This is a genomic window from Butyrivibrio sp. Su6 (genome assembly GCF_900108105.1).
Taxonomy (GTDB): domain Bacteria; phylum Bacillota; class Clostridia; order Lachnospirales; family Lachnospiraceae; genus Butyrivibrio.
On the sequence record NZ_FNUR01000001.1, the window covers coordinates 519043 to 576713 of the forward strand.

Sequence of the window (57671 nt, forward strand, 5' to 3'; positions counted from 1 at the left end):
AACGCAGGCGATCTTCTTATCCTTTACATCAAGCTGCTTAAGAGCCGCAACAGATAAAAGTCCTGAGTTCTCTACTACCATCTTATGGTTCTCAACCATATCAAGGAATGCTACTACAAGATCTTCATCCGGAACAGTTATGATCTCATCAATATTTTTGCTAAGATAAGGGAATATCTTTTCACCAGGTGTCTTAACAGCTGTACCATCGGCAATGGTATTTACTGTAGGAAGTGTAACAACATGACCTTCCTTCATAGATTCCTGCATACAGTTTGCGCCGGCAGGCTCTACACCTATTACCTTAACCTTTGGATTGAGGAGCTTTGCAAGTGTTGATACTCCTGTAGCAAGTCCGCCGCCACCGATAGGAACAAGAATATAATCTACTGTTGGAAGCTCTTTAATGATTTCCATTGCAATAGTACCCTGTCCTGTTGCAACATCAAGGTCATCAAATGGATGAACCATAGTATATCCATTTTCCTCGGCAAGCTTTTTAGCGTGCTCGTAGGCTTCATCATAAACATTACCGTGAAGTACAACTTCAGCACCAAGAGCCTTTGTTCTGTTAACTTTAATCAAAGGTGTGGAAGTAGGCATTACAATTGTAGCCTTTACTCCATAGCATTTTGCAGCATATGCAACACCCTGCGCGTGGTTACCGGCAGATGCAGTAATAAGGCCTTTCTTTCTCTCTTCATCAGAAAGAGTTGTTATCTTGTAATAAGCGCCTCTTACCTTGTAGGCACCTGTTCTCTGAAGATTCTCAGGTTTTAAATAAACCTTGTTACCTGTTGCATTACTCCAGTAATCACTGTAAATAAGCTTTGTCTCCAAAGTAACTTTTTTCACATCTTCATAGGCTTCTTCAAATTTTGCGAGTGTCATCTTTTCCCCGTTTTCCATGTCGTCTCCTTACCAGCTCTTACATTAGAGCATCAACAAATTCATCAGAGTTAAATCTCTCAAGATCGTCAATACCCTCTCCAACTCCCACATATTTAACCGGAATGTTAAGTTCCGATACAATGGCAACAGCAATTCCTCCCTTAGCAGTTCCATCAAGTTTAGTAAGCACAATGCCCGTAAGCTGCGCGGCCTCTCCAAACTCTCTTGCCTGCATGATCGCATTCTGCCCTGTAGTTCCATCCAAAACGATAAAGTTTTCGCGCCAGATTCCAGGCAGTTCTTTATCTATGATCCTGTTCATCTTGGCCAGTTCTTCCATAAGGTTCTTTTTATTATGGAGTCTTCCGGCAGTATCAACGATCAGAATATCGCAACCTCTTGCCTTAAAGGCAGATGCTGCATCATATATTACGCTTGCGGGGTCAGCTCCTTCTTTTCCTGTAATAATAGGAGTATCTGCCCTTTTTGCCCATTCCTGAAGCTGTTCAGTTGCCGCTGCTCTGTAAGTATCAGCTGCAGCTATCAATACCTTTTTACCTTTATTTTTGAAAATAGAAGCAAGTTTTCCGACAGATGTTGTCTTTCCTACTCCATTTACTCCTATAACAAAGATGATTGTCTTTTTATCTTCAAAATCATACGCATGCTCATCCGTACTCATCTGATCTCTTAATATCTGATTCAAAAGCTGCCTGCATGCATTGGGGTCAGAAATTCTTTTTTCTTTTACCTGATTGCGAAGTTCGTCCATGACTCTGCTGGTGGCATTGACACCGATATCAGCCATTATAAGAGTCTCTTCAAGTTCTTCATAGAAATCCTCATCTATGCTTGAAAAGCCGGAAAAAACATTATCAAAACCCTTGGCAATATTGTCTCTGGTCTTGGATAATCCCTGCTGCAGTTTTGCAAAAAAGTTATTTGCCATTAATTCGTAAGCTCCTTATCAATGAGGTTTACACTTACAAGAGTAGATACGCCCTTCTCCTGCATGGTAATACCATATAATCTATCAGCACTTTCCATTGTACCACGACGATGAGTAATTACAATAAACTGTGTACTTGAAAGCTTATGGAGATATTTAGCAAAACGAACAACGTTATTCTCATCAAGAGCCGCCTCAATCTCATCCAAAAGGCAGAATGGTGAAGGCTTTAAGTTCTGAATAGCGAAAAGAAGTGCAATAGCAGTAAGTGCCTTTTCTCCACCGGACATCTGCATCATGTTTACCAGTTTCTTTCCCGGTGGCTGTGCATTAATCCTGATTCCTGCCTCCAAAACATCCTCATCCTCAGCAAGTTCAAGTGATCCTTTTCCGCCTCCGAACATTTCCTTAAATACCTGATCAAACTCTGTGTTGATCTTATGGAACTGTTCAATAAACTGCTTTCGCATAGATTCATCAAGATCTTTGATGATCTCTTTGAGTTGCCTCTCTGCTTCTATAAGGTCATCGTGCTGAGTCTTCATGAACGTATATCTCTCCATGAGGTTTTTATAATCCTCGATGGCATTGACGTTAACATCACCAAGTTTTCTGATGGAATCCTTAAGAGAATTGGTCTCTTTTCTCATAGCAGGAACATCCGTCATATTCTCATCACGAAGCTGGGCCGCATCAGATAAGGTTATCTCGTACTCATTCCACATGTAGTTAATATGTGACTCGATAGCCTCCTGGCATTTCTCCCTCTTTGAGCCCAATCTGATAACTTCCTTATCAAGATCTGATATCTGTTTGTTGAGTTCTTCAGTCTTTCCAAAGAATTCTTTCTGCGAAACAGAAAGCTCGTTCTTTTCTTCTTTCTTTTGTTCAAGTTCTTTATTAGCATCAGACTGAACATCAACAGAAGCCTCGATAGTAAGTCTAATCTCTTCGATGTCTTTTTTGTTCTGCTCAAGATTTCTAACATTTTCCTCCATGGAATCTATAATTTCCTGAAGGCCTTTTTCAAGAGCTTCTATATCTGACTCAACACGCTTTATATTCTGCTGCTGGAACTCATGCTTCTGAGCAATCTTCTCATATTCAATATCGAGTTTTGAAACCTTTTCATTCTCAGTTTCCTCGATCTCATGAAGTCCTTCCAGTTCCTTCTGATATTTCTCTACTTTTTCTGTAGACTCTTTTTCTGTATTCTCTGAAGACTCAAGAAGTGCTTCTGCCTTAGCTTTTTCATCGGCGATTTCCAAAAGCTTACTCTCTATCTCGTCATTTTCAGCCTTAAGGTCGCTGTAGCCGGCTTTCTGCTCAGCCTGTCTTGCCTCTTCATTTTCGACATTAAGTCTGGCGGTATTCTGAGCGATGAACTTGCCCTGTAGCTCTGTTCTAAGTTCTTCAGCAAGAGTTCTAAGTTCATTTCTCTTTGTTCTGCACTCCTCAATCTCACTCTTAAGATCATCAATATTTTGCTTGTACTTTTTGACGTTGGCTTCCATCTCATCCATCTCACGTCTTCTACCAAGGAGATTTGAGTTGTTTTTGAAAGCACCACCACTGATAGCACCGCCGGGAACAAGAAGTTCACCCTCAAGAGTTACCATACGTACTGTATAATTGTACTTTCTGGCAATCTTAACAGCGTTGTCAATGTTGTCTACGGCAACAATTCTTCCAAGCATTGCCTTTGCAACCTGTCTGTACTTGGGATCTGTATCAACAAGTTCATCAGCCATACCAAGAACACCCTTTTCATTCAGGGCCTCTTTAGCTTTGAGTTCAGGCGGATTATCAAGTGCTGTGAGTGGTAAAAATGTTGCTCTTCCTGCCTTTGTTTCTTTCAGGTAAGCAATCATTTTCTTGGCTGTTTCTTCATCGTCAGTAACGATATTCTGAATGTTACCACCAAGAGCAACTTCGATAGCCGTCTCATACTTTGGCTGTGTCTTGATAATATCGGCTACAACACCTATGATTCCTGGTGTTGTATCCTTTTTCTCCATTACCTTCTTAACACTACCGCCGTATCCCTCATATCGCTCTGTAATGTTTGCCAAAGCTTCAAGCCTTGATTTTTCCTGCTGATAGAGCTCCTGAACTTTTCTAAGCTCAGTATCTTTCAAAGACATGGTCTCACGCATCTCTTTTACGTCTTCTTCAGCCTGTTTCTGCTTTTTATTCATCTCAGAAATCTCTGAAGTTATGCGATCAAACTCATCTCTAAGTTTCTTAATAGTCTCTTCCTGCTTGGACTCATCAGATCTGGCTCTTACAAGTTTTCCTGTAAGTTCAGCCTTTCTGATGTTAACCTGCTCTTTCATAGTGTTAAGAGAACTGAGCTTTGACTTGATCGTTGCTCTTGTATTCAAGGTTTCGATGATAGCGCTCTTGCAGCTCTCTACTTCCTCATTTATGTTGGATATCTGTGTAAGAACTCTTTCCAGCTCTTTTCTGGCAGCATCACGTTTTTGTGAAAGTTCCTCTACATCCTTATCAATGTTCTCTTTTTCAGAAAGATATGTCTCTTTTTCTTTATTTTTTTCTTCAATCTTTGCCTGCTCATCCTTGATACGGGATTTAAAATGAGCATCATTACTTGTGGCAGACTTGATCTTTTCGTTTAAGATACCAATCTGGCCTTCAAGCTTTTCTTTTTTTACAGAAGAATCTGTGATCCTTGCCCTTGCTTCATCAATCTCACGGTCCAAAACTTCAAGCTTTTTCTGAATACTTTCATATTCTTCCTTGGCTTTCTCATAGGATTCTTTTGCCTTATCAAGAGACTCTGTAGCTATACCAAGATTTTTCTCTGCATCCTCGAGCTGTTGTCTCTGGCTTTTATTCTCAACAAGGAACATGTTTACGTCCAAAGTTTTGAGACGCTCACGAAGCTTTAAATACTCCTTTGCAACTTCAGACTGTTTCTCCAAAGGTCCTATCTGTTTTTCAAGCTCAGATAAGATATCAGAAAGACGGGTGAGATTTATTTTCTCTTCCTCAAGTTTTTTGATAGCAGTCTCTTTTCGGGACTTAAACTTAACAATTCCGGCTGCCTCATCAAAAAGATTACGTCTGTCCTCAGGTTTACTTGAAAGAATCTGATCGATCTGGCCCTGTCCAATGATAGAATATCCCTCTTTACCGATACCTGTGTCCATAAACAGCTCATTAACATCCTTAAGTCGGCATGCAGAGCCATTTATCATATATTCACTTTCTCCCGAACGATAAAGTCGTCTTGAAACAGTGACTTCATCGTAATCAATAGCAAGGGAATGATCTGAATTATCAAGTGTGATGGCAACATAAGCATAGCCTAAGGGCTTACGAAGCTCAGTTCCCGAAAAGATAACATCCTGCATGGATCCGCCACGCAGCTGTTTAATACGCTGTTCACCAAGAACCCACCTGACAGCGTCAGCTACATTACTTTTACCTGAGCCGTTAGGTCCTACAATTCCGGTGATACCATTATGAAAATCAAATTTTATCTTATTTGCAAACGACTTAAAGCCGTGGATCTCAATACTTTTTAAATACATTACTTGCTTTTCTTCAATTCAAGAATTGCCTTGTAAGCAGCCTTCTGCTCAGCTGCTTTTTTGGTTTTTCCTGACCCCTCTCCAAAATTCTTATCTCCCACAAAAACGCGGACATCAAATATTTTATCATGTTCAGGGCCACTTTCGCCACAAATTTCATATCGAATTTGTCCCAGATTCTGTCCCTGCACAATCTCCTGAAGAATAGATTTGCTATCGCTAAACATCTGCATGCTCTCTTCATTTGTAAGAACATATGAGTAAATAAATCTCTTGGACTCTTCTATTCCACCATCCAAAAACAGTGCACCGATCACCGCCTCAACCATATCAGCAATGATTGATTCCTTATTTCTGCCCCCAGTGGCTTCTTCACCTTTTCCAAGCTGCATGTAGTGTCTTATATCAAGTTTTTCTGCATCAAAAGCCAGAGCCGGTTCACATACAAGAGAAGCTCTGATCTTGGACATTTCGCCCTCTTTTTTATCCGGATATTTTTTGAAAAGATACTCACTTGATAGCATTTCAAGAACAGCATCTCCCAAAAACTCAAGGCGCTCATAATCAGGCTTTTTATTTATCTTTTGTTCATTGACAAAAGAGCTGTGAGTAAAAGCCTGGATCAAAAGTGATTTATCCTTAAAAGTATATCCAATAGTGTTTTCAAATTTTGAAATGTCTGACTCTGATAACATAAAAACCTCGATCTCTTAAACTCAAATTAAAATGAGGCAGTCATAAAGCTGCCTCACCATAGTCTGTTATTTATTTACAGCTTATTTTGTAGAAAGTGCGCTTTTAAGAAGTTCTACAGCCTCACCCACAGTAGTGATATTCTCTGTCTTTTCAGGATCTATCTGAACATCAAATTCATCCTCAAGACCCATAATAATCTGGAAAAGATCAAGTGAATCAGCACCAAGATCCTCTGTAAAAGTTGTATCCATCTTGATTTCCTCAGGATCAACATTTAAAACGCCTGCAATAACTTCTTTCATTTTTTCAAATTCCATAATATTCGACCTTCCTTAACCGTCAAAGTAATAATTTATATAGTCAACGCTTTTAACCTTCATCCGAAAGCTTAGCACTGATCTTTTCACTTATTTTCTGTTCTGTGAATGTTACACACTGCAAGATTGAATTCTTGACCTCAATATCATTGGCACTTCCGTGAGTCTTAACTACAAGGCCCTTAAGACCAAGCATTGGTGCTCCACCATATTTATCCATGCTGTAATCCGAAAGAGACTTCTTAAGGTCATCCTTTATAAGTAGTGCACCAATCTTTGTTTTCAGACTACTCATAAGACTTTTTTTGATGACATGCATCATGGACTTGGCAACGCCTTCATACATCTTAAGGATAACGTTACCTGTGAAAGCCTCACAAACGATAATATCAGCAAATCCAGCAGGAATATCTCTTGCCTCGATACTTCCAATAAAGTTTATATCAGGACAGTTCTTAAGAAGCGGGAATGTCTCTTTTACAAGCGCATTGCCCTTTTCCTCCTCTGCGCCGATATTAACAATGGCAACTGTTGGATTCTTAATTCCCATTACATTTTCCATGTAGACAGTTCCCATTTTTGCAAACTGAACCAGGTGATTGGATCTTGCATCCACATTGGCACCACAGTCTATCAAAAGAGAATTGCCTTTCTCTGTAGGGATGAGCGGAGCAAGTGGTGCTCTGTCAACTCCCTTAAGTCTTCCAACAATAACCTGTCCGCCTACAAGTGTAGCTCCTGTACTTCCTGCGGAAACATAGGCATCAGCCTCACCATGATTAACCATATACATGGCCTTTACGATAGAAGAATCTTTCTTTTTCCTGATAGCCATAACCGGAGGTTCAGCCATTTCGATAACTTCAGTTGCATCTACAACTTCAATCTTATCTTTGTCATATTCATAAGCAGAAAGTTCTTTTTCTACAATATCCTTTTTTCCAACGAGAAAAACCTTGAGATTCTGTGACTCTTTGACAGCGTCTACAGCACCCTTTACTGTGACAAACGGAGCGTTATCTCCTCCCATTGCATCAACAGCAACCCTTACAAGTTCTGCCATAAAATTACCCCCATATCAAAATTGACTTCTTATAATATACAAGAGTACAAATCAAAAATCAATAGAATAAAACATTGATTTTTAGGGCAAAAAAAGGGCTTCCCAAATAAATTGGAAAGCCTTAAATTTCAGAACATATGAGGTTCCACTTAATTATCAAGCCTCAACTTCAACAATGCTCTTCTTGTTATAATAGCCGCACTTTTTGCATGCGCAATGTGGCTGCATAAGAGCTCCACAGTGGCTGCACTTTACAAGAGTTGGAGCTGTCATTTTCCAGTTAGCTCTTCTCTGATCTCTGTGGCCTTTTGATGACTTATTCTTTGGGCAGATTGACATTTGAGTAACACCTCCTTACAGTAACCGTATAAGAAACTGCCTTAACAAGGCAATTGTTTACGTTTATTCATTAGCATACTTGAATATTGTACTCATCGCAGCGGTATTTGTCAACAGTTTTTTTATCTGTTGCAATTCTGAGAATATTTCTTGGGGGATATTCCTACAGACTTTGTAAACGCCTTAAGGAAATTACTATAGTCGCTAAAGCCGCACTTCTCACAAACATCGCTCACACCTATTCCCTCTGCAAGCAGTGACTTGGCAATAGAAATACGTCTGGCCGTCATATACTTATTTATAGTTGTCCCTGTTGCTGACTTAAAAATCCTGCATATATATGACTCACTTATATAAAACTGTTTGGATAGATCTCCAATACTTATCGGATATTGGATATTATTGTTAAGATAAGAAAGAATGGCATCTACCTGCTCATTGTATGTAGATGGCCTGTCTTCTACCTTGTCGCTGTTTTTCTCATTAACTATCTGATTTATCAAGACGAACAGTTCAGTAAAAGTCGCCCTCTCAAGCAGGTCATGTCCATATCCGTTACTTGTAAGTATTTTGTTTACAAAGTAAAGGAAACGGCTCTGCTGTTCACTTGTAAGGCTTATCTTATGAGAAAACTTATCATTTCTCTCCTGAAAACATGCATCAAGATTGGTCTCCTTTGATGATATTTCCTTCATATAATCGGGATCGATCATGATAACGATCCTCTCATGTTTTTCTTTCTCAATCTGAGTAAGGTAATGTGAATCATACTGATTTATCAGGAAAAGATCTCCCGGGGCGATATCATAGACCTTATTATCAATAAGGAACTGTTTTCCGCCAGAAATGGAAAAATACACTTCATAGCAATCATGAATATGCATTTCCATTGCCTTCTCATCTTTATACAAGTGAGCAATACTAAAGTATTTATTTTCAATACTGGAGGCCATGGCCTCTTTACATGAATTTAACTCTTTCATTTCTTCCCCGTTATCAGCTTTTTTCTATATTATCCCAAGCAAAAAGACATAGTATATCATACAATTTCACTTCAATATTTTCAAGTTTTTTGTTTTGTTTATTTAATAACAAGAAAATCTAGTTTAACGATTAACATCTTGCGCACAAAAAAAGAAGCAGTGAAATCTCACCGCTTCTTTTAAAATCACATTTTTATAAGCTCATTATTTGCAGAGTGCTACTGTATCACGAGCAATTGCAAGCTCTTCATTTGTAGGAACGATCAAAAGTTTAACCTTGCTGTCAGCACCTGAGAAAATCTTGTCCTCTCCGTGAGCCTTGTTTGCTTCCTCGTCAACAGTTGCGCCAAGGAATGAAAGTCTCTTGCAGATAAGATTACGAACAAATCCGCTGTTCTCGCCCACACCTGCTGTGAAGCAGATAGCATCTACTCTTCCCAAAGCAGCTGTGTAAGCACCGATGTATTTAACAACTCTGTATACAAATGCATCAACTGCTCTCTTAGCACCTGCATGACCCTCTTCATATCCCTTCTGAAGGTCTCTGAAATCAGATGAAAGCTCGTCTGAAAGTCCGAATACACCTGACTTTTTATTTAAAAGATTTGTAACATCAGCTACTGTAGAATTCTCTTTCTTCATAATGAACTCTACAACTGAAGGATCTATATCACCACTTCTTGTTCCCATGATAAGTCCCTCAAGTGGAGTAAGTCCCATAGATGTATCTATACATTTTCCACCGTCTACAGCTGAAATTGAAGCGCCATTTCCAAGGTGGCATACGATAAGCTTAAGGTCTTTTGCATCCTTTCCAAGGATCTCAGCAGCTCTTTTGCTTACATATGAATGGCTTGTGCCATGGAAACCATATCTTCTGATTCCATATTTCTCATAGTAAGAATGTGGAAGACCGTAAAGATAAGCTTCCTCAGGCATTGTCTGATGGAATGCTGTGTCAAACACTGCAACCATAGGTACTCCAGGCATAGCCTTCTGGCATGCTCTGATTCCGATAAGGTTTGCAGGGTTGTGAAGAGGTGCAAGATCAGATACTTCCTCAATTGCCTTGATAACCTCATCATTGATAATAACAGACTTAGTGAACTTCTCTCCGCCATGAACAATACGATGTCCAACAGCTCCTATCTCTTCAAGAGAAACTACACCATTTTCGCTATTTGTAAGTGCCTCGATAACAAGCTCGATCGCTCTGTTATGATCAGGCATTGGAGTAACCTTAGTAATCTTTTCCTTGCCAGCTGGAGTATAAACGATCTGGCTTCCGTCAATTCCGATTCTTTCGCAAAGTCCCTTGCAGATAACAGCTTCTGAATCTGAATCAATAAGCTGGAATTTAAGTGATGAACTTCCGCAGTTAATAACTAAAATTTTCATATTTGACCTCTTTTCAAAATATTTCTGAAATCTACATATAATAGTAACTTCAGTTCAATTTTTATTCTTTGAGCAGAATCAAAAAATCTTCCATGAATATCATACTTATATTATAATTCTTGTACAAGGAAAAAATTGTACAAAAATTTGAATATAGTTGTTACATATAGGCTTATATTATCAGGATATCGTTAATGAAGACAATCGGGATCATCGCAGAATTCAATCCTTTTCATAAAGGTCATGAATATCTCATAAATCAATGTAAAAAGGAATTAAATGCTGACTACTGCGTAGTAGTCATGAGCGGAGACTTTGTAGAAAGAGGCGCACCATCTATCATCAGCAAATTTGAAAGGGCAAAAATGGCCCTAAGTTCTGGCGCTGATGTCGTACTGGAACTTCCAATTTATTACAGCCTTGGAAGCGCTGAATTTTTCGCCTCCGGGGCTATCTCTCTCTTAGATAAGCTTGGAGTGGTAGACTATTTGTGTTTCGGGTCTGAAAATCCGGATCTTGGATCCTTAAACATGATAGCAGATGTTTTGACAAAAGAGCCGAATGCTTATAAAGAAGCTCTTGCAAAGCACCTAAAGCAAGGCGCATCCTACCCTGTTTCAAGAAAGGAAGCCTTAAAAGAATATTTCGATCAGGATAACGCGGATTTCCCTGTTGCGTTTGATATTTTAGATAATCCAAATAACATTTTAGCTATAGAATATCTAAAAGCCTTAAAGAGAACAAACAGCAGAATAACTCCTTACACAATAAAAAGAGAAGGTGCAGATTATCACAGTGAGGAAATTACTAAAATATCAAGCGCTCAGGGCATAAGGAACAGCATTCTTTCAGATAGAGGCAAGAGCTCTTCTGTCCTTAAGGATCAGATTCCGGACGCTGCGCTTGGTTATTTCACTAAGTACCAGGGGAGATTCCTTGATTCCAATGACTTCTCCGATCTTTTGTATTACAAGCTGATCTCAGAAAAAAATAGCGGCTATACAAAATACCTTGATGTAAATGAAGATCTTTCAAATCGCATTCTGACAAATCTCGAAAGCTTCACTGATATTGATTCATTTTGTGACTGTTTAAAAACCAAGAACCTTACATATACCAGAATAAGCAGATGTCTCTTCCACATTCTTTTAAACATAACAAAAGAGAACATGGAAAGCTATAAAAGAGACGGTTTCACTGCCTATGGGAGGATTCTCGGATCCAGGAAAGAATCGTCAGCTCTTTTGGCAAGTCTCAGAGAAAATGCTGCTTTGCCAATGCTGTACAGATTAAAGGATGCCCAAAAGACTCTCTCACCCCTTGAGCTTACCCTTTTTAATGAAACTCTTACGGGGAGCCTTATTTATAACCGCATTGCTGGGAACAATATTGGATCTGAATATAGATTAAAACCTGTAATTCTTTAATTTTCTTTTAATTGATGTCAAAAGGTTATCGTGATAACATTAAGTTATATACGTGATTTACTTTTTGATTGTTCTTCGGAGGACTCATGGGAATTACAAAACTTGAAAAAGGGCAGTTTCTTCATAAAGCGGACCAGGACATTGTAAGCAGTGTTGAAGTCGTGGTAAAGGGAAGTATACAGATTTCAAATGCTTACTCTTCTATCATATGCAACGTAGGTGGTTTTATAGGTATTGTCGAAAATCCCGGTACACCCTACACTTATAATTATGAAGCCCTTGAAGAAACCACTGTTTATTCCTATGCCTTCAATTCACCTGATGACCTCCCAAAAATTATAAAGTCCAATCCCAAAATTGCCCCTATTCTTGCAGCTCAGTCATCTGAAATTGCAGCCAAGACCTGCGCTGCCTATGAAAAACAGTTCGATGATGCGCTTCAGGAATATGAGCAGATCATGGCTGACTATGCAGATTATCCAAGTCTTTGCATAAAAGTCGGTGAAATAGCCAAGACTTTCCCTGAGTTAGATGAACTTATCCCACCTGAAAAATCTGAAAAAGTACCAAACTGGATAATTGACTTTAGCAACAGTTTAAAAGAAAACGAAGCTGTTCTGAAGAAGTCTTTTTATGGTCTTAATATAGAACTTGCAACCGGCATGATCATGACAACTTATACTATATATAAAACCATTTCAGATCAGGTTCTACTTCTTAACGAATACAGAAAGGTCTTAAAAAAGAAAACATCGTCCTTTGCATCTACCATGAAAGTAATAAAAGCAAAACTTGCAGATATGGAACGCGCCGAAACCGAAGGCAGCGAAGGCAGCATAACTATAGTAAATGCTCTTAATACCATTCTTGTATATTCTGGAGTAAGCAGCGAGATTGCCGAGAAATTTGAAGAGCAGATTTCCTCATTTAAATCAAATAATAACCGCTATGATTCTTCTGACGAAGCAAGAGCACTGCGCAGGAATATAAGCACATCTTTTTATGAAGTGTTCACTCCTGCTTTCTTACGCAGCCTTACAGATGAAGAACTTCCTATTGAAGTTAAGATGTTCTTCATGTTTGGCTTTGTCGATGAAGAACTGGCCGGTTCTAAAAATACAGCTATTCTCTACAATATGGCAAAGGCCTATGTCCCTGATGAGAACGGAAATGTTCTGACAATTTATGAGTGGCTTAAAAAAATCTATATGTTAGAGGTTGATCCATCCAAAAACGAATTTGATCAGGATTGGCCATCTTACCTTAGAGAGCAAAAGTCAACAGGTGCTATAAATCAGGCACAGCTTGAAGCCATGCTCAATAATCCTCAGAAAAGGCTTGATTTTGAGATTCACAATCTATTCTCTCTCGGAAACAGGATGACCTTTGGACGAATCTCATCTTTTGTCCCTGTCTTTGATGAGCAGAATGTCTTAAGGCCACTTGATATGGCCTACCAGACAGCCGCCAAAGTTAACGGCTATTTTGATATGATCCGTGGCATTGACTACGGCGTATTCTGCAGACAGGCTCTTTTCTCAAACACAGAGATTGGTGTACCACAGGTCTTTTTTGCAGATGACATAACTCCGTATATGATCCTTATGCCAAATGTTGGCAGCAGAGCCAGCCTCTGGCAGGAAATAGATGGCAAAAACAGACGTACAAAGGCCAGAATGCTTGTTTCAATCTTTAATACTGAAAATACTGAGGAGACCATGATAAAGCTCTTTGGCGAGTTCAGATGGGAAATGTGCAAGACTGAGCAGGGAGTCCACTGGAACGATGTAACAGACCCTTCTCTTACCTCCATGTACTGCGATTATTTACAGTTCTATAAAAAGAATTCAGCTCTTTCTACTGAAAACAAAGAAAAACTAAGAACTGATCTAAAGAAATTCAGCAACAATTATAAAAATGTATTTATCGCCGACTACCTTTCCTATGTAAAGTTTGAAGCTGCCGGATCTCCAAGACTAAATAAAGTAACCAGAGAGATTCTTTTTACCTTCTGTCCTTTTGCAAAGGCTGTGCGAGAAAAAAATGCAGACAATCCGCAGTATAAGGATCTGTTTAGCCACTATTCAGTACGAATAAATAACACAGCCAAGCCAATACTTAACATAATTGCCAAGCTTAAAAAAGAAGGAATTGATGTTCCTGAAGAACTCACGAACCAGATAGAACATTTGAAAAAATAAAAACCTATACTGTCCAAAAGGCAGTATAGGTTTAATTAAAACTTATGATGCTTTTCTTTCACCAATCATTGAATCAACTGACAATATAGAAATGATCATATCTCCAATCTTTCCTACTCCGCTGACAACAGAAGCATCGTTCTTTATGAACTGTGAAGGCTGCTCAATATCTTTTGAAGATATATCAAGTACCTCATTAACTTCATCAACAACAATTCCCAAAAGGTTATCCTCTCCGATGTTAAGGATAATAATACGTGAATTGCTTGTAAAACAGTCATCGTCATAGTTCATTCTGCGGCGAAGACTCATTACCGGAATAATTTCTCCACGAAGATTGATAACTCCTCTGTAATACTTTGGAGAACTTGGTACCTGTGTAATTTTAGGCATCTGTATGATATTATTCACGCTCTTAACATCAATTGCGTATACTTCTTTGTTGATTTTGAAAATGATATATTTTGACTCATTTTCATTTGCATTATAAACAGCAAGTTCAGACATTTTGTACTCCTTATGCTATAAGTGATTCAACATCAAGGACAAGTGCTACTGCATCATCCAATATGGTTGCTCCACTGAAAAAACGGTTTTCGTTATCGAGAATTCCCATAGACTTTTTATCAATGTCCTCCTGTCCAAAGAGTTCATCGACAACAAGGCCAAGATATGTATCTTTATACATACAGATAACAACGTTGATATTTAATGATTCTTTCTTTGCTTCCTCAAGATCAAACAGTTTATCCATGTAAACAAGAGGAATAACCTGGCCCCTAAGATATATAACATCTTCAAAATTAACAGTGTTGATCTCTGAAACAGATACATTTTCTATAGATAAAACTGATGAAAGAGGAATCGCGATCTTTTCATCTCTGACTCCTGCAATCAAAGCCTGTGAATTCTTCATATTATCAGTTGCAATTTGACTTAATTCCATTTGATTACCTCCCTAAATAGTTCACTCCAAGAGCAATATACTAAATGCATAATTATTTATAGTCAATAGTATACTTTTTTTCATAAAAAAATGATTCCCGGTGCAATTTATTTACACCAGGAATCATCTGTGTTTCAGAAGATTATTCATCGTTACAACAAATAATGTTCACTGTTTTTTCACTTTTTCAAATACTCATTTTCGAATTTTTCAATACACTCACGAGATGAAACAGCTACATCAGGTGTTGTATCTTCAAGTGTTGCCTGAATGAATGGTTTATTTTCAAGGGCAAACTTCACGATACTTGAATAGTCAAGTTCTCCAAGTCCACATCCCATGCTCTTTACACCATTTTCGGTCAGGACACAGTCCTTTAAATGTATCATGCAGATATCTTTTCCCAAAAGATCATGGGCTTCTTCGAACACTTCATATCTTCTGTCGTAATTATCTGTCCAGAGAAGATTAACAGGATCATAAATGATCTGAAGATTTGGAGATCCTATTCTGTCAAGAACCTCTCTTGCTCTCTGGGGACTGTAAACAATATGTCTGTAAACAGGCTCGATTGCAACGATAACACCCATTTTTTCAGCATAGTCCACAACCGGTCTTAAATTAGTGATAAATGTCTCTAAAGCCTCTTTTGAATGACAGGCTTCTTTGTCGTAAGAATAATTTACATTAGGTGCTCCTGTCTCAGTTCCAACCATGCCGCAGCCAAGAAGTGAGGCAAAGCGAATATGTGCCATATATTTTTCCTGAATTGCAGAAAGCTGCACAGAATCAGGATTAGCAAGGTTGAGATAGCACCCAAGAACAGCCACATCAAGGTCAGCTCTTCTAAAAGCATCTCTCAAGTACATTGCATATCCCGGTGTAAGGGCCATTGGGTCTGCAGTAAAGCCTGGCACCTTGGAAAGAGCAATATGAACACAAGAAAACCCCTGCTTTTTTATTTCTGTGAGTCTCTCTTCAAAAGGGAGCTCTACAGTATCATGAAATCTAATACCAATCTGCATCATATTAAGTAACCTCCAATAATTGCAAAACTCATATATCTATATTAGCCGTAAAAATGCAATTATTCCACTATTTATATGTCCTTATAATTGCAATTACTGAACCTGACAGTCAGAGGGGCACTCTCACCACCATAAGCATACATACCAACAAGTGCTCCGGTAAAGCGTTTTCCTTTATTATAGCCTTCATCGCACAGGTAATATACATCAGGAAGTGTTGCAAATACCGCACTCTCAAAAACTGCTTCTTTTATCTGCGTATCAGTAGCAATGACCTCATAGCTTAGTGTTCTTTTCAGGTAATCAGTATTCATTATAAACCTGATCATCTTAGTTGAGCTTTCAACCGGCTCATCTGATACAATCCATCTGTCCTCTTCTCCAATATGTTCCTGAGAAAAGACAAATACCTTACCGTCCTTTTTCATAAGTCCGAACAACACAAAAGTATTCTCATCATAGTAGCCCGAAATACCTGCATGTTGGCCCTCAGAAAGTTCCGGAATCTCCATGTCTGCAGAATATTCAAACGAAAAAGATGTCTGCCTTTTAAGCACCAGATTTCTACTGTCGACACTCGAAATGGGAGCCTTACTACCCTTTATTATGAAAGAAGGCTCGTTCTCATCATTTCCTTCGATATACTTCACATCACCATTTCTAAATGGTCGAGGCGTCATATAATCCAAAGGAAGTCCACATGACGATATTTTTTCGATAGTACTTACTTCATCCAATTCAAGAAGTGTACTGCATTTTTCTTTATCTATTTCACTATGTATATCAGTAGAACCCATAATCCCTGAAAAATCAGGAAAAGGCTTGATCTGCATGGTTGATGGTCCCTTAAGATTGTTAACAATCGGCCATCCATCTGCTGTCCACATAACAGGATCAATAGCAGTTTCTCTTCCAAGAATGCTGTAGCCATCTCCTATTTTTCGTCCGCACAGGTAGACCATGTACCATCTGCCATCAGGGGTCTCAACCATATCACCATGTCCACAGCGCTGAATAAGAGCATCAGGATCTTTTTGCCTCATGATAGGGTTATATGGGCATGGTTCGTAAACTCCAAAGAGTTCTCTACTCCTTGAAACAGTCACCATATGTCCCGGCCCTGTTCCACCTTCTGCTTCAAGGAGATAATAATATCCGTCTTTTTTATATAAATGTGGTCCCTCAGGAGCTCTTTTATTATCTCCGTAGAAAAGAAGCTGTGGCTCGGATATTTTCTTTGTGCCATCCTTACTAAGCTCAAATATACGGGCGCCCCTGTTAAGAAGCATGTATCTTTTACCATCATCGTCATTAAAGATACTTGGATCAATTCCATCCTCATCAATGAACACCGGCTCACTGTATGGTCCTTCCGGCCTTTCTGAAGATACAACCATCTGCCTGCGGTAAACCGGTCCTACATCATTAAGTCTATAAGTCGCTGTTATATAGAACCTGCCTTCGTAGAAAGAAATATCAGGTGCCCAATAGCCCCTTCCACCCTCAAGCTCGTCAAGATAAGCCCAGTCAGGGTTTGTAATAGCATGGCCTATTATCTCCCAATGTATCAGGTCTTTTGAATGTGAGATTGGGATACATGGGAAAAAGATAAATGATGAATTGACCATGTAGTAATCGTCACCGACTCTGCAAATTGATGGGTCCGGAAAAAAACCTGCTCTTATTGGATTCCTGTAAAAATCATCATATGAATGAGAATATCTGTTTTCTAAATAGAGCTCTATTTCCCTATGTTCTGGGTTACAGTTGACATTATCAAGGGTATATTCGCTATTTAAGCCATTTTTAACTATTGTATGAACTATATCCCAAGGCGTTATAAGATCAATATCACCTTGTAAAGGATCAAGGCCACACCTTTCAACCAGATACTTAAATATCTCAATATTACCAGACATAGCCGCAAAGTGAAGTGCTGTCCTATGTCCTTTGGCAAACTCATTAAGACTTGACCTTGAATATTCCACAATCCACTTAACAAGGCCGAAATCACCTTTTTTTGCCGCATCATATATAGTCAGCTTTCCTGCATCCATATAATCTGTTATCCCCCTATACCAAAATATTCAAAATCGTAATATCCAATTTTTTCATCATATCTATCACTTTGCCATTTGAAAGCTTAACCTTAGGACGTGACAAATATTTTTCATTATTTTCTATAACAACGCCCTGCTGACCATTAGACAAAAGTACAGTACAACCAATTGGATAAGGTGCTATATAAAGAAGAAAGGTATTAACTACTTTTATATCAAACATTATACCGGCATTAGCCATAAGATACTCGATTGCATCTGCCGGGTTCATTGCATTCTTATATGCACGTTTTGTTGTAAGAGCATCGTATACATCTGCAACATGAATAATTCTTGCAAATTCATGAATATCTGTCCCTGCAATTCCTCTCGGATATCCTGTTCCGTCCCAATTTTCATGGTGTGAATAAACAGCATTTTTTATTACTGCTGAAATCTCATCTCCAGTTTTTTCTTTTTCACGAAGACGAGAAAGCCCATACCAGGGATGCTTCATCATTTCTTCATATTCTTCTTTGGAAAGCTTTGCTGGTTTATTCAGTATTTCCAACGGAATATCGCATTTCCCTATATCATGCAGAAGGGCACTTTGCGAAAGCTTTTCAAGCTCAGAATTAGACAGTCCCATGCCTATCCCTATAATTACCGAAAGAATATCAACATTTACACTATGAACATAAGTATAATTGTCATGACTACAAATAGCTTTTTGCTCAATAATAAGAGAATCAGCATTTCGAATTTCATTAACTATGCTGTTAGCAAGAAAAATGCATGCATCAATATCCAATTTTTTTAGATGTTTGATAGCCTTAAGTCTTGTTTCATCGGATACTATCTGCCTGGCCTTCTCAACATCACCATCCTCAAATATATAAACTCCTTCATATTCTAGCTTGTCAATTCTATCTATATAGAATTGATTTAAGGGAGTATTAGCTTTTAAAAGAGTAATCTCATTATTGTCATACAAATTATTAGCCAGAAGCATTCCGGGTTTAAGATCTTTGGTACTTACAAATCTCATCGCCCTACCTCCCCGCAAATAAAGTTAGTACAGTCATGGGAAACTATACCATTAACAATAAAGCTCCGTGAGGAAGTAATTATCTCATATAAATCATCATCTTTTGTCTTCTCAATGTTGACTATAGCTATATTGCCAACACCTCTGCTTCTAACCGGCAGATTTTCAACTGCAAATTTATTCACTGGCTTAAAAATGTTATAAAACCTTATAAGTTCAGTGACGCCTCCCATAATTGCAGCTTTCATATACTCACTGTTATAGGAATATTCAAAGTCAAACAATTCCAATCCATTTTTTACAATATTAAGGAACTCTTTTTTGGAACTTCCAACATTCTTGGTAATAGGATTGATGCTTCCGTCTGAGTCATAAGAGCCTGCAACAAATCCCCTCAGGAATTCAGGCTCATCCTTATATTTGGAATACTTCTCAGAGAATCTTATCATATCCTTATAGGATACACGCAGTTTTTTCGTAACGAAATATTCGTTAGTATCACTATCATGCGCAAAATAATCTTCTAAAGCCACATCTATGCCGAAGTACAAAAGGAAATTGTATACTCGATTAAGTACCTCTCCATTTCTCAAAGCAAAATCAGCATATTCTCCACTATGAAAAGCTATAAGATTTCTTCCGTATATTTCTGCACTTATGATATAACCAGCCATATAAAGCCTGGACTCTTCATATACACCGGTTAGTCGTTTAGAAAAGCCAACCATTTTCATATCATTTTTTATATAAAAAGCATTCTCGTGTATAGAGCCATTATCATAAGAAAAATGCCACCCCGCCCTCGTAAGCCACTGATGACACGGGCTACATATAATATTTCTGTTGTCACTTAATGTAATTTTGACGGCGCTGCTCTTTCTTTTATAAACACCAAGTATCTTTGCCTTTATATATCTTAGTTCTTCTCCATCATAGCTAATAGCATAGATTTCATCGCTATTATTTAGATCGCGCACTTTCTTTAATGTGTTGTTATACATTAACACATCCATATTTCCGTCTACACAATCAAAATTCCTGTTCATAGTAGTATTCCTTCATAAAAAATGAAATCAAAAATAATTGCAAGATTATTTTATCATTTATTACCGCTATCACAGCAAAAACTCATACAGATTACAGAATCTCCATATTTGCAGAAATAAAATCAGCATATCCTGGGAGAGAATTCTCTATATTATTAGAAATAGCAAAAATACCAATCTTTGCACCAACCCACGTATGATCTGACGGAGTATAGTTGGCTCCAAGGTCAAGTCCCTGTTTCTCATTATCTGATGCACCAAAATTAAGTTTTATTTTGAGACTAGGATTTTCATCTCCCAGAGGATTATGAACATTTTGAAAATACATATCTTCTGATTTCAAACTACTATCCGAGTGGGAAAATGTCATGGTCCATGTAATGTCTTTTAACGCATCTGAAGCGGCAAGTTCATTATTATAACAGATTTTTGAAAAATCGAAATCTTTATCTGCAACTTCTTTTTTATCAGAATCTGTTCCCTCTGAATGAATTGTTTTTATGACATACTTCTCATCAGATACTCTCTCAACATATGCGGCCATATACTGGCCACCGGTCATGCATACACCTGCCCTGTCACCAATTTTTAGACCGGAAGCATCCATCCTGATCTTCATTTCAAACATTGGATAGATCAGTTTTTGTGTAAGAACATTGGCACTTTTCCAGATAACAGGCTCATTTTCAGAACTTGTGTTAAGCGCATATAATCTTATACCATTCTTTTTATCAGGTATCTGGCCGTAAAAAGAATCATAATGATTGCCAAGCCATTGCCATGCTAAATTATATTTTCCATTCTCAAAATCATCAGATGCAAAAAGCCCTGTATCCTCTATATTAAAATCATTTGAAACATTCGGCTTAGTATATTCATAAACCGGTTCACCGCATCCATTTTCATCCGGATTAGTACCAATGATCGGCCAGCCATCTTTCCATGTAACAGGCTGAAGATGACATATTCTCCCATAAAGGCCTCTGTCCTGGAAATGAATGAACCATTCATCGCCATTTACTGTATCAACAAGAGCACCCTGATGAGGTCCATTGATAACAGTATTTCCGGTATGCATTACTTCTTTTATCTCATAAGGCCCATAAATATTCTTGCTTCTAAGAGCGACCTGATATCCATCTGTTACGCCACCTGCCGGAGCCCAGATATGATAATATCCATCCCTCTTATAAACCTTAGGTCCTTCAATAGTTACAGCAGGGTGATCAGGATCATTTCCGTTAAAAATAAAGTGATCTTCAGTAAGTGCCCTTGTTCCATCGGAGCTCATTTCGAATATTCCAAGAATACTCTTAAACCCAATCCTGCTCTTAGCATAGCCATGTATAATGTAAGCTTTACCGTCTTCATCCCAAAATGGACAACAATCAATAAGGCCTTTTCCTTCCAAAAGACATATAGGTTCATCCCACTTTCCAAGAGGATCTTTAGTTTTTACAACATAATATCCCTCATCCGGCATTCCATAGAAAATGTAAAATACTCCTTCATGGTATCTTATAGAAGGAGCCCATACTCCCTCTGAATGCCTTGGAATATCAAATCTCTTTTCCTTAATATTGTTTAGAGCGTAATTTACAAGCTTCCAGTTAACAAGATCCTTTGAAATCAGTATAGGAAGCCCAGGTGTATAGTTAAAGCTTGATGCAGTAAGGTAATATGTATCCCCCACCCTGATCACATCAGGGTCACTGTAATCAGCAAAGATTATCGGATTTCTAAATTTTGAGCCTAAATCTGAATAAGACATTTTCTCCTCCACAAGTCGTTTCAACCATTTGTTTCAATATCCAAGTATTTGGCAAGTGCCTGACTATCAATAACAAGTGACCTATATGGTTCTTCAAGTTCTGAAAGTCCCTTCGCTATCATTCCTGCATAAAGAAGTGCTCCCTCATATTTGAGATGTGAATTATCTATTTTCCCTTCAGGTGCCCAATCAGCTTCACCTGCAGCAAGGTTCATATAGTATTTTTTGGAAGCTTCATCTCCTGTCTTTTCAAGGAAATTGCGGCTCATTGTAAAAAGATCAATTACAGGAACATTAAACTTCTCTCCTGCCTCTTTCATCCCCTTCACATACTCTGTATGCTCAGATGGCTTTAAATTGCCATTCTCATCAAAAAGTCTTCTCTCAACTGATGTGATAAATACAGGAAAAGCCCCTTTATTTCTCGCCACATTCACGAACTTTCCGAGATTTACAATAAAATCATCGTGTGGCTTTGTATATCTCGTTGGATCATTTATCTTTTCATCATTGTGACCAAACTGTATAAAAAGAAAATCGCCTTTTGTTATTTCATCATAAATAACAGCAAGTCTGCTCTCATCTATAAAGCTCTTTGTGCTTCTGCCATTTACAGCATGATTATATATCACAACATCTTCCTTGGTATATCTGTCAAAGGCCTGCGCAATGCCGGTCTGAGGATATGTATTGAACTTATTACAGGCTACAGTTGAATCCCCTGCCCAAAATATGTGTCTCATACCTCGCTCTCCTTTATATTATATTTATTTAATATAATGTCGCTTTTGACATTATTGTACCGATTAACTAAAAAGAGGATATGCATAAAGCATATCCTCTATTCTAAATGTCGAAAGAAAATAATTACTCTTTTACAGCTCCAACATTAACGCCCTGTACAAAGTACTTCTGAAGGAATGGATAAGCTGCCATGAAAGGAAGGATAGCACATACGATAGCTGCATAATAAAGAGTATTCTGTGAAACTTTATATGCTGTCGTAGGCGTATCACCATCCATGATCATTACACGAAGCTTATACTGGAAGTTAACCTGATCAGGATTTGTAATGTAAATCTGTACTGTGCTGTAATCGTTCCATACTGTAACTGCATACATAAGACCGATTGAAGCAAGAGCTGCCTTTGAAAGAGGAAGTACTATCTTGAAGAAAATTCCCATAGGACTGCAACCATCAATTTTAGCAGCTTCAAAGAGAGATCCGGGAATTCCTTCAAAGAAGTTCTTCATCAATACAAGGTTGTAAACGTTCATACCATGCTTGATAACAAGGATCCACATTGTATCAACAAGATGGAGCTGTTTCATAACGAGGTATTCAGGAATCATACCACCAGAGAAGATCATTGTGAAAAGAAGGAAGAAAGACATTGCATTTCTACCTGGCATCTCTGTCTGTGTGAGTACGTATCCTCCAAGTGTTGAAAGTACAAGACCAAGAAATGTTCCTAATACAGTTGTAATAACTGAATTAAGGAATGGTCTGTACAATCTAACTGTTGTAAAAATTGTAAGATATCCATTTACTGTAAAATCTTCAGGCCATAACTTGAACTGGTAAACACCTACAGCATTAAAGGAATCAACAACTACTTTCCAAATTGGAATAAGAACAATAAGTGCAATCAAAATAAATACTACATAATTGACAACATCAAATACATGTACTTTATTTTTTCTTGCCTTAACTTGCATAGCCTGTGCTTTTACCTGTGCCATAATGTTACCTCCTTAAATAATACCGCGGCCACGAATTTTCTTACTAGCCCAGTTACATATAAGAACAAGGAAGCAACCAACAATTGATTTGAACAAACCAACAGCTGTTGTATATCCATAGTCAGGAATGGCTGTAAGGAAAGTCTGGCGGTATACATATGTTGAAATAACATCAGATACGTCAAACACACGGTTGTTATATAATACAAATACTGATTCGAAAAGGTTAAGAACCTTTGCAAGGTTAAGAATCAATACAATTATTACCGTATTCATAAGTGCTGGTACTGTTACATACCAAATTTTCTGAATTCTTGAAGCACCATCAATATCAGCTGCTTCATAAAGTTCAGGATTGATACCGGAAAGTGTTGCAAGGAAAATAACTGTTCCCCAACCTGTCTCTTTCCATATGTTGATCAAATAGAAAATAGGTCTCCACATTGACTGAACATGCAGGAAGTCAATACTCTGACTTAAAATTCCCCATGACTTTAATGTCTCATTAACAAAACCTGTAGATGATTTTGATAAGAACAACTGGAATATAGCTGCAACTACAGCCCATGACATAAAGTGTGGCAAATAGATTATTGTCTGAAGAGACTTCTTTGCAAAAATGTTATGCATTTCATTAAGAAATACAGAAACCAAAACCGAAGTAAAGGTTGTGATCAGAAGTTTCGTAATAGAAATCTCCAAAGTATTAGTAAATGCTGTCCAGAATTCTTTTTTTCCAAACATTGTGTAGAAATTCTTGAGCCCAACAAACTCAATATTTCTAAGCTTATAAGTATAAAATGCGTAGCGGACACCCAGCATTGGCCAGTAATAAATAATGATTACAAATACTAAAACCGGCAAAAACATCAAGTAGTAACCAAAGTTATTTTTGATGCGTGTACTAAGAGGCTTTTTATTAATTGGAGCTCCTGTAGATGTCGTAGCAACCGTCTGCTTCTTACTCATAGCATCCTCTTCCTTTCAAATTGGCGTAATTCACGATTTGTTACATGATAATTATATCAATTATCGTGAATTTTTTCAAAAAAATCCCATCCCCAAGAAGATTTTTATCCCCCTAAGGGATGGGAAAAGTTGACTTCCGTCTAAGATATTATATGCAATTACTGTGCATTAAGTTCTTCAACGATCTGAGCAGAAACATCGCCCCACTTCTCAAGGTACTCAGCGATAGCATCTTCTGCTGTCTTCTCACCAGTTACAACCTGGTTCATAAGAGTTGTCTTATCTGTTACAAGCTCTTCATTAACTTCTGTAAGTGTCTCACAAGAAGCTGCCTGAGGAGCGTCTACACAGTTCTCTGTAAAGAACTTGTTACCAGCTGTTACAAGCTCATCTGAATCAACGAATCCGTTTGTAAGAGGAGCGATAACAAGAACTGGATCAAGGTGGTTCTTCTTCCATACAGCGTTAGGATCGTTAGGTGACTGCTTAAGGTGGAACTGACCCTCTTCATATGAATAATCCTTCTTCTTGTCAGGATCATCAGCGTTAGTTGTGAACTCTTCAGCGTGTGTTGACCAGTGAACATCCTCAGCACCATATGTCCAAAGTGTCTGAACTGTATCACCATCAAGCATTGTCTCAAGAAGTGCATCGAAGATAGCCTGCTCACGAGCGTTGCTGCCATCCTGATCATCTGTGATTACCCAAACAGGAGCTTCTCTGTTGATGTATCCGCCCCATGTATCCTTGATCTCCTGGATAGGAGCAAGCTGTACAAGTCTGTCATCACCAAGTTCATCATCTACGCCCTGCTTAGACATATTGTCTGTAAGAGTTCTAAGCCATGTGCCAGCCCAGTATGTGAATACACCTTCTGAAGTTGACTGCTCAGCTGAGAACCACTTCTCACGAGCCTGCTTTGTTCCAGCTTCTTCTGTATCTGGATCGATTACGCCATCAGCATAACCTTTTGCAAGTCTTGTAAGAGCATCGATTGTAGCCTGCTCTGCAAAACCATCAACCCAAACTCCATCCTTCTCATAGAATGAAGGATAAGCGCCCTGCCAGAACTCTGGCATATAGTTGATGTATGGAGCCTCATCAAGCTTACCATAACCAGCAGCGATAACACCGTATGTTCCGTTAGAGCCATCACCATCTGGATCATTGTTTGTGAATGCAAGAAGCATGTTGTAGTAGTCATCAAAAGTCTTAATATCTTCAGCCTTCATTCCTACTGCATCAAGCCATGATTTCTTTACATATGTAACGCATCCGTTTCCATATGTAGGAGCAAATCCGTAAAGATGTCCTTCTTCATCCTTCATGTTCTCGTTAACTAAAGGAAGTGTTACACGTGACTGGAACTCTGCATTTGCATACGCATCTGCCATATCCCAAAGAAGACCAGTCTGTGAATACTGTCTGAACATTGTAGCGCTCATGATAAGTGCATCTGGGTAATCAGCATCACCAGGTGCTCCTGTTGTAAGAAGACGTGATACTGTTCCAGCATAATCTGAGTGATCAAGCTGGTTGATGTTAAGTGTGATTGGATGGCCAAGTTTCTCAGAAACTGCCTTCTCCCACTGCTCCTTGAAAGCCTGCTGTCCGTTTTCAACTGTTGCAGTAAGTGTTCCATCTACAACGATGTTAAGAGTCTCAAGTGTGTACTCTCCATCTGCTGCAGCTGTGTCTGCCTGAGTTGTAGCATCTGCAGACTGTGATGCTGTTGTGTCACCAGACTCTGTAGTTGTCTCAGCGCCTGTGCTGCCACATGCTGCAAGAGAAGCTACCATTGCTGTTGACAGAAGTAATGATAATACTTTCTTTTTCATCTAAATGTTTCCTCCCATATAGATTGTGTGTTTACTAAATGTAAGCGTTTTCACTTACCATATATGTACTTTATCATGTAGCGGAAACCTTTTCAAGCATGAAAAATGCTGAAATTGCTTTGCTACTGTGCACTTTTTCCTGAGAAACCCTTTATTACTGGTTTTGCGTAAGTGCTTACATATAAACTTTTCACAAATAAATAGTGTTAAAAATATGTTTTTCACAAAGCGTTTGGCAAAATTGCACAAAGAATACGTATAACGATTTACTGGCCTGTATACAATCTGTTACTTCTAATTAAAGAGTAACGCCCCTCTTCCAAATTGCCATGTCATGGAAACCTGCTTCTTCACTCTTAAGCTTCTCTCCTGACGCTGTCCTTAATATCTTTTCAAAGAGCTCATCTGTAAGCTCTTCAAAGCTGCGACCTTCAAGGATCTGTCCTGCTCTGAAATCGATCCAGTTATTCTTTTTCTCTGCAATAGTGTTGTTGCTGGCTATCTTCATAGTAGGAACAGGACATGCAAATGGTGTTCCTCTTCCGGTGGTGAAAAGAACTATCTGAGCGCCTGATGATGCAAGTGCAGTTGCTGCGCAAAGGTCATTACCCGGAGCGCAAAGAAGATTAAGTCCTGTAACGTCAGTTCTTTCTCCATACTTAAGAACGTTCATAACAGGGAAATCACCGGACTTCTGGGTACATCCAAGAGACTTATCTTCCAGAGTTGTGATTCCACCTGCCTTGTTTCCAGGAGATGGGTTTTCATAAATAGGCTCGCCCTGCTTTGTAAAGTAGTCCTTAAAGCCATTTATCATATTTACTGTGTCATTAAACTTTTCTTCTGAAACACATCTGTTCATAAGAATAGTCTCTGCGCCAAACATCTCAGGTACCTCTGTAAGAATTGAAGTACCACCGCATTCTATGATTCTGTCAGAAATTCTTCCAACAAGCGGATTGGCTGTAATGCCTGAGAATCCATCGCTTCCGCCGCACTTTAAACCAATGATGAGTTTTGAAGCATCAACCTCTTCCCTCTCATCTTTACAGGCTTCTTCTATAATTTCCTTAAGAAGTGCAAGACCATCAGCCATCTCATCCTCAGAATTCTGACAAACAAGAAACTTAACTCTCTTATCATCAACTTCACCAATATATGGTTTTAGTACATCAATATTGCTGTTCTCGCATCCAAGGCCAAGGACAAGCACACCGCCGGCATTTGGATGATTGATAAGATCTGAAAGAATTGTTCTTGTATGTTCCTGGTCATCTCCTGTCTGTGAGCAGCCATAGTTATGTGTGAATGCAACAACTTCATCAACGCTGCCCTTCACATAAGCGTTAGCCTTCTCAGCAAGCTTGGTCGCAATATTGTTTACACATCCAACAGTCGGTATGATCCAAACCTCATTTCTGATACCAACTTTACCGTTTGCTCTGACAAAGCCTTTAAATGAAGCCTTCTTTGAACCAACCATAGATTTTCTTTTTTCAAGATAATCCTTATCTGGCTCATATTTATATTCAAGTATTCCCTCAAGATTTGTCTTTACATCATGTGTATGAACCCACATTCCCTTTGTAATATCTTCTGTGGAATGTCCTATTGCGTATCCATACTTAATAATATTTTCTCCATTCCTGATATCTTTAATTGCAACCTTATGTCCTGCCGGAATATCCTGTGCAATTACTATGCTCTCATTATCTGAAAGTTTCAGTGTCTGCCCCTTAGCCATAGGTTCAAGACAAACAACTACATTATCCTGTGGATGAATTTTTAAAAAGTTACTCATAACCCTACCCTTTCCCTGCATTCATGCAGATGTAAGCTCTTTCATTTCTGCTTACATAAATCATATCTGTAATAAACAATTTGGTCAACTGCTTTTTGGCTTTTTTAACTATAAATGAAATGTAAATTTATGCCTTTTTATCTATTGTATTTAAAAATGCCCTCTAGTATAATAATTTTTGATTGTGTAAATGCTTACATATTTTTTACAAAAAAATTATTATTTATATAAGGAGGGTTATGAAATGAAGAAATTTATGGATGAAGATTTCTTATTACAGTCAGAACCAGCTAAAAAGCTTTATCATGATTATGCTGAAAACATGCCTATACTCGACTACCACTGTCACATAAGTCCAAAGGAGATCGCTGAAGATCGTCACTTCGAGACTATCACACAGGTTTGGCTTGGAGGAGATCACTACAAATGGCGTCTCATGCGTGCATTTGGCGTAGATGAAAAATATATGACAGGCGATGCTTCTGATAAGGATAAGTTCCTTATGTTTGCAAAATGCCTTGGCAAAGCCGTAGGCAACCCACTCTATCACTGGGCACACCTCGAGCTCAAAAAGTATTTCGGATATGACGGAGTTCTTAACGAAAAAACAGCTGAGGAAGTATATGATATTTGCAACAAAGTACTTCAGTCTCCAGATATGAGTGTTAGAAAGCTCATTAAAATGTCTAACGTTACTTTGATCTGCACAACAGATGACCCTATCGATACACTCGAGTGGCACGACAAGATCAAAGAAGACTCTACTTTCGATGTTAAGGTTCTTCCAGCATGGAGACCTGACAAGGCTAAAAATATCACTAAGCCTGAATTCACAGATTACATTGCTAAGCTTTCAGAAGTAAGCGGTGTTAAGGTTGATTCTTTCAAATCCCTTAAGGATGCTCTCAGAGTAAGACTTGATTACTTTGCTTCAAAGGGATGTAACGTAACAGACCACGCTCTTGAATATGTTATGTACAGACCTGCTTCAGATGAAGAAATCGAGGAGATCTTTGCAAAGAGACTTCGCGGTGAAGAGATTTCATATGAAGAAGATCTTAAGTTCGAAACAGCGTTCATGCTCTTTGAAGGCGAAGAAATCGCAAAGAGAGATTGGGTAATGCAGCTTCACTTCGGTTGCAAACGTGATAATAACACTCCTATGTATGAAAAGCTTGGTCCTGATACAGGTTTTGATACTATCGGTGCATATTATCCAATGGGCGAGCTTGCTGATTTCCTCAATGCTCTTCATGTAAAGAACTCTCTTCCAAAGACTATTCTTTACAGCCTTAATCCAAGCGATAACAAGATTATCAACACTACTCTCAATGCATTCAACGAGGGACCTGTTGTTGCCAAGATACAGCAGGGAAGCGCTTGGTGGTTCAACGATACAAAGCTTGGTATGGAACAGCAGCTAGAATCAGTTGCAGAATCCGGCAACCTTTCCGGTTTTGTTGGAATGCTTACAGATTCAAGAAGCTTTACATCTTACACAAGACATGATTACTTCCGCAGAATCCTTTGCAATTACCTTGGAAGTCTTGTTGAGAATGGCGAGTATCCTGAATCAGATCTTGATATTCTCGGAGAGATTGCTGCAGATATCTCCTACAATAATGCTGTAAGATACTTCAAATTTCCTTTAGAAACGAGATAATTTTATGAGCAACCAGATGACTATTTATGACATATCCAAAAAGGCCGGCGTTTCTATTGCTACCGTTTCAAGAGTTTTAAACGGTAGCACCAACGTTAAGCCCAAGACACGCAAAAAAGTCATGGATATAATTGAACAATACGGCTATAAACCAAATGCTTTCGCCAGAGGTCTCGGCCTTAATTCAATGAAAACAATCGGCATTTTATGCGCTGACGCTTCTGACCTTTACCTGGCAAAGGCTTTATACTATATTGAGCAAAACCTGAGAGAAAATGGTTATAATTCTGTTCTTTGCTGTACCGGATATGAGATGGATTCCAGAAAAGAATCCCTTAATCTTCTACTCTCACAGCATGTAGACAGTGTCGTAATGGTCGGTTCAAACTTTATCATGAATAATCCCGAAGACAACATGTATGTCAACGATGCTGCCGCTTCTGTCCCCATAATGCTTCTTAATGCTGATTACGACTGCAATAATGTGTATTGCACATTATGTGATGATTACAAGGCAACGCAGGATGCCACAGAGAAAATGCTCAATGCAGGCCTCAAAAACATCCTTTACCTTTACAACAGCAATTCATATTCAGGATTAAAAAAGCTGGCCGGATATCAAAGCGCTCTGTTGTCTCATGATATAGCAGTAAAAAAAGAACTGCTTCAATGTTTCAAGGGATCAAATGAAGATATAGACGGGGTTAAAAACTTTATAGAAAAACTCTATTTAAAGGGTGTGAAATTCGATGGAATTATAGCAAGTGATGACTTTTTAGCTGTTGGTGCAATGAATTTTGCAAGAGCAAATAAGATCAAGGTTCCATCAGAGCTACAGATCATTGGATACAACAATTCCATCCTTACTCATTGCTCAGAACCTCCTATCTCTTCTATTGATAATCGTCTTGAAGATATGTGCATACAGCTTGTTAAGACCCTTATTGGAACCCTTTCTCAAAATGAAATGCCTCAGAAAACTATTTTCTCCGGTGAACTTATTGAGCGAGGATCCACAAAACTATAAAAAAATACCCTCAGCATAGTTTTCTATGTTGAGGGTATTTTTTTTATTATCAAGTGTTATCAAGCAGCTTTTTCCGCTTTATTTCCTTTAAAAAATGTCTTCATAATAGCTCCAAATACATTTCTCACAAGTGGACCGGCAAAGAAAATCTGCCAGCAAAGTGCCATTGGGAAATTAAAGGCTGTTGTCTGAAGCCATACGCTGACAAATTCACTGCCTGCATTCTTGAAAAGAATTGTTGCTGCAAGGCTCATAAGTGGGCACATAAGGCATACAGACATTGATGAAATAGCAAGTATGATCATGATCATTGGATCCTTACCAGGAGTTACAAATCTAAAAGCAAGAATCTGAGCAAGCTTTCCAACAAATAAAAGCTCAAGCACTACAGCTATAGGCCACATGATAATAATCTCGCCAAAAGCTGCCAGGAATACAAAGTTCTGAAGTCCGCCTACACTCATTGAAATGTTGTAAACGATCATGGCATATACCATAACGAATGCCATTAAAGCAGTAAAAAACACATCCTGTAATTTGCTCTGTGGTAACATAAAATAAGTTCCTCTCTTTCTTAAACGGGAAGACCTCTGTGTTGTTCGTTATCACCCGGCAAAGGATGTGCGTTTCCAATAATACCTTGAAATCTTCAAATCTTTTTTTCAGCGATTTTCGATTATAACAGATTTCAAGGTATCATGTAAGTGTTTTTTTAAATATTGGAAATAATTCCACCGCCAAGAACATAATCTCCATCATATAAAACAGCAGATTGTCCCGGAGTTATAGCTCTTTGAGGTTCATCAAAAGTAAATATGGCACTTCCATCATTATTTATGCTGCAAACTCCCGGCTGTTCCTTGTGTCTGTACCTGATCTTGGCACTGCATCTAAACTCATTTTCAGGAGCCTCACCCGTTATCCAATGAAAATCTCTTATGTGAACTTCTCTTTTAAACAGATCCTCATTGTCACCGAGAACAACCTGATTATTCTGAACATCAAGTTTTGTTACATATAATCTCTTTTTATCAGGGATTCCAAGGCCACGTCTCTGACCTATTGTATATCCTATAATTCCTTTGTGCTGCCCCAAGACATTTCCGTTTACATCAACAAAATCGCCCTTTGGATACTCTTTTCCTCTATAGCGCTTGATCATAGCTTCATAGTCACCGTCAGGCACAAAACATATATCCTGGCTTTCACTCTTATGAGATGTAACAAACTCTTTTCCCTCAGCAATTCCTCTCGCCTCAGTCTTGGTGTACTCACCAAGTGGGAAAAATGTATGAGAAAGCTGCTCTTCAGTAAGATCATAGAGCACATAACTCTGATCTTTATTTAAATCCTTGGCCTTAAGCAGATAAAAATGCCCATCTTTTTCTTCTATCCTTGCGTAATGACCAGTGACAATATAGTCAAAGCCCATCTCTCTTCCCTTTTGGTAAAGGATATCGAATTTCAGATACTTGTTGCATCTGATACAGGGATTAGGTGTCTCTCCTCTCTCATAGCTGCATACAAAGGGTTCAATGACATTCTCTCTGAACTCAGCTTCATAATGATAAATCTGGTAATCAATCCCCAGTCTGTCACACACTGCTCTTGCATCCTGAGTATCCGCCAGGCTGCAGCAAGTATCAAAAAGGTCCTTACCTACCATATCATTTTCATAAAGGCGCATAGTACAGCCCATACAGTCATATCCCTTATCTACCATAAGCGCAGCCGCTACACTTGAGTCAACACCGCCGCTCATAGCTATTAATGCTTTTTTACTTAAATTACTGCTTGTCATAAATACTTTTCCTATCCAAAAACTCGAAATCTTACTTATATTATAAAGAAATAGCCCTTATACAACAACGTACAAGGGCTACAATACAACATTTTTATCAAAAAGACAATTCAAATTTAAAGCTCAGATGTGCAATGAGGGCATCTGCTTGCCTCGATATTGATCTCACTCTTACAGCGAGGGCAGATCTTAGTTGTAGGAGCAGCTTCCTCCTCTTCCTTTTTGATCTTATTACTTACAGAATTCATAAATTTAACAAGAAGGAAAATAACAAAAGCCATCAATACAAAATTGATAACTACAGTAATGAATGTTCCATAATTAAGTGTTGCAGCACCAGCCTCCTTTGCAGTTTCAAGGGTTGCATACTGTGATCCGTCAAGACTTACAAACATGTTGTTGAAGTCTATTCCACCTGTCAAAAGGCTTATCACCGGCATGATAATATCATCTACAAGTGATGTAATTATCTTCTGGAAAGCCCCGCCTATGATAACACCGATAGCCATATCCATTACATTACCACGCATTATAAACTCACGAAATTCCCCTGCAAGGCTCTTCCCCTTGCCTGCAACTTTTTTAATATCCTCTGTCATTTTGTTTTCTCCCATACAATACTAAAAATTTTAGTTACCTAAGTGAAATTATAGCACTAAAAATTTACCTTGCCCACTTGAAATTGTGCGCCAATAAAAGTAAAATATAATAGTTGTGTGACAAGCAATGCAGGATTAGTACATCGGTAGTATATTAGCTTCCCAAGCTAAGGAGGCGGGTTCGATTCCCGTATCCTGCTTAAACCAAGCGATGCAATAAAACAGACAGGCTAGTTTTCATGTTTACATGAACAAATTAACCTGTCTGTTTTATTATACCGCGCGAACGCGCGGATGAGGATTGCGAAGCAATCCTCATATGCATCGTTTGGTTTAAGCTACTACATCTCAGCAATCCTCATATGCATCGTTTTATATAAGCTACTACACCTTCGCAATCCTCATATGCATCGCTTGATCATGAATTTTCATTTACATATATTGAAAGTCTGCTCTGTATGATATTTGCTACCTCATCAGCACTCTTCTGCCCGCTAAAGAAAGCAGAAGCTTCTTCCATAATTATGTTGTTAACGCTTTCGTTATAAGTAATTGGTTCATGCAAACTGTTGATAAAGTCCTCTATAAACTTAACATCTTCCTGAGTTAGCGGAGGAAGCTTGATCTCCTGATCACCAATCCAATAGTATTCTGCCTCTTCTTCCTTTGTCCCATCATCATTTGTATAATACTTAACTTCTGTTGCTTCTTTTGCTTTTTTATCAAAGCTGGACTTTCTTACAGGGAAATCAAATTCAAGATTATCCTGATAATCTTCCATATAGAAAGTTCTAAGGAACTGCCATATTCCCTCTGAATTCTTTGTTCTAGCGCTGACAGCAAGTGTCACATTAGGAGAAATTGTTGAATAGTTCTCACCTTTTTCATTAGGGAATCCAACAAATGAAATATCCTCACCAAACTGTCCATATTTCAATCTCTTATACTGATCAAAGCCATAAATACCTGTCAAACTCAAAATTGCTTCATTTGACCTGTAAATATCGTCAAGATTTCTCTCCCAGAGTGATTCATTGTATTGTTCCGGGAAATTCTTGGTGAATTCCAAAAGCTTTATGAAGTTCTCATCTGTGAAATTGCATTTCTTATTTTCCCAATCAATAAACTTATTTCCTGAAAAAGCAATTCCGTAGTTCATCATTTCCTGACGATTCTGCGGTCCACAGGCAAGATCATAGCTGATTCCCATGTCGGCTATCATTTTTTCTATATCATCAACAGATAGTACATTTTTGCCCTGAGTAAGCGAAGTCTTCATAGCTACTGTTGCAATACTGAACCCAGGGACCATAAGATACATCTTATCTCCCGTCTTAAATGCATCCATAACAGAATCAATAAATTCAGTATTTGAAAGATCCGGGTCATTTTTTACAAAACTATTAAGATCAAGGAAAAGTCCCTTATTGATGAAGCTATCAACTGGTGAATCGTTGTCAAATGTCATAATGTCCGGAATATTACCTGAAACAATGTCGAGATTAAATCTATTAGTTCCCTCGTTCCAGTTATCTTCTGTGTTATATACAGAATAGTCTACAAGCTTTATCTTATAATCCTGGTTTTCCTGATTAAATTTAACAGCAGCCTGTCTTACAGTATAATCAATGAATGATCCCCCAAGAGTGATCACCTGCTTATCTTTTACCTGATCAGCAGGAACTTTAACAAGTCTCTCAAGAGAATAATTGTATTCAAAATCCGGTAGAACAGCTAAAAACTCTGTGTCGCTGATAGCTGCTGCTGCGCTGATCGAATAGGTTGCTGAAAGATCGGAATCAACATAGTCAAGCAATTTGGTAATCTTATCTGCCTTAAAGTCATAACCATAGATCGCTGATTCTGTACTGATATACAGATCATATCCATTACCTTCAAATACTGTCATGCTATTGTAACGCTCAAGCGCTGCTGATTTTTGTCCTATTTCTCCTTTTTCTACATCGATAGGTGCAATTAAATAGCCATCATTTCCATACCCTGCAAGGAAAATATTTCCATTAAAGCCCTGATAGAGTTCAAGATATGAATCTTTATATTCAGTTGATTTACTTGTATCATAAACAAGGCTAAAGCCGTTATTTTCATCAAACTTCTCAATACCACGGCCATCATTTAGCAAAAGACCATACTTTTCTGAATAAACCATTCCATATATCTGGAGATAATCGCCTTCAGCAAGGTCTTTATTGATGTCGTATTTATAGAGCATATTTCCCTGAGCATCATATTTCACAAGATATCTTTCTTCCTGAGAGGGCTCATACATCTCTCCTGAATAATCATCATATGAAACCACACTTTTTTCTAAGCTGTCATCTGCAGATGATTCTGCAAAAGATGCATCGCCCAAATCACCGGAATCTTCTAGTGATGAAATGTCATTAGCTGATTCATTCTCATTTGCCGTATTTTCACTTGTATCTTCCGTAGATGCTTCTGTTTCAAGTGAAGATGCTTCAGATGCGCCATCTGCACTCTCTTCGTCATCCATAATGTGCATCTCGTCATCGTCACCCCAGTCATAAATCTCTAAAAGTGCGTAGATATTTCCATCCTTATCAAAATTAAAACGGCTATAGCTCTCTCCGTTACTGTTAGGAAGATAAACTGTATTCAAACCTGAACCATCGTAGTTGAAAGAATTAACCGCAACACCTTTTCCATCTGCTCCGTAATAATCAACAGCATAAACCTTGTCTCCCGCAATCTTTACTGTTGAAATATTGTTGCCGTCAATATCAACGCCCATATCTTCAATCTTAAAAACATAATCTTTGGAACCGGATGCTGCCTCATTTAAAAGACTATCATCTGAACCACTTTTCTCTTTTCCGCAGCCGGCGAGCATTCCAATAGCCATAACCATTGATAATGCTATCGCTCCGGTCTTTTTTAATAAACCTTTTCTTTTCATAACATCTCTCCTCTCATAACTTCTTTTGAGCTCGTCTTACCTCATAATCATATTTCTTTTCCATTAGATCATTAAATATTCCTCTTACAGTCCAATTCTTATTTCTGTAAGATCTGATGATAAACAGGACAATAATTACAACTACAATAGTTCTGCATATCAGCCTGATCAAAAGAAGCGTTGCCAAAATATCTTCATACCCTCTGGCCAGATTTTCCCAATAAGGGAAAAATATAGCCTTGTTCCACATACTCCTTGTCCCATAGGACATTATCACATTAAGGAGGGCAAAAAACGAAAATCTCTCAGTGTTATCAATGACTGAAATATATGCATCATCAATAGCTGCACTTTCCTTTACAATCTGAGCAACTATTCCATCAACAGGTCCGGGCATTACCACTTCGTAGCAATTTATACCACCTTTACTAGCTGTAGTACCATCCTCTGCAATCTCTGCACTTTCTGTTCTTCCGCTTAGTATTGTTCCATACTTACACAGGCTGTCATATGAAATATAGGCTATACTGGCATTCTGGCCTGAAGCCTTTCGCATTTTGCCTTCTTCTCTTTTTACAACACCTGAAACATAATGGGGCACATCGCCAATCATTACCATCTGTCCAACGACATCATTGGAACCAAAAAGCTGCCAGGCAAGATCCTCATCTATAACAATCCCATCTTTCATAAGGGCATCCGGCGAGTAGTAACTTCCTGATACCAGCTCTAAAGGGTGAAAAAGAAAGAAATCCCCCTCAGTACCTATGGCTGTTACCTTATCTGCCATCTTGTTTTCAAAAGTGATCGATATAATTCCCTGGGCACTGTAACAGCTTGCATAGAGCCTGGAATCATCTACTTCTTCCTGCAGAGCAGTTTCAGAATCTGCATTAGTCTCATCAAGTGTCTGTGTATCAATAATCACCGGACCTTTGCTATCTGATCCTTCATCGTCATCATCTTCGATAATGCCCACATCATTCATTTTTGCCTGAAGTATATACTCAAGCTTTCTGATGTAATCCGAATCTATAAGCTGGTCTTCTGTAAAAAAGGCGCTGACCTGAGTCATCTTCCTTCCGTCAGACCATCTTGAAGCTTCTGCCTGCTCAGGTAACTTGCTGACAAGATGTCTGCTGTATGCTCCCAGAAGAAGGTCAGCGGCAATAAGAATGAGCACAAGGATAAAGACTTTGTTCTTAAAAAGCTGTATTAAACTATTCTGTATCTCTTTAAACTTTGTCTTCATTACTCGTTAGAAAGCCTTACCTGTTCTCCTGCTTTTACAGGTTTATTGGAAGTTGTGATGACATATTCATAATCATCAATCGCAGCTGTGATAGCTGAATTTTTGTCATCAGATGCAACGACTGTCACATCAGCTCTTGTGGCTGTATATCTGTTTCCAAGTGGTGATGATTTGCTCTTAACTATGAGTACAAACTTACCGTTAGTATCTGTTTTGATAGCGCTGTTTGGTACTATCATGTCGTATTCCTGGCTTCTTTCACCGATTGCCAGAGAAATGCTCTGACCGGGTGTAACTTCTGTACTCTCGATCTTAAAGGTAAGAAGCTTTTTACCTGCCGGATCCTGCTTGTCATTTTTAATAGATGTAAGTGTAGCCTTGAAGTTTGAACTAAACTGCCATGCATTCTGTGGCTGGGCAGCATCTCCAACCTTGAGCTTTTGCGCCTGAGAGTTGCTTACAGAAAAGCTTGTTGTCATATCTTTTCCGTCAACCTGAATAACTGCGATTGTCTCATCTGCAGAAGTTGACTCACCCGCTACTTTATTTACAGAAGATACTGTTCCTGCAACAGGTGACTTTACGGATGCGCCAACAGATTCAGCCTCAAGCTTCGCTATCTTTTCTTTTTGCTCGGTTATCTTGTCTCTCTTCTGGCAAAGAGATATTTCAATATTGATGCTCTTTAGCTGATCTTCCTTAACTCTTTCTGCCTCTTTTAAAGCTGCTGAAGTCTGAGCTTTTTTCTCAGTTGCCTGAGAAATTTTTTGTGAATAGCTGTAACCCTGCTGAGAGCTATAAGTTGAAAGCTGTGACTTGTCTCTTGTAAGCTCTGCCATGAAGTTTTCAAGTTCATCAACCCTGTCGGTATCTCCATTATTTGCAGCCTTAGTCATATCTGAAGTAGCCTGAGCGATAAGGTATTCCGGTGTTGCTGTATTGTAATCAATCCCCGCCTTTTCATAATCCATCAGGTTACTTATGTAATCGAGCTCTGCCTGTGCCGCATTGTCAGCGGAAAGGGCTGCGTTGTAAGTATCAAGCACTGCCCCAACCTGTGCCTGATATGTATCATAAGAAGCTGTTTTGCCATTTCTTACATTAGAAATAACCGCACTTGATACATCACCTGAAAACATCATCTGTTCATAATCAAGCTCCAAGGTGTCAAGTGTCTCTTTTGCCTTAACCAGTTCATCCGACTCTTTATCTTCCAGGTAGTAGATGATATCTCCGATTTCTACATGAGCTCCCTCTTTAACAGCTACTCCTGAAATCTTTCTTGTTTCTTTTACCGTGATATTATATGGGTCCTCCGCAGTAACTGTTCCGGTTCCCCTTATCTGCGGACTAATTGATCCGCTCTCTATCTGAACTGTCGCTACCTGAGGCAGAGTATAGTTCATAATGGTGTTTGAAAAGAATGTAAGAACAAGCATCACGGACAAAAAGGCGATTGCAACGTTCTTTACCATATCTTTTCTGTTTGTTTCCTTTTTTGGCTGAATTAAATCTTTTCTCTCGTCAAAGTTCTCTGACATAACAAAACTCCCCTTGTAACTAAAATAATTGCAAAACTCTTATCCCTTTATTCCTCCCTGGTAGGATATACCCTCTACCAGATAATCCTCGCCATATAAAAATATAAGAAGCGGCGGCACGAGATAAATTACCGCAACTGCAAAAGCAAGACTGATTTCTCCTGTATTTATCTTAGAAAGAAATACAGAAAGCGGATGAAGATCCGGATCACCCAAAAGAATAAGAGGCTGTTCAACCATATTCCAATAATCAAAAAATACAAGTATAGCAATTGAAGCAATTCCTCCTTTACATAATGGCATGTTGATCCTTGAGAAAATGTACCACTCACCTGCCCCATCTATTGAGGCAGCCTCCAATACTTCCGTGGGAATCCTTCTCATAAATTTAGTCAAAAGATATACCGCAAATGGCGAAAAGAATCCCGGAAGCCATATAGACCACCTTGTCCCATATATTCCTATGGCCTTTGAAACCAGAAAATTTGGAACAAGCGTAACCTGATAAGGCATAAGCATCATTATTATGTAGGCAAAAAAGATAGCTCTTTTAACTCTGCTGTCATATCTCGAAAATCCATATGCCGCCAAAGTTGCAATTCCAAGCTGAATACCTACTATCGGAACGACATATATGATTGAGTTCCAAAACTTCAAAAGATACTGCGGACTCTTAAACAAAACCGTAAAGTACTGGGCAAATGTGACCATATCCGGAATAAATTTCAGATTAACAGTCTTTGAAATAAATATTTTTCCGCCCTTTTGAGTCGTTGCAAAAATCGAACCATAGTTGGCATTTATCTCTGACGATGACATAAATGAATTAGTGATAGTCAGTATGATAGGCATAAGGAAAATAATCGCAAATGCAAAAGCTGCAATCGTTACCAGCGCGGTCTTAAAATTATCTATACGCCTCTTTTTCCTATACATTTTTTGTAACATGTTCATGCTGTCTTACCCTTCTACATCCTTTCCGTAGTAGTTTTCAACAGCATACATGATGTATACAAGACCCGTTACTACTATAAACATTATTATCGCTGCAGCAGATAGCTTTTGATAATCCAGAGAAGCAAATGTATTGTTCATGAAATGTTGCAGCATATATAGCGAATCCACCGGATAATCGCCCGTCATAAGATATATCTCTCTGAAAACCTTAAAAGAGTTTATGAGAGACATTATGGTAACAAACAGTATCGATGATGACATATATCTCACTTTTATAAGCCAGAACACCTGAAATTTGGAGGCATTCTCTAAAGATGCCACTTCCAAAAGCTCTTTTGGAATACTTGCAAGTGCTGACATAAACAGGATCATGTTATAACCAAGATTTTTCCATAGGAAAAGAGCTATGATAACAACCTGTGCCTTATCTGATTTAAGCCAGTCAACCTTGTCTACACCAAAAACAGCAGTGAAATTATTTATAAGGCCGTTATAGTGAAACATTACCTGCCATATAAGGACAACAGATGCTGTCGGAACCATTAAAGGACTTAAAAAGAATGACCTGAAGTAGCTTTTAAAGGGTATCCTTGCTTCCATTACTGCTGCCAAAAACAGGGACAGCAAAACTGCAAGTGGAACTGCTACAAGTGAAAACTTGAAGGTATTTATCCCCGCCAGCTTAAAGGCGCCGTTGTTCCATACATTTATATAATTGGCAAAACCTACAAAATTCTTTTGAATGGGATTATTTATCAAAGAATAATAGATAACTACTCCAAAGGGAGCCACAAAAAACAACATAACTCCCAATAAAGACGGAGCAAGAAAGAGCCACGATATAAGGCTCTTTCGCTCATTTGAAGAAAGCTCCCCTTTGAATAATCTTTGTAATTTTCTCCTCACCCTAACACAAAACTTAAACACAACTTTACTCAGTATCCTTAACTACAAACTCAGGAACTTTCCCCTTTAAAAATGAATAATATACTCCATTACTCCCATAATAATCGCTGTCATCAGTCTTTCTCATTATTACAACACTGAATTTGTTATCTTTCTGACTATAATCATACCAATTTCCATTATAATCTGAAGTAATGATATCTTGAAGTATTTCTGACACTTCTTCGCTATTTTTTACAGGATCGTATGTAGCACTTGTTGTCATCACTTCCTCATCACGCAAGAGCTTGCCGGAATCAATATCATCAATGTTATAACCCGGATAATAATTATCAACTCTTATGCTGCTTATCATCTCAGGTGTAAGCTTGGGCTCAACATAGATGTTATGGTCTTTGAGAAGTTTCAGCAGATTTGTACTGTTCTCATAAACAGGAACAGAAACGTTTACATAATGAGTCCCATTACTGGAAAATTCCAAACTACCAATTGGCTGATTATATTTCAGGTATGAATAATTGGCACTCTCTAAAATATCTTTCCTGTAAGCATCACTGACTTCAGAATAGGTAATGGTATCGTCAGTTTTCCTTCCACCGGCAGAAACGTAAGAAACACTATTGTTATTTACGTCGGAGCCTGTCATTTCTCTAATAGCCTCATCATCAAAGCAAATATAATGGCCTTTTTTATACTCTTCACTTGAAATAATGCTGTCCATAAGCGCTTCATCGGTATCATATGGAACAAAAATGCTTCTGTATATTTTTCTGCCATCTTTCATCCTATAGAGTATTGAAAGATCATAGCCATTGGAATAATAAGATTCCGTATCATAGTTTTTTCTTCCATCCATTCCGATAGATGCCAGTTTGATAAAAGAGTCAACATCAGTTATGTACATGTGCTTTTCACAGTACCCATCTCCAAACATGCCTCGACCGATCCACACATTGAAGTTATAGTCATCTTCAAGAATTGCACAGCTCTCAACCTTTTCAGGTGCCGGAACATAGGAATCATAACCGATAAGGTCTCCTCTTAGTATCACAAACATCAGAAGAACCATGCATACCGCAATGATTGTTGAAGGCTTACCCTTAGTAAATCTCCTGATATTGGCATCAAGGATGACCTCAATAAAGCACCCGGTTAAAGCTGTAGCAAGCAGCATGATAACGCACATCATGATGTAGAGTTTATCATTCCATACATAGTCGTTCATCATGTAGACCAGTATTCCTGCAGCAGTTCCAACCATAATGCTGACCAGTACTTTAATACACCATCTAAACGGTCTGAAAACAAAACTTTTTCCCGCCATCTCAGCTTTTCTTTTCTTGCTGAAAATGATCACAAAGATAAAAGCAATAACTCCGACAATAAGCGTATCTATATCAAGTCTCAAATTGTCTTTTGCAGAATCAAGAACTGCTTTCACAGAAAATACATCATCATAATTAAAACTTGTTTTATACCAAGCATAAAATCTGTCATATAAGGGAGACAGAATAGCGCTAAAGCCTTCCGAATAAGAAAAAGTTTTAAAGAATATTTCTTTTAAACCTCTTATTTCACCGGCTATTGCTACAGATACTATTGCAAAAAAGCCTGTCAGAAGAAATGCAGAAAGCATCGTTCCACTGAGCATAATTGCAAGTACAGTCACATTATATACTGTAAGAAACAATACGACAGATCTCAAAAACTCAATCAGTACAGAAAACAAAACTGCATTATTTACTGCTCCCATACCTATAGCGATCAAAAAAGCTATAAGCTCAACTGAGCCAAAGATTGTAAGGAAGGTAACAAAAGCATTAACATAATTCTTCCTTAGCCTCTGAAATCTTGTTGTGGGCTGGCTAAGATAGAAATCCATCTGGCTTTGGTTAAATACATAGGAAAAACCCTGAAATGCAAACGCAATCGCAACCAGCGTCACAAGTCCAAAAGCAACACTATTTATTCCCATTACCATAGAAACTGCTTTGCATTTTTCAGCCTTTAGGACTGCATCTGACTGTCCGTACATAGCTGCATAATTTATGCATCTTGAAACAAGCAGGATCACACCAAAAATAAAATAGCCTGCCACAAAGGGAAGAGCCACAAGAGCTGTCCAAAGAGTTCTTGTAATATATTTTTTCTGATTCTTGAATTTTTCACTGAAGGATAAATTTCCTGATGTCATACCCAACTACCTCCGTCTCACTGATAAATATCTCCTCTAATGATAGAGCGAGCACCTCAAAGAAAACTGGATTGCCACGTTTGAATGCCGCTTCAATCTCTTCTCTTTCGCCTCTCATAGTAATTGTATGAAGACGCCCCCTCTTTTCATGTAAAAGAATATCTAATCCTTCAAGAGCATTTTTCTCATCCTCATCAGAACTAAAGACACACTGGACTTTTTGCATGTTAAGCTTCATATCGCTGATATCTTCTGAGAGTATCACTCCGCCCTTATGGAGAAGCCCTACGTGATCGCAGATATCCTCAAGCTCCCTTAAGTTATGAGATGCAATCACCGGTGTAAGCCCCCTGTCTTCCATCTCTGCCGCGAACAGACTTTTAACTCCCTGTCTGACAACCGGGTCAAGGCCATCAAAGGTCTCATCGCAGAGAAGGTACTTGGTTCCGGCACATATTCCGAGAAGTATTGAGATCTGCTTTTTCATTCCCTTTGAAAAAGTGCTGATCTTACGCTTTGTATCAAGTCCAAAACCATTACACATCTTATAAAATCTAAGTTTGTCAAACTTCTCATATATTCCCTCATAGTACTCCGCCATATCCTCCGGACTACTGTTAGGTAAAAAATACTGATCATCAGAAATGTAAAAGATATCTTTTTTTACATCTGGATTGTCATACACCGGCCTGTTATCTACACATACAATGCCAAGATCCGGCTGTATAACTCCTGCGATTATTCTAAGAATAGTACTCTTTCCTGCCCCATTTGTTCCTACAAGTCCGAATACTTCGCCGTCCATAATGCTCAGTGAAACACGATTGACAGCTTTGATGTCGTCATAGGATTTATCCAGGTCTAGTAACTCAATCATGTTAATTTTCCTCCGCTTTGCATATTCTCCCCAAGCCTTAGCTTTATTTCCTCTACAAGTTCCTCTAGTGGTATTCCAATTTCTTTTGCCTCTACAAATAGATCAACAACCGCTTTTATCAGTTCTTCCTTTTTATTATCTTTAAGTAAGCCGGTGCTGTCTTTTACAAAATTGCCTCTCCCTTTGACAGTATAGATAAATCCCTGTCTTTCAAGTTCGGCATAAGCCTTTTGTACAGTGTTAGGATTTGTAGAAAGCTCCATAGACAGACTTCTGACAGATGGCATCTGATCATCCGGTTGCAATATCCCTTTAAAGATCTGCATCTTGAAATTCTCAACTATCTGCTCGTAGATTGGTCTGCTATCTTGATAATCAATAAGCTTCATTCTCTTCACCCATTGTTTAACAATATAGTTTTAGTTGCAAAAAAATAAGTGTACTATGTTTACTAGTACACTTGTATTCTATAACTATATATTCGCAATTGCAACACTTATTTATTTGCCATTTTTTCTTTTTGAGAGTGCGTAAGGCGCTTTAAATGCCACTCTCTGCTCATAGCTTCTTCTTTAGTCTTAAAGGTCTCAAAATAAACCAAGACAACAGGTAAGCGGGCTCTTGTATACTTAGCCCCCTTACCTGAATTATGAGTCTTTATTCTTTTTTCAAGATCATTGGTGTATCCGCAGTAAAACGATCCATCTGCGCATCTTACCATATATGAGTAATATTCCATTTATGCCTTTTTTGTTGCAAGGAATGTTGATGCATCAGGCGAATACCCTGCAAGCTCCCATTCATCATAGAGTTCAGCCATCTTCATGCCTGAAAAACCACTAGCCTCCATCTTTAATGCCGACCAGGCATCATCGAACTCTTTTCTTCTTGCCCTGAATTCTGAAGAATTTGCGCCTGCGCCGCCGTTTACATTTTCAAGCACTCTATCATTTATCATATTTCTTTTATCTGCCATTGTGGTTCCTCCTCATAATAATATCCTAATTAATTATACACTTATTTATACGAGCAAAAATATATTATGGCAAAAAAATACTGCCAAGGCATATTATTCATGCTCCCTGGCAGTATCTATTTTTTTAATTATGCAGCTGTATTTGCTGCTGTATTTTTGTTTTCTTTCTTGGCAATTATAGGAAGAATCACTCCAAGAGCTGTAAGTACAAGTGGTGTAATAACGTTAAGTGCAAATGTAAACGGATCTGCATCATACATTCCAAGTATGCAGCTTGCTGCTGTTACTCCAAAGCACCATATTCCAAAGAACAGAGCTACACCCTGATTCTTAACAAATCTATATTCAGGCTTAAACTTATCTCCAGCCTTTCTAAGAGCGATATATGCCCAGAATACCCAAAGATAACGAAGTGGCATGCACACTGAATTAAGCTTTGTAAGCTGCTTAAGAACCACAGCTGCACCAGGAACAAATGACTGGATAAGAATAATAGCTCCTGACAATAAAGCTACAAGCTTAATACCATTTACATAAGCGCCAGCATCATTCTTCTTAAGAAGCTTTGAAGGAATGAACTCTCTTGCATCCTCATTGTCAAGAAGCATACGAAGAGGTGCATCAATACTGATAACAAGAGTTGAAAGCTGACCGATTGCATTGCAAATAGCATAAATGATAAGAAGTGTATCACCAATGTGATAGTAATTACCAAGTTTCTGGAATGCCCAGTAACTTCCGTTTGAGTTATATGCATTAAAGCTGTCTGATGTTGCATTGATCTCTGCAGGATCAAACATCATACCCATTGCCACAGTTCCAAGCATTGCACAGACAACAACCATTCCTGCAAGAGTTATCATAGCTCTTGGGAAGCCCTTACTTGGGTTATCAATCTTATTAACATAAGGAGAAATCTTCTCGCAACCACCTACAGCAAATACAAGGATTGAAAGTGATGTAAAATACTTGACATTAAACTGAGGAATAAGGCTCTTAATACTAAGGTCAAGTGATACAAAACCGCCCTGTGGATTGATAGCAGGTGCAGCGAACATCATTATGATGTAAAGAATAGACATTACAAACATACTTGTTCCTGCAAGAGTTGCAAGCTTTTTAAGAGGGTTAAGTCCTCTTGAAGCCACGTAACAGAAAATCAAAAGAATAGCCAGTGTAACAAGCTGAACAGCAAATGTTGGAAATGAATCATATTTCTCACCATTTCTGTAAACAGCCCAGCTAAGCGCCTTAAGTCCACCTGAAGACTTAGAAGCAATATAAGTAATATGGCAAGCCCAATAAGTCCAGCCTGCATAATAAGCTACCTTAGGGCCTGTTGTGCTAAGTACCCATGAGCTTACGCCGCCGCCTGATGTTTTGAAGGCAGAACCAAGCTCACCAACCATAAGTGCATATGGCACAAAGTAAAGTGCAAACATAAGCACCCAACTGAACATTACCTGTGTTCCGTTAAAATAAAGAAAACCATTTAATACATTTCCAAAACCCCATACGGTTGAAAATGCCATGAACGCTAACGTGGTCCATTTCATACGTTTTGAATCCATTTTGAAAAACCTCCATAATATCTTTACAGCAAGGTTTATATTTTACTACATTAAATTCCAAAAGTCACTAATAAATTTTTACGAAAATTTAATAAATAGTAAAAAGCAAAAGACAACAGCATGTTTTTCAATTATAATGTAAAAGATTGCGCTTAGATAACAATAGGTAAAAGTTTATTATAGAGAGGATATTTTTATGAGTATTTTAAATGTTGAGCATCTTACCCACGGCTTTGGTGACAGGGCTATCTTTGATGATGTTTCTTTCAGACTTCTCAAAGGAGAACACATCGGTCTTGTAGGCGCTAACGGCGAGGGAAAATCAACTTTCATGAACATAATAATAGGTAAACTCATGCCGGATGCAGGTACAATTGAATGGGCAAAAAATGTTAAAGTCGGTTATCTTGATCAGCACGCTGTTCTTAAAGAAGGCATGACTATAAGGGATGTCCTTGCTTCTGCCTATGAACCATTATATGACATGGAAAAAAGAATGAATGAGATCTGCGACGCTATGGGGGAAGCAGATGAAAAGCAGCTTGAAGAATATATGGAAGAACTTGGAACGATCCAGGACCTTTTGACCAATCACGACTTCTATCTCATCGATTCAAAAATTGAAGAAGTTTCAAGAGCACTTGGATTCCTTGAACTTGGTCTGGACAGAGATGTTACAGAGCTTTCAGGTGGTCAGCGTACTAAGATTCTCCTCGGAAAACTTCTTTTGGAAAAACCTGATATCCTGCTTTTAGACGAGCCTACCAACTATCTTGATGCTGAGCATATTGTATGGCTCACCAGATACCTTCAGGAATATGAAAACGCTTTTATTCTCATATCTCATGACGTTCCATTCCTAAACAACGTAGTCAATATCATCTACCATATGGATGGTCAGACTCACAGCCTCGACAGATACGTAGGCGATTACGACAAATTCATGGAAGTCTATGAAGCTAAAAAAGCTCAAAGAGAGGCAGCCTACAACCGTCAGCAGCAGGAAATCGCAGAACTCAAGGATTTCGTTGCAAGAAACAAAGCCCGCGTAGCCACAAGAAATATGGCAATGGCCCGTCAAAAGAAACTTGATAATATGGATATCATAGAGAAAATACAGGAAAAGCCAAAGCCTGAGTTTTTCTTTAAAACTGCCAAAACTCCAAGTAAATTCCTGTTTGAGCTAAATGATCTTGTCATTGGCTATGATACTCCTCTTTCAAAACCTTTAACTCTTGCTATTGAGAGAAATACATTTGTAGTTCTTACAGGCGCAAACGGTATCGGAAAAAGTACTCTTCTAAAGAGCATTCTGGGCATCATTCCTCCAATATCAGGAAAGGTTACAAGAGGCGAAAACGTTGCTATAGGATATTTTGAACAGGAAATGTCTCCAAATATTGAAACAACCTGTATGGAAGAAATATGGAACGAATTCCCAGGATTCTCACAGTACGAAGTCCGTTCTGCGCTTGCAAAATGCGGTCTTACCACCAAACATATCGAAAGTAAGTGTAAAGTCCTTTCAGGTGGTGAGCAGGCCAAGGTTCGACTCTGCAAGCTTATGAACAGAGAATCTAACCTTCTGGTACTTGACGAGCCAACTAACCATCTTGACGTAGATGCAAAAGACGAGCTACACAGAGCACTCAAAGAATATAAAGGTACAGTTCTTATGGTTTGTCATGAGCCTGATTTCTATTCAGACCTTGCTACCACAGTAATTGATTGCTCAAAATGGACAACAAGAATCTGATATAATTTCATAAAAAAAACGCCTCATTGCGAGGCGTTTTTTATTATGCATTAAAGGCAGCTAGCGTATGCTTTCTCTGCGCCTTCTGTATGGATCTTCTTAAGGTCTGCAACAACAGCATCTGTAAGACCATCGATCTTGTTAAGATCCTGATCCCACATTCTCTCGTTAGAAAGAACAGCCTTTACAAGATCTTCTTCTGAATCATTTCTGTGATCATAGAAGAACTCAAGTGCCCATCTGTCATCACTTACTGTGTATGTATTGCCTGCAGGTCTCTTACATACAAGTCCTGCGTCTGTAAGTTCCTGTACATCGTTTGAATAGAATGCGATGTAAGCTGCAAGTGACATTGTAAGGCAAACAGGAAGCTTGCCATTCTTCTCTATATACTGAAGGAATGATGGCATATTTCTTGCTTTCCACTTGCTTGTTGAATTAAGTGAAATTGACATAAGCTCATGGTTAACAAATGGATTGTTGAATCTATCCTTAACAGCAGCTGCAAACTGATTAAGATCATTTTCATCAAGGTGATCAACAAGTGTAGGAATAACCTCTTCATTGAGCATCTTATTCATGAAACCTGAAACATTGTCATTGTGCATGCAGTCGCGAACAATATCAAATCCTGCAAGATAAGCGCCAAGAACAAATCCTGTGTGAGCGCCGTTCAGAATACGAACCTTTCTGTGCTTGTATGGCATAACATCAGGTACTACGTGAACGTTTACTCCAGCCTTCTTGAATGGAAGTCTGTCCTCAAGTCCCTCTGGTCCTTCAATGATCCAAACACCGAAGATCTCACCTACATCAATAAGTTCATCATGGTATCCGTTCTCTTCCTCAAGCTTTTCTACTTCCTTAGGATCACGGATTCTTCCCGGAACGATTCTGTCTACAAGTGTTGAGCAGAAAATATTGTCATTGTTTACCCAAGTCTTGAACTCTTCTTCAAGGTTCCACTGGTCAATGTACTGGTTAACGCACTTTAAGAGCTCTTTACCGTTGTTATCGATAAGCTCACATGAAAGAACAACTACGCCCTTCTTACCAGCCTTAAATCTTGTGTAAAGAACCTGTGTAAGCTTTCCAGGGAAGCTGTTTGCAGGAACATCCTCAAATTTGCATGAAGGATCATATGCAATACCTGCTTCTGTTGTGTTAGATGCAATGATGTCAAGGTCATCACTTGCTGCGATTTCCATCATTCTGTCAAAATCAGCCTTATCATATGGGTTAAGGCATGAATCTACAGCTGAGATAACTCTCTTTGCATCTACCTTCTGTCCGTTCTCGCTTCCACGAAGGTAAAGTGTATAAAGACCTTCCTGCTTGTTGACAAGCTCTGTAAGTCCCTGTGCAATTGGCTGTACAAGAGCTACCTTGCCGTTAAAGCCAGCCTTTTCATTGCTGATGTCAAAGAAATAATCAACGAATGCTCTGAGGAAGTTTCCTTCACCGAACTGGAGCACCTTTACAGGCGCATCCTTAAGAACGTAACCTGTGTAGCCCGATTTTTCAAGTACATCATAGTTTAATAATTCCATTACCCATATCCTCCTAAAATGTAAGCTCTTACATTTGTTCTCAAAATGAATTTTTACACTTATTGTTATACCACAGGAATGTAAGCGTTTACAATACCTATTTTTTCTTTTTATTTTTATTTTAAAGTTTAATATATTTGTAGGGCTCAGCAATTTAGTGTAAAATCTTATCCAAGACTTAGAGCAAAATATTTAGCGAGGTTTTACAAAAATGGCATTTGACGGAATTACTATTGCAAATTTAACAAAAGATTTTAACGATTACCTGCTTGGTGGTCGTATCTATAAAATAGCTCAGACAGAAAGCGATGAGCTATTTATTACTGTGAAGCTGTCCTATGAAAATGCGGACAAATATGGCATAAAACAAAAAAGACTGGTATTATCTTCGGACGCTTCTCTTCCACTTGCTTACATGACAGATGACAATAAGAACTCACCAATGACAGCTCCTAATTTCTGCATGCTTCTTAGAAAACATATCCAGAACGGACGCATTGTATCAGTAACTCAGCCCGGCGGCCTTGAGAGAGTCATCCGTTTTGAAGTAGAGCACCTGGATGAAATGGGTGATCTAAGACACAAAGTTCTTCTGATTGAAATCATGGGAAAATATTCAAATATTATTTTTACCGATGAAAACAACGTGATAATTGATTCAATCAAGCACATTCCAGCATCTGTAAGCTCTGTAAGAGAGGTTCTTCCGGGAAGAGAATACTTTGTACCTTCACAGGAAAAAATAAATCCTCTTACTACTACGGCTGATGAATTTTCCAGTGCTGTCTTAAGCAAAGGAATGCCTATTTTTAAGGCTATCTATTCCAGCTATACAGGTCTTTCACCAATTATTTCTCAAGAAATCTGTTACAGAGCAAGGATTGACGCCGACAAATCGGCTATAGCCCTTGATGCAGGTGAAGGAGCCAAGGTTTACAGAGCTTTTGATGATGTTATGGAGCTTGTAAGAACAGGAGCGTTTACTCCTTCCATAGTCTATAGTGGCGACGTGCCAAAAGAATACGCTTCTATTCCGTTGACAATCTATGAAGCCGAAGACTCTTCATATAGGACTATTCCTACTTCAGATATATCTGCACTTATCGAGCAATACTATGCAGAAAAAAATGTCTATACCAGAATCAGACAAAAATCTGTCGACCTCAGGAAAATAGTTCAGACTGCTCTTGAAAGGAATGTCAAAAAACTTGACCTTCAGACAAAGCAGCTTAAAGACAGCGAGAAAAAGGACAAATACAGGATCTACGGTGAGCTTTTGACCGTGTATGGATATAGTGCAGAGCCTGGTGCTAAAAGCATTACAGTAAATGACTATAACACCGGTGAAGACGTAACTATTACTCTCGATCCTACTCTTACTCCAAGCCAGAATGCCAAAAAGTATTTTGATAAATATACCAAGTTAAAGCGCACAGCTGAAGCCATGGACGAACAGATAAAAGAAGTTTCTGAGGCGGTTGAACAGCTTGAATCAATAGAAAGTGCGTTGGAAATAGCTCAAAACGAGGCAGACCTTGCTCAGATAAGAAAAGAGCTGGTAGACAGTGGTTATATAAAGTCTCACACCACATCAAAAAATGGCCGAAAAGAAAAGATAACAAGCAAGCCCTTTCACTATATCAGCAGCGATGGTTTTGATATTTTTGTTGGAAAAAACAACTATCAAAATGATGAACTCACCTTTAAGACGGCAAATGGTGGCGACTGGTGGTTTCATGCAAAAAAAATAGCAGGTTCGCACGTTGTTCTGATCACAGGTGGAAAAGAAGTTCCTGACAGAGCCTTTGAAGAAGCTGCCGCGCTTGCCGCATTCTATTCCAAGGGCAAGAATCAGGAAAAAGTAGAAATAGATTATTTAAAGCGAAAGGATGTCAAAAAGCCCGGCGGTGCAAAGCCCGGATTTGTTGTATATTACACCAATTATTCCATGGCAATCGCTCCTGACATCTCAAATCTCAAACTAATTAGTGAATAATTGTTAAAATCAAAAAATCCCATGAAATAGGCAAATGTCTATCCCATGGGATTTTTATAATGCATTCTCAGCCAATACCTAAAGTAAGGCTATATCAACTTCAATTATTAGCAGCCAAAGAGAGAATTAAGATACATGAAACCACAGTATCCGTTTGCATCTACAAGGCTGTTTACATCGTATCCAGCTGGAATTGTTACAGAATAGCTCTCTGCGCCTGTCTTATCCTTAGGGAATACGATCTGAACTGATACGTCAGGTCTTGTAGCAAGAGCATCTACCATTGCCTTATCAAGGCATGAGCACATAGCTGTCTCAAGAATTACTGTAGCATCCTTTGGAGCCTCTGTAACTGTCTTAATGAAAGCATTCTTGTACTCGATAGCTGTAAGGTTGCCAGCAGGAACCTTTACTACCTTTGTAGCCTGTACAGGAACGTTTGAAGCCTCTTCACCGATGTATGCGCCGAGTACTGTAGGAAGTGCATTTGCACCAGTTGGAGATACTGTAAATTTAGCAAAAATAAATGGTACTGAAGGAGCCTCAGACTCTGCACGTGGTTCATCATCACTTACAGTTTCTGTATTCTCAGCAACTACTCTTCCGCCAATAAGATGTGCTTTTACATAAACACCACCCTTATTATTATCAAGGCGAATTTCATATACACCATTTCCTAAATCTGTAACTGTTACATTATCACCTGCAGTAACAGAGTATCCTTCCTGAACTGCAACCTGAATAGCTGAATTGATAGTCATTGTAATAACGCTTGCATCAAGATCAACAACTTCCTTATCTGATATAGATGTATATGATCTGAGTCCGTTCTGTGAAAAATACTTGATTGCACTGTTATCTTCTTCATCATGCTTTACAATGTACTGAATATGATTCTTGATATATTCTTCTACATCCTTGCTGATACTATCATCATCAGTCACTACACTTACAAGATTAGTATCATCTGTGATTTCATAAACAACAATTTCGGGAAGTTTGTTTATGATCTCAAGAGAATTATCATCTTTTCCAGGCTTGACTACGATAGCAGCACTCTCATTGGAATCAGAAGTATCCTTAAGGGTACCGAGGATTTCTACCTTTTCACCACTAATGGGTGATTTTTCATCAATAACAATACCATTATCAGTATATGAAACATCTCCCTCAACAATGACCTTTGAATAGTTATTCATATCAATTCCGGTAGCACCAGTGGCATCACCGTAAACTTTAATAGTAGATTGATCTCTTGCTATAATTGCAGTTTTTTCTGCGGTAACATTTCCCTTGCTGTTATCACCAGAAGGATCGCCAACAGTAATAGTAGCATTTACTCCATTTGCTTTAATTCCATTACTATTTGATGTTACATTACCATTAATTGTGACAGAAGAATTTGCATAAGCCTCAGCAGCGCCACGATTGTCATTTGTTAAATTGGGAGATGATACATCACCATTTACAGTTGCTTCTCCACCATTGATTGCACCAACAGTTCTCCAATAATCAGACTGGTTCTCTACGTTTCCGGTTACATTAACTTCAACGTTTTTACCATCAGCATAAACGGTAGACCAGGCTTCATCACCGCTGTTAGTTACCACATCCCCTTCGTAATCAGCTTTTACTTCTTTATCACCTGTTGTCTGCTTCCAGGTTTCATCAAATCTCTCTGGAACAGATGCCGGATCCCCATCCGCTGCGAATGCAGTAAGTGATACGCCGAATGCTACAGACATTGCCATAGTAACGGCTGTTAGATTGATTAGTGCTTTTTTATACATTTTTTCTCCTCCAATTAAAAAAATTACAAGAGAAATTATATAAAACCCCGCAAAGCCGCACCATGTCTAAATCGGCAAAATTTTTGCTCGTATTTTCCCAAATTAGTAAATTAAATTACAAATTATGTGTCTTTTTTGTGTTTTCTTTGGTAATTTTTTCTCTTTATTTTTTGTCTATTTTGTGAACAATTGACTAAATTACGAAAACAATACGCATTTCCCGCAAAAAATAGCCGTTTTTTCTTTGTGCAATATGTTAAATAAATAATTAACAAAAAAACTTCTCGCATTGGCTTTTTTTATTCAATAGCCAATACAAGAAGTTTTTAGGAAACTAATTAGAAAAAGCTAATTAAAGTGAGTACTGGATAAGGAGCCTTAGTGTATTCTCTGCTCCATCTCTATGACTACGTTCATAGCCATGTGAAGCATATACGCCGGCACCAATAAGTCCATGCTTAAGGTCATTACCTGAACGGAGTGTTGCTTCTACATCACTACCGTAATGAGGGTAAATGTCTACAGCATAATCTGCTCCGCTGTCCTTAGCAGCCTTGATAAGACCCTGAACAATATCATAGCTGTAAGGGCCACCGCTGTCTTTTGCACAGATAGATACCTGCTTCTCAGTGCATGTAAGTCCTTCTCCTACGCAACCCATATCTACTGAAATCGCCTCTGTGCAGCCTTCAGGAACACTGCTGCTTCCGCCGTGTCCAACTTCCTCGAATACTGTAATATGCGCATAAAGAGCTCTCTTCGGAGTTATCTTATTATCTTTTATATACTTAGCAAGACCAAGCAGGATTCCAACGCTGAGCTTATCATCAAGGAATCTTGATTTGATATAACCTGTCTTTGTAACTCTAACATTTGGCTCAAAACATACAAAGTCACCAACAGAGATTCCAAGCTTTTCTGTATCTTCCTTTGTCTTTACATCTTCATCAAGAACAACTTCGCAGCTATCCCATGATCTCTTTGTGTCATCATAATCACCATTTACATGAATAGATGCATTATTTAGCTGGAAAGTTCCTTCATAAATGCCATTAAATTTCGTAACAACTCGAACATTCTCAGTTTCAGCATTATTGGGATTCATTCCGCCAAGATTTGTAAGCTGAAGCCTTCCGTTTGACTTAATAGTAGCTACCATTCCGCCAAGGGTATCTGTATGTGCCTCTAATAAAAGGCCGTTCTTTTTGTCTTTTCCTGTAAGGTCGACGATTACTCCACCCTTATTTGTGAGTTCAGCCTTAAACCCAAGCTTCTCAAATTCCTTTTTCACCCAGGCTGCAGCATCCTTTGTATATCCTGTCGGAGAATCGATGTTCAAAAGATCTGATGTCTCTTTTACTATAAAATCCGTATACTTTTTTAAATTTGCTTTTTTCATTACGTCTACCTCCATAATGTCATTAAAACTTGCATGCAAAATGAAACACAATGCATCACAAGAGTTTTATCTTTTTCAAAATCCCGGCTATAGATGCCCCCTTAGGGAATCTCTTAATATCATCTTCTGTTGCTCCGCCTGACTTTATAAGAACCGCAAAGTAAACAAAAGCTGCAACAAACACCGCTACAAATGTAGCAAAAAGATTGGCAAAATACTTACTCGAAATAATAAAGCCAAATAATAATTCGAACAGCTCATAAACGCCAAAAGCTGCTACTCCCATTACCAGTGCCGAAACAGATGGATACAGGTAAGTCTTTTTAAAGTCATAATACACAGGCAGATATTTATGCATAAATATATTGTTTAATACACACATCATAAATGAGTAAAGTATTGTCACTATGCAAAGAGCAATATCGCCAAGATCCGTATAGATAAGAAGAATGCTAAGAACCACTGTCTGCAAAATAAGCGCAAATAAAGCATTTAGCACAGGAACATTTACACGTCCAATTCCCTGAAGAACCGCATTGGTAACTGTAGAGAGCGAATAAAATACTACAGTTATGGCAAGAAATCTAAGAAGCATTGATGCCTCATCAAGCGAAGCCCTCTGTGGGAAAAGAATCATCATAACAGGTCTTGCCAGGGCAAAAAGCCCAACTGCGCAAGGAATGGAAATCATCAGAATAACTCTTGTCACCCTTGATACAGTACTACCCGCGCCTTCAGTATCACCTTTTGCAAATGTTGTTGATACTTCAGGAATCATAGCTGAAGCAGCAGCACTTGCAAGAGCAATTGGAAGGTTTGTGATAACCATAGCTTTTCTGTTGAATATGCCATACATATACGCAACTGCACTCTCATCCATATTTTTCACATGCATAAGAATTCTGCTAAATAACGTTGAATTTAAGAATGTTGAAAGGTTGTAAATGCAAGTACTTAAGATAAAAGGAGTCACGATCAGGAATATCATTTTGTATATCTCTGAATTGCCCATTTCATCATGAGTATCTTTTTGAATTCTTTTCTTGATATCAGGCCGGTTTACATTGTAGACAAATAACATGAACAAAAGCGCTATAAGCACTCCTGCTCCTGTTCCAAGTGCGCTTCCTATAGCACCGAAAACTGCTCTTTTTGATGGATTCTCTTCTCCTGCAATGTTTGTAAGAATAAGAGCCCCTCCAACACTGACGATGGCATTAAATATCTGCTCAAGAAGCTGGGAAACAGAGGTTGGTACCATAGTCCTGTGCGCCTGAAAATAGCCTCGTAAAACTCCCAAAAATCCGAAGAGGAATATTGTAGGTGCAAAAAATCTAAGGACTGTAGCAGATCTTCCGGCAACCAAAATATCTGCAGCAAAAAACAGCACAAGACTTCCAACGCCGCCAACGATCAAAACATAGATAATGGCACACTTAAAAATCTTATGAGCATTTTTATATTCTTTTACAGCAAGTTTACCTGAAATAATCTTGGACATAGCAGATGGAATGCTATATGAAGATACAAGAAGGACTATGGTATACACCGCATAAGCAGCTCCATAATAGCCATTTCCTTCATCGCCTATGATCGCTGCCAGCGGACTACCATATAACAGGCCGATAATTCTTGAGATAATACCTGCAATCGCAAGAATACCAGCCTGCTTTAAAAGATTCTTTTTTGAATTATTTTCGTTAATACTACTTTTCATAAATTAGGTCAAGGGCGTAGCCAATCGTACATCTCCTGATATTTTTCTGCGGAAACTTTCCAAGAGAAGTCAACTGCCATCGCACGGTCTATCATCTTGTTCCATTCACGCTTCTGGTCGTAGAATACATGCTCTGCTTCTCTGATGGTGCCAAGCATCTCATGAGCATTATAGTTCAGGAATCCAAATCCTGTACCTGTACTCTCATACTTGTTGTAAGGTTCAACAGTATCAATAAGGCCACCTGTCTGTCTTACAATCGGTATTGTACCATATCTTAACGCCATAAGCTGAGAAAGTCCACAGGGCTCAAACAAAGATGGCATAAGGAACACATCAGAAGCTGCATATATCTTGTGCGACATAGGCTCTGAATAATAAATATTGGCAGAAACTTTGTCATTGTATTTCCAGTCAAAGTGTCTGAAGGAGTTTTCATACTGTTCCTGACCTGTACCAAGAACAACGAGCTGAACCGCATCCTGACACAACTCATCAAGAACATAGTTGATAAGATCAAAACCCTTCTGATCAGTAAGTCTTGAAACAATACCGATCATCATGCACTTATCATCTTCCTTGAGACCAAGCTCTTTTTGCAAAGCACGCTTATTCTTAACCTTTTCCTTGCGGAAATTGATGGCATTGTATTTGTAAGGAATATATTTATCTGTTGATGGGTTAAACTCATCATAGTCAATTCCGTTTACAATACCTCTGAGATCTCCGGCTCTTGCACGAAGAAGACCATCAAGCTCCTCACCATAAAACTGAGTCTTGATTTCTTCTGCATATGCCTTACTAACAGTTGTGATCGCATCCGAATAAACAATACCCCCCTTTAGAAGGTCAGCATCTTTGAAAAGCCCGAGTTTATCTGGTGCAAAGAAATAATCCGGTAATCCTGTAATATCCTGAACTGTTTTAATATCCCATTTTCCCTGGAATTTCAGGTTATGGATAGTCATTATTGCCTTGATTCCTCTGTAGAATTCGCTACCCTGGAATCTCTCTTTTAAATATACAGGAACAAGTCCTGTCTGCCAGTCATGACAGTGAATAATATCAGGTCTGAAATCAATAACGGGCAGGATTGAAAGAGCTGCTTTAG

General features: G+C 38.5%; 46 protein-coding genes and 1 tRNA gene (2 of these 47 only partly in view). 7 read left to right on the forward strand and 40 right to left on the reverse strand.

Features of this window, described 5'->3' with window-relative positions:
* From ilvA to C4S54_RS02105, 9 genes are all read right to left on the reverse strand, one after another.
* Positions 1 to 909, reverse strand: partial view of a threonine ammonia-lyase gene (gene ilvA, locus C4S54_RS02065; RefSeq protein WP_022773557.1) — the 5' portion only. 318 nt of this gene lie to the left of the window's left edge; 909 of the gene's 1227 nt are visible here — the first part of the coding sequence; the start codon lies at positions 907 to 909; its stop codon lies off the left edge, out of view.
* Positions 910 to 928: 19 nt separating this feature from the next.
* Positions 929 to 1840, reverse strand: a complete 912-nt coding sequence (gene ftsY / locus C4S54_RS02070; RefSeq protein WP_103868036.1) for a signal recognition particle-docking protein FtsY — start codon at positions 1838 to 1840, stop codon at positions 929 to 931.
* On the reverse strand, positions 1840 to 5397 hold the full coding sequence (gene smc / locus C4S54_RS02075) for a chromosome segregation protein SMC (RefSeq protein ID WP_103868037.1): 3558 nt from the start codon (positions 5395 to 5397) through the stop codon (positions 1840 to 1842). The genes ftsY and smc overlap by 1 nt, the downstream gene beginning before the upstream one ends.
* The gene (gene rnc, locus C4S54_RS02080) at positions 5397 to 6092 is read right to left on the reverse strand and encodes a ribonuclease III (RefSeq protein WP_022773553.1); all 696 of its coding nucleotides are present in this window, start codon (positions 6090 to 6092) and stop codon (positions 5397 to 5399) included. Before rnc ends, smc begins: the two co-directional genes overlap by 1 nt.
* 81 nt (positions 6093 to 6173) lie before the next feature.
* Positions 6174 to 6410 (reverse strand): acyl carrier protein, encoded by a 237-nt coding sequence (gene acpP, locus C4S54_RS02085; RefSeq protein ID WP_022773552.1) that lies wholly within the window; start codon positions 6408 to 6410, stop codon positions 6174 to 6176.
* Positions 6411 to 6462: 52 nt separating this feature from the next.
* Positions 6463 to 7473 carry a phosphate acyltransferase PlsX gene (gene plsX / locus C4S54_RS02090; protein ID WP_103868038.1) on the reverse strand — a complete coding sequence of 337 codons (1011 nt, stop codon included), beginning with the start codon at positions 7471 to 7473 and terminating at the stop codon, positions 6463 to 6465.
* A 156-nt stretch (positions 7474 to 7629) separates the two neighbouring features.
* Positions 7630 to 7812, reverse strand: a complete 183-nt coding sequence (gene rpmF / locus C4S54_RS02095) for a 50S ribosomal protein L32 (RefSeq protein WP_022773549.1) — start codon at positions 7810 to 7812, stop codon at positions 7630 to 7632.
* 122 nt (positions 7813 to 7934) lie between these two features.
* A complete protein-coding gene (locus tag C4S54_RS02100; RefSeq protein ID WP_103868039.1) occupies positions 7935 to 8795 on the reverse strand; it encodes an AraC family transcriptional regulator in 861 nt (286 codons plus the stop codon).
* Positions 8796 to 8999: 204 nt separating this feature from the next.
* Positions 9000 to 10193, reverse strand: coding sequence for an acetate/propionate family kinase (locus tag C4S54_RS02105; RefSeq protein WP_103868040.1), 1194 nt, complete (start codon positions 10191 to 10193; stop codon positions 9000 to 9002).
* A 194-nt stretch (positions 10194 to 10387) separates the two neighbouring features.
* Here C4S54_RS02105 and C4S54_RS02110 point away from each other — a divergent pair, with 194 nt between their 5' ends.
* Together C4S54_RS02110 and C4S54_RS02115 are read left to right on the forward strand one after the other, a co-directional pair.
* The gene (locus C4S54_RS02110; RefSeq protein WP_103868041.1) at positions 10388 to 11620 is read left to right on the forward strand and encodes a nucleotidyltransferase; all 1233 of its coding nucleotides are present in this window, start codon (positions 10388 to 10390) and stop codon (positions 11618 to 11620) included.
* A gap of 86 nt (positions 11621 to 11706) precedes the next feature.
* The gene (locus C4S54_RS02115; protein WP_103868042.1) at positions 11707 to 13821 is read left to right on the forward strand and encodes a hypothetical protein; all 2115 of its coding nucleotides are present in this window, start codon (positions 11707 to 11709) and stop codon (positions 13819 to 13821) included.
* Between the two features lie 42 nt (positions 13822 to 13863).
* Here the strand turns inward: C4S54_RS02115 and C4S54_RS02120 are convergent, their stop codons facing one another.
* From C4S54_RS02120 to C4S54_RS02175, 12 genes are all read right to left on the reverse strand, one after another.
* The gene (locus tag C4S54_RS02120; protein ID WP_022773542.1) at positions 13864 to 14328 is read right to left on the reverse strand and encodes a chemotaxis protein CheW; all 465 of its coding nucleotides are present in this window, start codon (positions 14326 to 14328) and stop codon (positions 13864 to 13866) included.
* A gap of 10 nt (positions 14329 to 14338) precedes the next feature.
* Positions 14339 to 14767: a chemotaxis protein CheW gene (locus C4S54_RS02125; protein ID WP_103868043.1), complete on the reverse strand. Its 429-nt coding sequence runs from the start codon at positions 14765 to 14767 to the stop codon at positions 14339 to 14341.
* A 179-nt stretch (positions 14768 to 14946) separates the two neighbouring features.
* Positions 14947 to 15792, reverse strand: coding sequence for a sugar phosphate isomerase/epimerase family protein (locus tag C4S54_RS02130; RefSeq protein ID WP_103868106.1), 846 nt, complete (start codon positions 15790 to 15792; stop codon positions 14947 to 14949).
* A 74-nt stretch (positions 15793 to 15866) separates the two neighbouring features.
* Positions 15867 to 17852, reverse strand: a complete 1986-nt coding sequence (locus C4S54_RS02135) for a family 43 glycosylhydrolase (protein WP_103868044.1) — start codon at positions 17850 to 17852, stop codon at positions 15867 to 15869.
* A 16-nt stretch (positions 17853 to 17868) separates the two neighbouring features.
* Complete coding sequence (locus C4S54_RS02140; RefSeq protein ID WP_103868045.1) at positions 17869 to 18882, reverse strand: HD-GYP domain-containing protein; 1014 nt, start codon at positions 18880 to 18882, stop codon at positions 17869 to 17871.
* Positions 18879 to 19928 (reverse strand): Hint domain-containing protein, encoded by a 1050-nt coding sequence (locus C4S54_RS02145; RefSeq protein ID WP_103868046.1) that lies wholly within the window; start codon positions 19926 to 19928, stop codon positions 18879 to 18881. Before C4S54_RS02145 ends, C4S54_RS02140 begins: the two co-directional genes overlap by 4 nt.
* Before the next feature lie 91 nt (positions 19929 to 20019).
* Positions 20020 to 21699: a glycoside hydrolase family 43 protein gene (locus C4S54_RS02150; protein ID WP_103868047.1), complete on the reverse strand. Its 1680-nt coding sequence runs from the start codon at positions 21697 to 21699 to the stop codon at positions 20020 to 20022.
* Positions 21700 to 21719: 20 nt separating this feature from the next.
* Positions 21720 to 22442, reverse strand: a complete 723-nt coding sequence (locus C4S54_RS02155) for a rhamnogalacturonan acetylesterase (RefSeq protein ID WP_103868048.1) — start codon at positions 22440 to 22442, stop codon at positions 21720 to 21722.
* 124 nt (positions 22443 to 22566) lie between these two features.
* Positions 22567 to 23442 (reverse strand): carbohydrate ABC transporter permease, encoded by an 876-nt coding sequence (locus C4S54_RS02160; protein ID WP_103868049.1) that lies wholly within the window; start codon positions 23440 to 23442, stop codon positions 22567 to 22569.
* A 12-nt stretch (positions 23443 to 23454) separates the two neighbouring features.
* A complete protein-coding gene (locus tag C4S54_RS02165) occupies positions 23455 to 24411 on the reverse strand; it encodes an ABC transporter permease (RefSeq protein WP_103868050.1) in 957 nt (318 codons plus the stop codon).
* Positions 24412 to 24569: 158 nt separating this feature from the next.
* Complete coding sequence (locus C4S54_RS02170; RefSeq protein WP_103868051.1) at positions 24570 to 26249, reverse strand: hypothetical protein; 1680 nt, start codon at positions 26247 to 26249, stop codon at positions 24570 to 24572.
* Positions 26250 to 26547: 298 nt separating this feature from the next.
* Complete coding sequence (locus C4S54_RS02175) at positions 26548 to 28050, reverse strand: UxaA family hydrolase (RefSeq protein ID WP_103868107.1); 1503 nt, start codon at positions 28048 to 28050, stop codon at positions 26548 to 26550.
* Positions 28051 to 28294: 244 nt separating this feature from the next.
* Here C4S54_RS02175 and uxaC point away from each other — a divergent pair, with 244 nt between their 5' ends.
* Together uxaC and C4S54_RS02185 are read left to right on the forward strand one after the other, a co-directional pair.
* Positions 28295 to 29713 (forward strand): glucuronate isomerase, encoded by a 1419-nt coding sequence (gene uxaC / locus C4S54_RS02180; protein ID WP_103868052.1) that lies wholly within the window; start codon positions 28295 to 28297, stop codon positions 29711 to 29713.
* Between the two features lie 4 nt (positions 29714 to 29717).
* Complete coding sequence (locus tag C4S54_RS02185) at positions 29718 to 30740, forward strand: LacI family DNA-binding transcriptional regulator (protein ID WP_242973716.1); 1023 nt, start codon at positions 29718 to 29720, stop codon at positions 30738 to 30740.
* Positions 30741 to 30799: 59 nt separating this feature from the next.
* Here the strand turns inward: C4S54_RS02185 and C4S54_RS02190 are convergent, their stop codons facing one another.
* The 3 genes from C4S54_RS02190 to mscL all read right to left on the reverse strand — a co-directional run bounded on the left by C4S54_RS02190 (position 30800) and on the right by mscL (position 33140).
* Positions 30800 to 31294 carry a DUF2798 domain-containing protein gene (locus C4S54_RS02190; RefSeq protein WP_103868053.1) on the reverse strand — a complete coding sequence of 165 codons (495 nt, stop codon included), beginning with the start codon at positions 31292 to 31294 and terminating at the stop codon, positions 30800 to 30802.
* Positions 31295 to 31452: 158 nt separating this feature from the next.
* Entirely contained in the window at positions 31453 to 32541 is a 1089-nt protein-coding gene (mnmA, locus tag C4S54_RS02195; RefSeq protein WP_103868054.1) for a tRNA 2-thiouridine(34) synthase MnmA, read from the reverse strand.
* Between the two features lie 116 nt (positions 32542 to 32657).
* Positions 32658 to 33140, reverse strand: a complete 483-nt coding sequence (gene mscL / locus C4S54_RS02200) for a large conductance mechanosensitive channel protein MscL (RefSeq protein WP_103868055.1) — start codon at positions 33138 to 33140, stop codon at positions 32658 to 32660.
* A 129-nt stretch (positions 33141 to 33269) separates the two neighbouring features.
* On the opposite strand from mscL, the gene C4S54_RS02205 reads away from it, so the two are divergent.
* Positions 33270 to 33340 (forward strand) — tRNA-Gly (locus C4S54_RS02205).
* Between the two features lie 218 nt (positions 33341 to 33558).
* Here the strand turns inward: C4S54_RS02205 and C4S54_RS02210 are convergent.
* The 11 genes from C4S54_RS02210 to C4S54_RS02260 form a co-directional block, all read right to left on the reverse strand.
* Positions 33559 to 36078 (reverse strand): ABC transporter substrate-binding protein, encoded by a 2520-nt coding sequence (locus tag C4S54_RS02210; protein WP_103868056.1) that lies wholly within the window; start codon positions 36076 to 36078, stop codon positions 33559 to 33561.
* 13 nt (positions 36079 to 36091) lie between these two features.
* On the reverse strand, positions 36092 to 37330 hold the full coding sequence (locus C4S54_RS02215) for an ABC transporter permease (RefSeq protein WP_103868057.1): 1239 nt from the start codon (positions 37328 to 37330) through the stop codon (positions 36092 to 36094).
* Positions 37330 to 38871, reverse strand: a complete 1542-nt coding sequence (locus C4S54_RS02220; protein ID WP_103868058.1) for an HlyD family efflux transporter periplasmic adaptor subunit — start codon at positions 38869 to 38871, stop codon at positions 37330 to 37332. The genes C4S54_RS02215 and C4S54_RS02220 overlap by 1 nt, the downstream gene beginning before the upstream one ends.
* Before the next feature lie 39 nt (positions 38872 to 38910).
* Entirely contained in the window at positions 38911 to 39825 is a 915-nt protein-coding gene (locus tag C4S54_RS02225) for a carbohydrate ABC transporter permease (RefSeq protein WP_022773515.1), read from the reverse strand.
* 6 nt (positions 39826 to 39831) lie between these two features.
* Positions 39832 to 40620 carry a carbohydrate ABC transporter permease gene (locus C4S54_RS02230; protein ID WP_242973717.1) on the reverse strand — a complete coding sequence of 263 codons (789 nt, stop codon included), beginning with the start codon at positions 40618 to 40620 and terminating at the stop codon, positions 39832 to 39834.
* Positions 40621 to 40759: 139 nt separating this feature from the next.
* A complete protein-coding gene (locus tag C4S54_RS02235; RefSeq protein WP_103868060.1) occupies positions 40760 to 42928 on the reverse strand; it encodes a DUF6449 domain-containing protein in 2169 nt (722 codons plus the stop codon).
* The gene (locus tag C4S54_RS02240) at positions 42900 to 43805 is read right to left on the reverse strand and encodes an ABC transporter ATP-binding protein (RefSeq protein WP_022773511.1); all 906 of its coding nucleotides are present in this window, start codon (positions 43803 to 43805) and stop codon (positions 42900 to 42902) included. Before C4S54_RS02240 ends, C4S54_RS02235 begins: the two co-directional genes overlap by 29 nt.
* Positions 43802 to 44194 carry a GntR family transcriptional regulator gene (locus C4S54_RS02245; RefSeq protein WP_103868061.1) on the reverse strand — a complete coding sequence of 131 codons (393 nt, stop codon included), beginning with the start codon at positions 44192 to 44194 and terminating at the stop codon, positions 43802 to 43804. Before C4S54_RS02245 ends, C4S54_RS02240 begins: the two co-directional genes overlap by 4 nt.
* Before the next feature lie 107 nt (positions 44195 to 44301).
* Complete coding sequence (locus C4S54_RS02250) at positions 44302 to 44544, reverse strand: GIY-YIG nuclease family protein (RefSeq protein WP_103868062.1); 243 nt, start codon at positions 44542 to 44544, stop codon at positions 44302 to 44304.
* Complete coding sequence (locus tag C4S54_RS02255) at positions 44545 to 44781, reverse strand: hypothetical protein (protein ID WP_103868063.1); 237 nt, start codon at positions 44779 to 44781, stop codon at positions 44545 to 44547.
* A gap of 128 nt (positions 44782 to 44909) precedes the next feature.
* The gene (locus C4S54_RS02260; protein WP_103868064.1) at positions 44910 to 46352 is read right to left on the reverse strand and encodes an APC family permease; all 1443 of its coding nucleotides are present in this window, start codon (positions 46350 to 46352) and stop codon (positions 44910 to 44912) included.
* Positions 46353 to 46548: 196 nt separating this feature from the next.
* Between C4S54_RS02260 and C4S54_RS02265 the strand changes: the two genes are divergently transcribed.
* Positions 46549 to 48108 (forward strand): ABC-F family ATP-binding cassette domain-containing protein, encoded by a 1560-nt coding sequence (locus tag C4S54_RS02265; protein WP_103868065.1) that lies wholly within the window; start codon positions 46549 to 46551, stop codon positions 48106 to 48108.
* Between the two features lie 50 nt (positions 48109 to 48158).
* Here C4S54_RS02265 and C4S54_RS02270 read toward each other — a convergent pair whose 3' ends face one another.
* A complete protein-coding gene (locus C4S54_RS02270; protein WP_103868066.1) occupies positions 48159 to 49658 on the reverse strand; it encodes a tagaturonate reductase in 1500 nt (499 codons plus the stop codon).
* Between the two features lie 211 nt (positions 49659 to 49869).
* Between C4S54_RS02270 and C4S54_RS02275 the strand changes: the two genes are divergently transcribed.
* The gene (locus tag C4S54_RS02275) at positions 49870 to 51654 is read left to right on the forward strand and encodes an Rqc2 family fibronectin-binding protein (RefSeq protein ID WP_103868067.1); all 1785 of its coding nucleotides are present in this window, start codon (positions 49870 to 49872) and stop codon (positions 51652 to 51654) included.
* A 107-nt stretch (positions 51655 to 51761) separates the two neighbouring features.
* Here the strand turns inward: C4S54_RS02275 and C4S54_RS02280 are convergent, their stop codons facing one another.
* From C4S54_RS02280 to glgA, 4 genes are all read right to left on the reverse strand, one after another.
* Positions 51762 to 53444, reverse strand: coding sequence for a hypothetical protein (locus C4S54_RS02280; RefSeq protein ID WP_103868068.1), 1683 nt, complete (start codon positions 53442 to 53444; stop codon positions 51762 to 51764).
* 352 nt (positions 53445 to 53796) lie between these two features.
* A complete protein-coding gene (locus tag C4S54_RS02285) occupies positions 53797 to 54843 on the reverse strand; it encodes a M42 family metallopeptidase (RefSeq protein ID WP_103868069.1) in 1047 nt (348 codons plus the stop codon).
* 55 nt (positions 54844 to 54898) lie between these two features.
* Positions 54899 to 56560, reverse strand: a complete 1662-nt coding sequence (locus C4S54_RS02290; RefSeq protein WP_103868070.1) for a putative polysaccharide biosynthesis protein — start codon at positions 56558 to 56560, stop codon at positions 54899 to 54901.
* Between the two features lie 8 nt (positions 56561 to 56568).
* Positions 56569 to 57671, reverse strand: partial view of a glycogen synthase GlgA gene (gene glgA, locus C4S54_RS02295; RefSeq protein WP_103868071.1) — the 3' portion only. The gene runs 343 nt beyond the window's last position; the window shows 1103 of its 1446 coding nt (coding positions 344-1446); its start codon lies beyond the right edge, outside the window; its stop codon occupies positions 56569 to 56571.

Coding starts and splice junctions, on each gene's coding strand:
- C4S54_RS02185 (WP_242973716.1), top strand. CDS start 29,718: ATGAGCAACCAGATGACTATTTATGACATATCCAAAAAGGCCGGCGTT.
- C4S54_RS02130 (WP_103868106.1), bottom strand. CDS start 15,792: ATGCAGATTGGTATTAGATTTCATGATACTGTAGAGCTCCCTTTTGAA.
- C4S54_RS02285 (WP_103868069.1), bottom strand. CDS start 54,843: ATGAAAAAAGCAAATTTAAAAAAGTATACGGATTTTATAGTAAAAGAG.
- C4S54_RS02235 (WP_103868060.1), bottom strand. CDS start 42,928: ATGACATCAGGAAATTTATCCTTCAGTGAAAAATTCAAGAATCAGAAA.
- C4S54_RS02280 (WP_103868068.1), bottom strand. CDS start 53,444: ATGTATAAAAAAGCACTAATCAATCTAACAGCCGTTACTATGGCAATG.
- C4S54_RS02125 (WP_103868043.1), bottom strand. CDS start 14,767: ATGGAATTAAGTCAAATTGCAACTGATAATATGAAGAATTCACAGGCT.
- C4S54_RS02120 (WP_022773542.1), bottom strand. CDS start 14,328: ATGTCTGAACTTGCTGTTTATAATGCAAATGAAAATGAGTCAAAATAT.
- C4S54_RS02140 (WP_103868045.1), bottom strand. CDS start 18,882: ATGAGATTTGTAAGTACCAAAGATCTTAAACCCGGAATGCTTCTGGCT.
- C4S54_RS02175 (WP_103868107.1), bottom strand. CDS start 28,050: ATGAGTAACTTTTTAAAAATTCATCCACAGGATAATGTAGTTGTTTGT.
- C4S54_RS02210 (WP_103868056.1), bottom strand. CDS start 36,078: ATGAAAAGAAAAGGTTTATTAAAAAAGACCGGAGCGATAGCATTATCA.
- plsX (WP_103868038.1), bottom strand. CDS start 7,473: ATGGCAGAACTTGTAAGGGTTGCTGTTGATGCAATGGGAGGAGATAAC.
- C4S54_RS02170 (WP_103868051.1), bottom strand. CDS start 26,249: ATGAAAAAGAAAGTATTATCATTACTTCTGTCAACAGCAATGGTAGCT.
- C4S54_RS02115 (WP_103868042.1), top strand. CDS start 11,707: ATGGGAATTACAAAACTTGAAAAAGGGCAGTTTCTTCATAAAGCGGAC.
- C4S54_RS02220 (WP_103868058.1), bottom strand. CDS start 38,871: ATGTCAGAGAACTTTGACGAGAGAAAAGATTTAATTCAGCCAAAAAAG.
- mnmA (WP_103868054.1), bottom strand. CDS start 32,541: ATGACAAGCAGTAATTTAAGTAAAAAAGCATTAATAGCTATGAGCGGC.
- C4S54_RS02145 (WP_103868046.1), bottom strand. CDS start 19,928: ATGAACAGGAATTTTGATTGTGTAGACGGAAATATGGATGTGTTAATG.
- rpmF (WP_022773549.1), bottom strand. CDS start 7,812: ATGTCAATCTGCCCAAAGAATAAGTCATCAAAAGGCCACAGAGATCAG.
- uxaC (WP_103868052.1), top strand. CDS start 28,295: ATGAAGAAATTTATGGATGAAGATTTCTTATTACAGTCAGAACCAGCT.
- C4S54_RS02245 (WP_103868061.1), bottom strand. CDS start 44,194: ATGAAGCTTATTGATTATCAAGATAGCAGACCAATCTACGAGCAGATA.
- rnc (WP_022773553.1), bottom strand. CDS start 6,092: ATGTTATCAGAGTCAGACATTTCAAAATTTGAAAACACTATTGGATAT.
- C4S54_RS02155 (WP_103868048.1), bottom strand. CDS start 22,442: ATGAGACACATATTTTGGGCAGGGGATTCAACTGTAGCCTGTAATAAG.
- C4S54_RS02110 (WP_103868041.1), top strand. CDS start 10,388: ATGAAGACAATCGGGATCATCGCAGAATTCAATCCTTTTCATAAAGGT.
- C4S54_RS02150 (WP_103868047.1), bottom strand. CDS start 21,699: ATGTCTTATTCAGATTTAGGCTCAAAATTTAGAAATCCGATAATCTTT.
- smc (WP_103868037.1), bottom strand. CDS start 5,397: ATGTATTTAAAAAGTATTGAGATCCACGGCTTTAAGTCGTTTGCAAAT.
- C4S54_RS02265 (WP_103868065.1), top strand. CDS start 46,549: ATGAGTATTTTAAATGTTGAGCATCTTACCCACGGCTTTGGTGACAGG.
- C4S54_RS02100 (WP_103868039.1), bottom strand. CDS start 8,795: ATGAAAGAGTTAAATTCATGTAAAGAGGCCATGGCCTCCAGTATTGAA.
- C4S54_RS02165 (WP_103868050.1), bottom strand. CDS start 24,411: ATGAGTAAGAAGCAGACGGTTGCTACGACATCTACAGGAGCTCCAATT.
- C4S54_RS02215 (WP_103868057.1), bottom strand. CDS start 37,330: ATGAAGACAAAGTTTAAAGAGATACAGAATAGTTTAATACAGCTTTTT.
- C4S54_RS02240 (WP_022773511.1), bottom strand. CDS start 43,805: ATGATTGAGTTACTAGACCTGGATAAATCCTATGACGACATCAAAGCT.
- C4S54_RS02160 (WP_103868049.1), bottom strand. CDS start 23,442: ATGGCACAGGTAAAAGCACAGGCTATGCAAGTTAAGGCAAGAAAAAAT.
- C4S54_RS02225 (WP_022773515.1), bottom strand. CDS start 39,825: ATGAACATGTTACAAAAAATGTATAGGAAAAAGAGGCGTATAGATAAT.
- C4S54_RS02290 (WP_103868070.1), bottom strand. CDS start 56,560: ATGAAAAGTAGTATTAACGAAAATAATTCAAAAAAGAATCTTTTAAAG.
- C4S54_RS02105 (WP_103868040.1), bottom strand. CDS start 10,193: ATGAAAATTTTAGTTATTAACTGCGGAAGTTCATCACTTAAATTCCAG.
- C4S54_RS02190 (WP_103868053.1), bottom strand. CDS start 31,294: ATGTTACCACAGAGCAAATTACAGGATGTGTTTTTTACTGCTTTAATG.
- C4S54_RS02260 (WP_103868064.1), bottom strand. CDS start 46,352: ATGGATTCAAAACGTATGAAATGGACCACGTTAGCGTTCATGGCATTT.
- C4S54_RS02270 (WP_103868066.1), bottom strand. CDS start 49,658: ATGGAATTATTAAACTATGATGTACTTGAAAAATCGGGCTACACAGGT.
- C4S54_RS02275 (WP_103868067.1), top strand. CDS start 49,870: ATGGCATTTGACGGAATTACTATTGCAAATTTAACAAAAGATTTTAAC.
- C4S54_RS02255 (WP_103868063.1), bottom strand. CDS start 44,781: ATGGCAGATAAAAGAAATATGATAAATGATAGAGTGCTTGAAAATGTA.
- mscL (WP_103868055.1), bottom strand. CDS start 33,140: ATGACAGAGGATATTAAAAAAGTTGCAGGCAAGGGGAAGAGCCTTGCA.
- acpP (WP_022773552.1), bottom strand. CDS start 6,410: ATGGAATTTGAAAAAATGAAAGAAGTTATTGCAGGCGTTTTAAATGTT.
- C4S54_RS02250 (WP_103868062.1), bottom strand. CDS start 44,544: ATGGAATATTACTCATATATGGTAAGATGCGCAGATGGATCGTTTTAC.
- ftsY (WP_103868036.1), bottom strand. CDS start 1,840: ATGGCAAATAACTTTTTTGCAAAACTGCAGCAGGGATTATCCAAGACC.
- C4S54_RS02135 (WP_103868044.1), bottom strand. CDS start 17,852: ATGGATGCAGGAAAGCTGACTATATATGATGCGGCAAAAAAAGGTGAT.